Annotated in this window: 53 protein-coding genes, 1 tRNA gene and 2 pseudogenes (2 of these 56 only partly in view); 28 read left to right on the top strand and 28 right to left on the bottom strand. The window is 46.6% G+C overall.

Annotated elements, in window-relative coordinates:
- The 8 genes from SPI9445_RS27835 to petM all read right to left on the bottom strand — a co-directional run.
- Positions 1-1427, bottom strand: the 5' end (the start) of a protein-coding gene (locus tag SPI9445_RS27835) for a PAS domain S-box protein (protein ID WP_083883570.1). Its footprint begins 1549 nt before the window's first position; only the first 1427 of its 2976 coding nucleotides appear in the window; the start codon lies at positions 1425-1427; the stop codon falls past the left edge of the window.
- A 29-nt stretch (positions 1428-1456) separates the two neighbouring features.
- Positions 1457-3343 carry a sensor domain-containing diguanylate cyclase gene (locus SPI9445_RS27840; RefSeq protein ID WP_017306579.1) on the bottom strand — a complete coding sequence of 629 codons (1887 nt, stop codon included), beginning with the start codon at positions 3341-3343 and terminating at the stop codon, positions 1457-1459.
- The gene (locus SPI9445_RS0120105; protein ID WP_017306580.1) at positions 3340-3918 is read right to left on the bottom strand and encodes a chemotaxis protein CheC; all 579 of its coding nucleotides are present in this window, start codon (positions 3916-3918) and stop codon (positions 3340-3342) included. The genes SPI9445_RS27840 and SPI9445_RS0120105 overlap by 4 nt, the downstream gene beginning before the upstream one ends.
- A 14-nt stretch (positions 3919-3932) precedes the next feature.
- On the bottom strand, positions 3933-4307 hold the full coding sequence (locus tag SPI9445_RS0120110) for a response regulator (RefSeq protein WP_026079960.1): 375 nt from the start codon (positions 4305-4307) through the stop codon (positions 3933-3935).
- Between the two features lie 159 nt (positions 4308-4466).
- Positions 4467-4673, bottom strand: coding sequence for a hypothetical protein (locus tag SPI9445_RS0120115; RefSeq protein WP_017306583.1), 207 nt, complete (start codon positions 4671-4673; stop codon positions 4467-4469).
- A gap of 194 nt (positions 4674-4867) precedes the next feature.
- Positions 4868-5806, bottom strand: a complete 939-nt coding sequence (gene thyD, locus SPI9445_RS0120120) for a thylakoid membrane protein ThyD (protein ID WP_017306584.1) — start codon at positions 5804-5806, stop codon at positions 4868-4870.
- 91 nt (positions 5807-5897) lie between these two features.
- Positions 5898-6263, bottom strand: coding sequence for a photosystem II reaction center protein Psb28 (gene psb28, locus SPI9445_RS0120125; protein WP_033375213.1), 366 nt, complete (start codon positions 6261-6263; stop codon positions 5898-5900).
- 106 nt (positions 6264-6369) lie between these two features.
- Complete coding sequence (gene petM, locus SPI9445_RS0120130) at positions 6370-6483, bottom strand: cytochrome b6-f complex subunit PetM (RefSeq protein ID WP_017306586.1); 114 nt, start codon at positions 6481-6483, stop codon at positions 6370-6372.
- A gap of 110 nt (positions 6484-6593) precedes the next feature.
- Here petM and pdxA point away from each other — a divergent pair, with 110 nt between their 5' ends.
- Positions 6594-7676 (top strand): 4-hydroxythreonine-4-phosphate dehydrogenase PdxA, encoded by a 1083-nt coding sequence (gene pdxA / locus SPI9445_RS0120135; RefSeq protein ID WP_026079962.1) that lies wholly within the window; start codon positions 6594-6596, stop codon positions 7674-7676.
- 24 nt (positions 7677-7700) lie between these two features.
- Here pdxA and SPI9445_RS0120140 read toward each other — a convergent pair whose 3' ends face one another.
- The 4 genes from SPI9445_RS0120140 to SPI9445_RS27845 all read right to left on the bottom strand — a co-directional run bounded on the left by SPI9445_RS0120140 (position 7701) and on the right by SPI9445_RS27845 (position 13569).
- Positions 7701-8042 (bottom strand): hypothetical protein, encoded by a 342-nt coding sequence (locus SPI9445_RS0120140; protein ID WP_017306588.1) that lies wholly within the window; start codon positions 8040-8042, stop codon positions 7701-7703.
- Between the two features lie 274 nt (positions 8043-8316).
- On the bottom strand, positions 8317-9306 hold the full coding sequence (locus SPI9445_RS0120145; RefSeq protein ID WP_017306589.1) for a pentapeptide repeat-containing protein: 990 nt from the start codon (positions 9304-9306) through the stop codon (positions 8317-8319).
- Between the two features lie 27 nt (positions 9307-9333).
- Positions 9334-10674, bottom strand: coding sequence for an FAD-binding oxidoreductase (locus tag SPI9445_RS0120150; RefSeq protein WP_017306590.1), 1341 nt, complete (start codon positions 10672-10674; stop codon positions 9334-9336).
- A gap of 435 nt (positions 10675-11109) precedes the next feature.
- Positions 11110-13569 carry a GAF domain-containing protein gene (locus SPI9445_RS27845; protein ID WP_017306591.1) on the bottom strand — a complete coding sequence of 820 codons (2460 nt, stop codon included), beginning with the start codon at positions 13567-13569 and terminating at the stop codon, positions 11110-11112.
- A 74-nt stretch (positions 13570-13643) separates the two neighbouring features.
- On the opposite strand from SPI9445_RS27845, the gene SPI9445_RS0120160 reads away from it, so the two are divergent.
- The 4 genes and pseudogenes from SPI9445_RS0120160 (at position 13644) to SPI9445_RS0120175 (ending at position 16420) form a co-directional block, all read left to right on the top strand.
- On the top strand, positions 13644-14084 hold the full coding sequence (locus tag SPI9445_RS0120160) for a DUF3531 family protein (protein WP_017306592.1): 441 nt from the start codon (positions 13644-13646) through the stop codon (positions 14082-14084).
- A gap of 52 nt (positions 14085-14136) precedes the next feature.
- A pseudogene (locus tag SPI9445_RS32225) lies at positions 14137-14473 on the top strand (zinc ribbon domain-containing protein); the annotation flags it as partial.
- A gap of 333 nt (positions 14474-14806) precedes the next feature.
- On the top strand, positions 14807-15187 hold the full coding sequence (locus SPI9445_RS0120170; protein WP_017306594.1) for a DUF7682 family zinc-binding protein: 381 nt from the start codon (positions 14807-14809) through the stop codon (positions 15185-15187).
- A gap of 72 nt (positions 15188-15259) precedes the next feature.
- Complete coding sequence (locus tag SPI9445_RS0120175; RefSeq protein WP_017306595.1) at positions 15260-16420, top strand: cysteine desulfurase family protein; 1161 nt, start codon at positions 15260-15262, stop codon at positions 16418-16420.
- Between the two features lie 155 nt (positions 16421-16575).
- On the opposite strand, the gene SPI9445_RS30775 is transcribed toward SPI9445_RS0120175, so the two are convergent.
- The 4 genes from SPI9445_RS30775 to rpoD form a co-directional block, all read right to left on the bottom strand.
- Positions 16576-16728 (bottom strand): hypothetical protein, encoded by a 153-nt coding sequence (locus tag SPI9445_RS30775; protein WP_017306596.1) that lies wholly within the window; start codon positions 16726-16728, stop codon positions 16576-16578.
- 323 nt (positions 16729-17051) lie between these two features.
- Complete coding sequence (locus SPI9445_RS0120185; RefSeq protein ID WP_017306597.1) at positions 17052-17444, bottom strand: response regulator; 393 nt, start codon at positions 17442-17444, stop codon at positions 17052-17054.
- 34 nt (positions 17445-17478) lie between these two features.
- Complete coding sequence (locus SPI9445_RS30780) at positions 17479-17646, bottom strand: hypothetical protein (RefSeq protein ID WP_164674568.1); 168 nt, start codon at positions 17644-17646, stop codon at positions 17479-17481.
- 86 nt (positions 17647-17732) lie between these two features.
- Positions 17733-18860, bottom strand: a complete 1128-nt coding sequence (gene rpoD / locus SPI9445_RS0120190) for an RNA polymerase sigma factor RpoD (protein ID WP_017306598.1) — start codon at positions 18858-18860, stop codon at positions 17733-17735.
- 684 nt (positions 18861-19544) lie between these two features.
- On the opposite strand from rpoD, the gene SPI9445_RS0120195 reads away from it, so the two are divergent.
- Positions 19545-21062 carry a hypothetical protein gene (locus tag SPI9445_RS0120195; RefSeq protein ID WP_100227102.1) on the top strand — a complete coding sequence of 506 codons (1518 nt, stop codon included), beginning with the start codon at positions 19545-19547 and terminating at the stop codon, positions 21060-21062.
- On the opposite strand, the gene dusB is transcribed toward SPI9445_RS0120195, so the two are convergent.
- On the bottom strand, positions 21032-22072 hold the full coding sequence (gene dusB / locus SPI9445_RS0120200) for a tRNA dihydrouridine synthase DusB (RefSeq protein WP_017306600.1): 1041 nt from the start codon (positions 22070-22072) through the stop codon (positions 21032-21034). The two genes, SPI9445_RS0120195 and dusB, sit on opposite strands and share 31 nt — an antisense overlap.
- Positions 22073-22518: 446 nt before the next feature.
- On the opposite strand from dusB, the gene SPI9445_RS27850 reads away from it, so the two are divergent.
- The 4 genes from SPI9445_RS27850 to SPI9445_RS26360 all read left to right on the top strand — a co-directional run bounded on the left by SPI9445_RS27850 (position 22519) and on the right by SPI9445_RS26360 (position 30478).
- Positions 22519-27984 carry a CHAT domain-containing protein gene (locus SPI9445_RS27850; RefSeq protein WP_083883571.1) on the top strand — a complete coding sequence of 1822 codons (5466 nt, stop codon included), beginning with the start codon at positions 22519-22521 and terminating at the stop codon, positions 27982-27984.
- Positions 27985-28047: 63 nt separating this feature from the next.
- Positions 28048-28506, top strand: coding sequence for an SRPBCC family protein (locus SPI9445_RS0120210; protein ID WP_017306602.1), 459 nt, complete (start codon positions 28048-28050; stop codon positions 28504-28506).
- Between the two features lie 202 nt (positions 28507-28708).
- A complete protein-coding gene (locus SPI9445_RS0120215) occupies positions 28709-30136 on the top strand; it encodes a hypothetical protein (RefSeq protein ID WP_017306603.1) in 1428 nt (475 codons plus the stop codon).
- A 15-nt stretch (positions 30137-30151) separates the two neighbouring features.
- Positions 30152-30478 (top strand): hypothetical protein, encoded by a 327-nt coding sequence (locus SPI9445_RS26360; protein WP_017306604.1) that lies wholly within the window; start codon positions 30152-30154, stop codon positions 30476-30478.
- A 20-nt stretch (positions 30479-30498) separates the two neighbouring features.
- On the opposite strand, the gene SPI9445_RS0120225 is transcribed toward SPI9445_RS26360, so the two are convergent.
- Positions 30499-31989 carry a methyl-accepting chemotaxis protein gene (locus tag SPI9445_RS0120225; protein ID WP_017306605.1) on the bottom strand — a complete coding sequence of 497 codons (1491 nt, stop codon included), beginning with the start codon at positions 31987-31989 and terminating at the stop codon, positions 30499-30501.
- 448 nt (positions 31990-32437) lie between these two features.
- On the opposite strand from SPI9445_RS0120225, the gene SPI9445_RS0120230 reads away from it, so the two are divergent.
- From SPI9445_RS0120230 to SPI9445_RS0120245, 3 genes are all read left to right on the top strand, one after another.
- A complete protein-coding gene (locus SPI9445_RS0120230) occupies positions 32438-33640 on the top strand; it encodes an argininosuccinate synthase (RefSeq protein WP_017306606.1) in 1203 nt (400 codons plus the stop codon).
- A 209-nt stretch (positions 33641-33849) separates the two neighbouring features.
- Positions 33850-34110, top strand: coding sequence for a glutaredoxin family protein (locus tag SPI9445_RS0120240; RefSeq protein ID WP_017306608.1), 261 nt, complete (start codon positions 33850-33852; stop codon positions 34108-34110).
- A 54-nt stretch (positions 34111-34164) separates the two neighbouring features.
- Positions 34165-35658, top strand: a complete 1494-nt coding sequence (locus SPI9445_RS0120245) for a UDP-N-acetylmuramoyl-L-alanyl-D-glutamate--2,6-diaminopimelate ligase (protein ID WP_017306609.1) — start codon at positions 34165-34167, stop codon at positions 35656-35658.
- On the opposite strand, the gene SPI9445_RS0120250 is transcribed toward SPI9445_RS0120245, so the two are convergent.
- Together SPI9445_RS0120250 and SPI9445_RS0120255 are read right to left on the bottom strand one after the other, a co-directional pair.
- A complete protein-coding gene (locus SPI9445_RS0120250) occupies positions 35635-36081 on the bottom strand; it encodes a lasso peptide biosynthesis B2 protein (protein WP_017306610.1) in 447 nt (148 codons plus the stop codon). The genes SPI9445_RS0120245 and SPI9445_RS0120250 overlap by 24 nt on opposite strands.
- Positions 36047-36331, bottom strand: coding sequence for a PqqD family protein (locus SPI9445_RS0120255; protein ID WP_033374022.1), 285 nt, complete (start codon positions 36329-36331; stop codon positions 36047-36049). The genes SPI9445_RS0120250 and SPI9445_RS0120255 overlap by 35 nt, the downstream gene beginning before the upstream one ends.
- A 124-nt stretch (positions 36332-36455) precedes the next feature.
- On the opposite strand from SPI9445_RS0120255, the gene SPI9445_RS0120260 reads away from it, so the two are divergent.
- The 3 genes from SPI9445_RS0120260 to SPI9445_RS0120270 all read left to right on the top strand — a co-directional run bounded on the left by SPI9445_RS0120260 (position 36456) and on the right by SPI9445_RS0120270 (position 38242).
- Positions 36456-36527, top strand: a tRNA-Cys gene (locus tag SPI9445_RS0120260).
- A 484-nt stretch (positions 36528-37011) separates the two neighbouring features.
- Positions 37012-37485: an Hsp20/alpha crystallin family protein gene (locus SPI9445_RS0120265; protein WP_017306612.1), complete on the top strand. Its 474-nt coding sequence runs from the start codon at positions 37012-37014 to the stop codon at positions 37483-37485.
- Between the two features lie 154 nt (positions 37486-37639).
- Entirely contained in the window at positions 37640-38242 is a 603-nt protein-coding gene (locus SPI9445_RS0120270; protein WP_017306613.1) for a nitroreductase family protein, read from the top strand.
- A gap of 321 nt (positions 38243-38563) precedes the next feature.
- Here the strand turns inward: SPI9445_RS0120270 and purF are convergent, their stop codons facing one another.
- The 4 genes from purF to SPI9445_RS0120290 form a co-directional block, all read right to left on the bottom strand.
- Entirely contained in the window at positions 38564-40063 is a 1500-nt protein-coding gene (gene purF, locus SPI9445_RS0120275) for an amidophosphoribosyltransferase (RefSeq protein WP_026079964.1), read from the bottom strand.
- A 274-nt stretch (positions 40064-40337) separates the two neighbouring features.
- Positions 40338-42653 carry a phosphoribosylformylglycinamidine synthase subunit PurL gene (gene purL / locus SPI9445_RS0120280; RefSeq protein WP_017306615.1) on the bottom strand — a complete coding sequence of 772 codons (2316 nt, stop codon included), beginning with the start codon at positions 42651-42653 and terminating at the stop codon, positions 40338-40340.
- Between the two features lie 196 nt (positions 42654-42849).
- Positions 42850-43773: a DUF4435 domain-containing protein gene (locus SPI9445_RS0120285; protein WP_017306616.1), complete on the bottom strand. Its 924-nt coding sequence runs from the start codon at positions 43771-43773 to the stop codon at positions 42850-42852.
- A gap of 2 nt (positions 43774-43775) precedes the next feature.
- Positions 43776-45158, bottom strand: coding sequence for an AAA family ATPase (locus SPI9445_RS0120290; protein WP_017306617.1), 1383 nt, complete (start codon positions 45156-45158; stop codon positions 43776-43778).
- A 525-nt stretch (positions 45159-45683) separates the two neighbouring features.
- Here SPI9445_RS0120290 and SPI9445_RS32230 point away from each other — a divergent pair.
- The 9 genes and pseudogenes from SPI9445_RS32230 to SPI9445_RS27110 all read left to right on the top strand — a co-directional run.
- Complete coding sequence (locus tag SPI9445_RS32230; protein ID WP_026079965.1) at positions 45684-45887, top strand: hypothetical protein; 204 nt, start codon at positions 45684-45686, stop codon at positions 45885-45887.
- A complete protein-coding gene (locus SPI9445_RS0120300) occupies positions 45884-46174 on the top strand; it encodes a nucleotidyltransferase family protein (protein ID WP_017306619.1) in 291 nt (96 codons plus the stop codon). Before SPI9445_RS32230 ends, SPI9445_RS0120300 begins: the two co-directional genes overlap by 4 nt.
- Entirely contained in the window at positions 46171-46521 is a 351-nt protein-coding gene (locus SPI9445_RS0120305; protein WP_017306620.1) for a HepT-like ribonuclease domain-containing protein, read from the top strand. Before SPI9445_RS0120300 ends, SPI9445_RS0120305 begins: the two co-directional genes overlap by 4 nt.
- Complete coding sequence (locus tag SPI9445_RS0120310) at positions 46505-46798, top strand: nucleotidyltransferase family protein (RefSeq protein WP_017306621.1); 294 nt, start codon at positions 46505-46507, stop codon at positions 46796-46798. Before SPI9445_RS0120305 ends, SPI9445_RS0120310 begins: the two co-directional genes overlap by 17 nt.
- A 330-nt stretch (positions 46799-47128) precedes the next feature.
- Positions 47129-48010: a D-alanyl-D-alanine carboxypeptidase/D-alanyl-D-alanine endopeptidase gene (gene dacB, locus SPI9445_RS0120315; protein WP_017306622.1), complete on the top strand. Its 882-nt coding sequence runs from the start codon at positions 47129-47131 to the stop codon at positions 48008-48010.
- Positions 48011-48020: 10 nt separating this feature from the next.
- The gene (locus tag SPI9445_RS0120320) at positions 48021-48434 is read left to right on the top strand and encodes a hypothetical protein (RefSeq protein WP_017306623.1); all 414 of its coding nucleotides are present in this window, start codon (positions 48021-48023) and stop codon (positions 48432-48434) included.
- Positions 48435-48480: 46 nt separating this feature from the next.
- Complete coding sequence (locus tag SPI9445_RS0120325) at positions 48481-49131, top strand: rhomboid family intramembrane serine protease (protein ID WP_017306624.1); 651 nt, start codon at positions 48481-48483, stop codon at positions 49129-49131.
- A gap of 64 nt (positions 49132-49195) precedes the next feature.
- Positions 49196-49831, top strand: a complete 636-nt coding sequence (locus tag SPI9445_RS0120330; protein ID WP_017306625.1) for a DedA family protein — start codon at positions 49196-49198, stop codon at positions 49829-49831.
- A gap of 85 nt (positions 49832-49916) precedes the next feature.
- Positions 49917-50643, top strand: a pseudogene (locus tag SPI9445_RS27110) (RNA-guided endonuclease InsQ/TnpB family protein); the annotation flags it as partial.
- A 263-nt stretch (positions 50644-50906) separates the two neighbouring features.
- On the opposite strand, the gene SPI9445_RS26375 reads toward SPI9445_RS27110, so the two are convergent.
- The gene (locus tag SPI9445_RS26375) at positions 50907-51893 is read right to left on the bottom strand and encodes an ankyrin repeat domain-containing protein (protein WP_017306627.1); all 987 of its coding nucleotides are present in this window, start codon (positions 51891-51893) and stop codon (positions 50907-50909) included.
- Positions 51894-52040: 147 nt separating this feature from the next.
- Here SPI9445_RS26375 and SPI9445_RS0120345 point away from each other — a divergent pair, with 147 nt between their 5' ends.
- Both SPI9445_RS0120345 and SPI9445_RS0120350 read left to right on the top strand, forming a co-directional pair.
- A complete protein-coding gene (locus SPI9445_RS0120345; RefSeq protein WP_017306628.1) occupies positions 52041-52511 on the top strand; it encodes a DUF4079 domain-containing protein in 471 nt (156 codons plus the stop codon).
- Positions 52512-52616: 105 nt separating this feature from the next.
- Positions 52617-54128: a UbiD family decarboxylase gene (locus SPI9445_RS0120350; RefSeq protein ID WP_017306629.1), complete on the top strand. Its 1512-nt coding sequence runs from the start codon at positions 52617-52619 to the stop codon at positions 54126-54128.
- A gap of 25 nt (positions 54129-54153) precedes the next feature.
- On the opposite strand, the gene SPI9445_RS0120355 is transcribed toward SPI9445_RS0120350, so the two are convergent.
- Genes SPI9445_RS0120355 through SPI9445_RS0120365 form a run of 3 tightly spaced genes read right to left on the bottom strand, consistent with a single transcriptional unit; the run spans position 54154 to position 56765 of the window.
- Positions 54154-54846 carry a hypothetical protein gene (locus SPI9445_RS0120355; protein ID WP_017306630.1) on the bottom strand — a complete coding sequence of 231 codons (693 nt, stop codon included), beginning with the start codon at positions 54844-54846 and terminating at the stop codon, positions 54154-54156.
- A 47-nt stretch (positions 54847-54893) separates the two neighbouring features.
- Entirely contained in the window at positions 54894-55640 is a 747-nt protein-coding gene (locus SPI9445_RS0120360) for a DUF3226 domain-containing protein (RefSeq protein ID WP_017306631.1), read from the bottom strand.
- 12 nt (positions 55641-55652) lie between these two features.
- Entirely contained in the window at positions 55653-56765 is a 1113-nt protein-coding gene (locus SPI9445_RS0120365) for an AAA family ATPase (protein ID WP_017306632.1), read from the bottom strand.
- 690 nt (positions 56766-57455) lie between these two features.
- Between SPI9445_RS0120365 and SPI9445_RS0120370 the strand changes: the two genes are divergently transcribed.
- Positions 57456-57671 carry the beginning of a sigma-70 family RNA polymerase sigma factor gene (locus SPI9445_RS0120370; RefSeq protein WP_017306633.1) on the top strand. Its footprint extends 360 nt past the window's final position, so the window shows 216 of its 576 coding nt (coding positions 1-216); it begins with the start codon at positions 57456-57458; its stop codon lies beyond the right edge, outside the window.

The raw sequence follows: 57671 nt of genomic DNA on the forward strand, positions 1-57671 counted from the left end.
ATATACCGTTGCTCTAGTACCAGTTCCCCCTGTTCTCCATCCACCAATCGGCGGTACTGATGCACTAAATTACCTAAATCTTCAGGGTGGCTGAGTTCTTGTAAAGTATAGTCTCTTAACTCCATTTCCCCATACTGAATCAGGCGGGAGAATTTGGGGTTCACCTTCAGGAATTCCCCACTGCGGTTACACTGAATCACGCCGATTTCCGACTGTTGGAATAGGGATCTAAAGCGTTTCTCACTGTCTTGGAGGGATTCCTCAGCGTTGTTCCGTTCGGCGATTTCGTGTAACAGTTCCTCATTGAGGTTCATTAACTGGGTAGTGCGTTCTTCCACCCGCAATTCCAGTTCCTCGTTGAGTTTTTTCAGGGCTTCTTCAGCTTGTTTCCGTTCCGTCACATCCCGCACAATCAATAAAAACCGCTTGATTTTCCCTTCCAGTAAGCGAGAAACCGCCAATTCTAGGGGGAAAATACTCCCATCCTGTCGTTGTCCCAAAAATTCCCGTTTTGTGGTGGCAAGGGGATGATGGCTAATCTTTTCTAAACTATTGGGATTCTGGGCGGCCGTATTGACAGGTTGAATGGCCGTAGTTTCGCCAAAGAGGGTACTTTCGACCTCGCCCTCTCCTTCCCCAAAGGCCAGCATGAGGGTTTGAATATGTTGCCCCAACACCTGAGAGGCTTTGTAGCCAAAAATCTGCTCGGCCGCTCGGTTAAAGGACTCAATCACCGCCTTTTCACTCAACAAAATCATACCATCAGCGGCCTGTTCAATCATGGCGCGGTTTTTGGCTTCGCTGCGTTCTAAAGCCTGTTTTGCCCGTCCACTCACTTGGCTATAAATCAAGGAGCCAATAGCATCTAATACAATCAGGGCTACCGCGACAATTACCCCTACCTTTAAGTAGGGGGATTGGAAAGCGGCTAAATCGACTTGAATCACTATGCCCCAGTTGAGGGTGTCGATGGGTTCATAGGCCGCAATCACCTCAATTCCCTCGTAATCGGGGCCAATTTCCGCCCCAGACTCTCCCGTAAGGGCGTTACGCATGGCGCTCGCCCGACTTTGATCGGTCCACTGTACAGGATCGGGAGTAGTGACTTGGTTGTTGCGCTGACTAAGTAGGAACTCAATGCGATCGCCTTGTCGCGTCCCAATCACAAGTTCTCCCGTCCGGTCGGGGAGTTGGGTTTGTTGCAGGCTATTCTGTACGGTTGCCAACAACTCGGTGGGATTCTCTTCCCCTTGAGATAATGAAGTAATCCACTGGCGTTGTTGTTTCGCCATTTGGGCCAACTGTTCTTGCTGCTGCTGTAGGGCGGTTCGATACAACAGATAGATGCCTCCAGATGCCACAATGAGAGACAAGGAAAGGGTCGTCATATTGAGAATCAATAGTCCAAGCCGTTGGCGGTTCTTCATCGATTTTTTGTAGACGTTCAGATTAAATTTTATAGGGTTGGTTCATCTATAGACGGGCCGAAAGCAACCACGCGATCGCGCCCCGTGGCTTTGGCTTGATAGAGCGCTTGATCGGCCGCACGAATCACCGCCTCCCAAGTCAGACCATGTTGGGGAAAACAGGCCACTCCCAACGATAGAGTAATTTTACCGACAGTCTGCCCTTGATGCTCGATTTTCAAGGTTTTAATCCCTTGACGAATTTGGTCAGCCCGTTTCTGGGTATTTTCTAGGCTAGCCTCGGGCAAAATCAAGAGTAATTCTTCCCCGCCATAACGGCAAGCAATATCACTATTGCGGATATTCAGCACTAAAAATTCACTCAGAACTTGTAAAACACGGTCGCCGATCGCATGGCCATAGGTATCATTAAAATTCTTAAAATGATCCACATCCAACATAATCACCCCCACCGGATAGCCCTTGCGCAGTGCCAGATGGATCTCTCGCCCCAGCGCTTCTTCTAGATAACGGCGATTATACAAGCCTGTCAAACCATCCCGAATACTCAATTCATGGAGGGTTTCCCGTAACTGTAAATTCGCCAAGGCTAAGGCAATATTTTCCGCCACAGTTTCGGCTAAATCCTGTTCTGTTTGGTTTAACGATTCCCCGGCGGCGATCTGCCCTTCTAGTAAAAATAACCCCAGTTCTTGGTTTTGGCTATGGAGGGGAAGATAAAAATACTCCTTGGGCAAGGTTGCCAAGAAACGTTTACAGTCACACAGGCCATTCCTCCGTTGTTGTTGACGCAGCCAGTTTTGATAACTCAACGCCACCTGTTCAATCACCAAGGCATCTCCCCAATCACTAAACACCCGCACCTGTTCCTGGTCTGAGATTAAAACGCCTCCAGCCCTTTGGGGAAACAAGGCTTGGACAAAATGACGAATTGCCCCAGCGATCGCACCCCGGGTTAAACTGGCTTGTAGGGCATTGCTCAAATCCCGCAATAAGGTAATCTCTCGGTTACGCTGTTCTAACTCCATCACCCAGCGTTTTAAGTGATCATGGGCTTGATTTAAGGCTTCCTCGGACTGTTTCCGTTCGGTAATATCTTCTACTAAACTGAGGCGATAGAGAGCTTGTCCGTCGTAGTTGCGAATCATGGAAACCGTGACCATTACCCAGAGAACCCCTTGCGTTTTACTACAATAGCGTTTCTCTAGACGGTAAGATTCACAATTCCCTCGGTTCAACTCTTCCAACCAATAGGCAGTTTTTTCGCGATCTAAGGGATGGGTAATTTCTAGGACACTTAACCCGGTTAACTCCTCCTCACCATAACCGACCATCTGACTAAAGCGCCGATTCACCCGAAAAAAACCATGATTTTGGTCAATTAAGGCCATTCCCAAGGGGCCATCCTCGAAAATTTTGGCATAGCGGGCTTCACTTTCCCGTAAGGCTGCCTCAATATGCTGCCGTTGCTGGATTTCCGCTAAGGCCTGATCCCGCATTTTCCGGTAAGCTTGGCTTTGATGGGTTAAATCGGTGACATCTTGAATGGCTAAAACGGCATAGAATTCCTGCCCCCCGGCATTGGGGAGGCCTGTCACCATCACTTGTTGACTGCGTAATTGATCGGGGCCAAAGGGTACCGGAATTAAGTATTTATGGAGTTGGGCGGAAAAAACTATCGGTGGCCCGCCGTTAAAAATTTGTTGTAAACGTCCCTGATATTTTGGCTCTCGGAAATGAGAATAATACTGATCAATGGGGAAGCCGATGATTTCGCGGCGAGGAATTTTCGTCCAACTTTCGAGGGTTTTGTTCCAAAACACCACGACAAAATCACTACGAAGAACACAAACGCCCTCGGGAATCCGATCAAAGAGATCAAAGTTTAAAGATTCGGAGAGTTGGGGATTGGTCATGGAATTTGCAGGGCCTGTAGCAGCGCATTGAGAGAGCCGACCCTAAACACTAGGATAATATTTCCCGTTACTTTTAGTTGTTGAATCTCAAAGCGGGTTTCTGCTAGTAAAATGGCATCATTGGCGCTCACTTGGTTATACAGTAAATGACTAATTGTATCTTCGAGATAAACGGGGATATCATATTCTAGATATTGTTCGAGGGTGTTGGCGATCGCACCCATAACCCCATTAATCACAATATTTCCCACCTCGTTTAAGGTACTGATTTTTAAGGAATCTAAATCGGGACCATCTAGGGGTTCTCCGGTTAAAATAGCGACTAGGGCTAGGGCGCTGGTGGTGGGAAAGACCAATTGGGCTACCCCGGCAAAAGAGCCATTAAAGCCTAACTGCACGGCTGACATGGGTTCTCCGTCGAGTTCCTGTTGTAGTTTTTCCTGTGCTTCTACAACAGATAGGAGTTGCACATGGGGGATTTGTAACGCAATATGGGATTGAACCATCTCGTTTAATGTCCCCGCGGCCTGTCCGACTCCAATATTGACTAACTCTTGGAGTGCATCTTGCTGCATCTCGGTTAACTGAGTCAAGAGTCCCCTCCGTTTATAAGCTGAATATGTTGTAGGATGATTTGTAGCTCTTGGGGTTTGGGGGGTTTATTTAAAACGGCGATCGCACCCAAATTCAAGCAACGTTCCCGTGAGGTATCCTGAATATCTGCCGTCACCACCACCACGGGCAGGCGTATCCCTTGATTCTGCAAGGCTTCTAAGACCTCATAGCCATTCATTTCGGGCATTAATAAATCTAAAAATAAACAATCCGGTTCGTGGTTTTCCAGCATCTCTAGGCAATGTTTGCCGTTGGTGGCCTCGATGACCTCATGACCTTCTTTCTCTAAAGCCCGTCTTAACATAGTTCGAGAGAAACTCGCATCCTCTGCCAGCAGTATTAACCCCACAATTGATTCTCCTTATGCTGATATCGTCGCTTCTCCTATTTTAGGATTTGGCGGGATGAAAGAACGAAGAATCTTTGACCCTCCCCAATCTCAAGAGATGGGGATTCAGCAGGAGTCTAATATTGAAATTGTACAAGCGTATTAAATACTGGGGAGCATCTAATTCAATTTTAACGAATTCACGGGAACATCATCCCACGATTCAACCGTTCTCATCTGGACAATCCAGCCTTGAGATTTTTGTTCGGGTGTTAGATTTTCTTCAAAGGATTTATAACACTCTTGGGCAGTCATTTCATCACAACTGGCAATACAAGCGTGAATCATACCAGAGGGGTCAAGTTGTTCGTTAATCCAAATGGTCATAGCTGTCACTTTCCTCAATTTCTAGGGGTTAGTATAGCGCGAATCGGTGATTGATATTGTCATCCATAGCTCGTCTGAGTGAGACATGAACTCTGGGCTATTGTCTTATCTGGATTCCAGCCGAGCCGTTTTTGCACGACTCAGATAGGTTGGCTATAGATAGGAATTTTAAAAAATCACAAAATTCTCTTTTTTTAATGGGAGAGGACTTCTTTTAAGGCTTTGTCAACGGTGGAATATTCATAAACAAACCCTGTTTTTATTGTGGCTTTTGGTAACACTTGTTGCCCTTCTAAAACCACAATAGCCCCATCCCCTAACAGGGCTTCTAAAACGAAACTGGGAACGGGCAACCAAGAGGGTCGATTCATCAATTGTCCGAGGGTATCGCATAGGGTTTTCATCCGCACTGGATTAGGGGCTGTGGCGTTATAGATTCCGGCAAAATCGGGCTGTTTTAAGGCGGTTATAATCAGGTTGATTAAATCTTCTCGGTGAATCCAAGAAAACCATTGTTTCCCGGAACCAATGGGACCCCCTGCGAAGAGTTTAAAGGGGGGAATCATTTTGGCGATCGCACCCCCATTCCCTAACACGATGCCAAAGCGCAAAATCACGAGACGCACCCCGCTTTTTTTCACCTGTTCTGCTTCCGTTTCCCACGCTTGACAGACCTGAGCGAGAAAATCGTTTCCGGGGGTGCTAGTCTCTTCAAAGATGGCCGTTTCGCTGGTTCCATAGTACCCAATGGCTGAAGGATTAATTAAAACGGCGGGTTTGGGATGGGCTTGGGCGATCGCCTCTACAATCATGCGAGTCCCCAATTGCCGACTCTCAAAGATGTTCTGTTTGCGTTCTTGAGTCCAGCGTCCCTCTGCAATAGACTCCCCGGCTAAATTAATTACGGCATCACACCCAGAAATAGTTTGTTGCCAGTCTCCCGACTGGGTAGGGGTGTAAGGCACAATCTTCAACTGGGGGAAAACTTGGGGAGGGAACACTCGTTTAGCGCGGTTTTCATCCCGGGTCAACAACAGGATAGAATGACCTTCACTGTGTAGTTTTTCCACTAAACGAGTCCCCACAAATCCCGTCCCACCTGTGACCGCAATTTTTAGTTTTTGTTCCGTCATGACTCCACTCACACCACAGTTTAATTGAATTGGATTTTTTCTAATTTTAAGGCTTGCTCATCATTACAAGTTTTAGAAAAAATCGGGGGGGTTAGCTATCTTGATAGCCCATGCCATTGGCTTCGGCGTAACGGTGCATAAAGCGCATAAACCGTTCCCAATGGTCATCTTCATGAATTTCAAATTGACATTCTACTCCATGCAAATCGTCGCCGTCATCTCCCCCAAAACGGATTTTCAGGGAGGAAGGGGTCACTTGAATTTCCCCCTCTTGATCAATGAGATGCAACGCCCCTTTCGATTGGCGAGTGTAACTATTCACTAATTCCAAGGCGCGTAAATTTTCAAAGATCATCAAAACGTTGCGAATGCCCGAAGTTTTCCCCCGGCGCAGTCGCACGTCGGTTAATTCTTCTGGAAGACCAGAAAGAAACTCAATGGTGGGTTTAGTAGACATTTGGATTAAAAAATAAAGGGGTAAATCCAAATTGATAATTGATAATTAAAAGCGACCCATTACCCCTGAGTTATAATTCAGAATTTAGTCCCAGACTTTGGCTCAATTAATCAGCCGCTTTGCCTTGAATTTTCAGGATGAGAAATCCCAGAGATAACCCCACTAAAATCAGGGTGGAAGATAGGACAACAGCGTTAAACAAAATGTCGTTAGCGGTCATTAAAAATGCTCCTTTTATTGTGATATAATGGGATGATAAAGCAAGACGACTGAGCCATCTATCCTTTATTATAAAGCACTGAAGTCTCAAAAAAAATCCCCGGTTGAGTTATGATCTCATCTTCCTCATGCCGTCCTGCCTTAGCCGTTACTATGGGGGATCCGGCCAGTATTGGACCCGAGGTAGTGCTAAAAGCCCTCACAGACCCCTCCTTAACGGAAAAATGTACAATCACCCTTGTGGGGAGTCGTCGGCTGTTTCAGCAGGCTTATCAGCAGTTGCGAGGCTTGGGACTGGAAACCATTGCCAATCCTGAAGCATTTCCGATGATTGATTTATCTGTGGCGGAGACTCAGATTGAACAGGGGGTGGGGAGTGCAGCGAGTGGGAAAGCGAGTTTTATTTATTTAAAAGAGGCGATCGCCCAGACTCTCACCGGACGCTTTCAAGGCATCGTCACAGCCCCCATTGCGAAATCCCTCTGGCAAGCCGCAGGCTATAATTATCCCGGACAAACCGAGGTTTTAGCCCAAGGTGCAGGGGTGGATCGCTATGGGATGTTATTTGTAGCGCGATCGCCTTATACTCAATGGCAACTGATCACCCTCCTAGCCACCACCCACATTCCCCTCCGTCACGTTCCCGACGCCCTCACCCCAGAATTACTCAGCGAAAAACTCGATTTACTCATCCACTGTTTACAAACAGACTTCGGCATTCATGCCCCTAAAATTGTCATTTCTGGTTTAAATCCCCACAGTGGCGAACAGGGAAAACTCGGCACAGAAGAACGGGATATTTTAATCCCTTGGTTAGAACAAGAACGGCTCAAATATCCTAACCTTTCCCTGATTGGCTTAGTCCCACCCGATACCCTGTGGATTCATCCCGCAAAAGCTTGGTACGGTCATGTAGATAAGACCAATCTAGAGTTCAACATCCCTCAACAAAACACCCTGTTAGCAGACGGCTACTTAGCATTGTATCATGATCAAGGGTTAATTCCCGTTAAACTAATGGCTTTTGAACAAGCCATTAATACAACCATTGGTTTACCCTTTATTCGCACCTCCCCCGATCATGGAACGGCCTTTGACATTGCCGGAAAAGGAATCGCTAATGCAGCCAGCATGAAAGCCGCCATTGAATTAGCGGCTGAATTAGCTACGTTTAGGCAATTGAGTAATTTTTAATTACTACTATTTAATAAGTAGTCCTTAAGTCTCCCATAAAGACTCTAACTCAACCCTTAAAATATTAACATTGGCGACCCGACCAATGACCAAACTCTCTTGACCTGCGCGATGTAATTCCTCTTGCCAAAAACGGATACTATCCTCATGTTTGAGCCAAAAATTAACAATGGTACTCAGCATTTGATCCCATTCCCAAGCCCATTTATCTGGCATCTGTTCAGCCGACTGTAAAAAACCATCTAATGTGCAATCTAAACTCCCTAGATACGCTTTCCCTCCTTGTAACGGGTGGGGATTCTGTTCTTGGTAGTGGAAGAACGTCAGGACGGAAGAAACGCCAAGAATATCAAATGTATAGGACATAGCTTCTGGTTTATCGTAAAAACTGCGGTTAAATTGGGGATGCAGCTTCGGGTTCTGGGGTGTGATTCCTGTATTAGCCTTGGCTAATGCACTATTTGGCTAATGCACTATACGGATCACACTTCTCTGGTTTGCCTTTGATTTTTGATGGATTTTAGACTATCCTCCCCCTGATGTTAACCCACTTTGCCTACTTAAGACCATTTTTAAAGGTTTTTTAACAGATTAACCTTAAAACCCTCAGTAAGTTTTCGGCTTCTGTCGTTAGGGGGGGTTAACCCCTCAACTGTCCATCTGGCATAGTAGTTTGTCCAAAAATCGCTTGTTGTTGTTGGGTATCCTCAAAAATGCTCCCCCGTAAGTTTGCCCCGGTTAAATTTGTTCCCTCCAACAGGGCTCCCGTTAAATCTACCCCCCACAAGTAGGCATCCCGCAGGGTAGCCCGTGTTAAATTAGTCGCCGTCAAATTGGCTTGATTTAAATTGGCTCCGGTTAAATTAACCTCAGACAACAGCGCTCCTTGCAAATCGGCTTTACTTAAATCAGCCTCAGCCAGTTCAGCCTTGCGTAAATTAGCTTGCCGTAAGGTCGCCCCGTGGAGTTTGGCCTTTGTCAGAATCGCTGCTCTCAACTGTGCCTCGCTCAAATTCGCCACGGTTAAGTTGGCCTCGCTCAAATTGGCCCCACTCAGTTTAGCTCCGCTAAGATCCACCCCATCTAAATCAACCCCTTGGAGATCCACTGCATTCATATAAGCTGCACTCAGTTTCACCCCGTTGAGGATGGCTCCGCGAAAATTAGCCCCACTCAAACGAGCGCCGGATAGGTTTGCCCAACTAAAATTCACATCTGACAAATTCGCCCAACGGAAATTAATGCCCTGTAAATTAGCTCCACACAAGTTAACGCCTTGTAAGTGGGCTAACTGTAAATTGACATAGCTCAGTGTAGCGCCGCTTAATTTTGCCTCTTTGAGTAAGGATTTGACGAAATAAGCCCCAGATAAATTGGCTTTTGTTAAATCAGCCCGGCACAAATCCGCCTGTGTTACTTTCGCCCAACTGAAGTCTACCCGATATAAAAAAGCGCCATTTAAATTAGCTCGGCTTAAATTGGCTCGTTTGAAGTTGGCGGCTCCTAAGTAGGCTCCTGCTAGATTAATCCCCTCTAACTTGGTGCCAGATAAATCAACACCCATTAAGTTAACGCCTGAGAAATCTCGTTCTCCGTTCTTGTAGCGGGTGAGTAGTTCATGAACGTCCATTGGCCATTCCCACCATTAGTTAAATTTCTAGTTAAATTTCTCTTCCCATGCGCGCATTTTACCGGGATTGAGTAAGCCGTAGGGGTCAACTTGTTCTTTAAAGGCAAGTTGTAGGGGGTCAATCACCTTGCGGCCGCCGTCTTCGAGGATGTAGGTGTGGGGATTGGCGATCGCACACCCTTGAGCCTCATGATACTCAATAATCTCTCCTAGACGCTCTGGGGTGGTATAGCGGACTAATTGTAATCCGGCCGCAATAGCGCGACCTTCGACCCGTAAAAATTCTAAGTGAATCATCACCTCATCTCCAAAATGCTCATACATCGCCGCGACGCGCTCTAAATCGAAATAAAAGGTCTGTAAATAGGTTAAGGAGGGGTCAACAGCGCGGGCGTGGAGGGTGGTATGGTTCCAGGTGAATTCGGCTAAACTGATGCCTTTTTGGGCTTCCTGGGCGGTTTTCTGATAGGTAATGGTGCCGCCATAGTCTTGGACTAAAGCTTGTAAGGGTTCTAAGGAGGATTCCGCTACCATTAATAAAGCACAGGACTGACCGGGGGGAATAAACCCTTGTAGGGCGGTGAAATAGCTCCCAATGGGGTCCGCACAAACGGAGACTAACTTTTTCACGAAACCATCCCCATCACTGAGGGCTTGACCAAACCGGGCGGCCGTGAGAAAGTCCCCAAAAGTGACAATGACTTCCGCCCAAGGATAAGCGGGAGCGAGGGGAATTTCCAGTTGGGTGATAATGCCATTGGTTCCATAGGCATGGTTGACAGATTGTACTTCATCTCCCCGTAGGGTGAGAATTTGGGGGTGATCTTCGAGGGTGACAACTCGGGCGCTGTAGACATTACCGCGATCGCGCAGTTGTCCATAATTAATCGACCCAATGCCCCCACTTCCGCCTCCAATAAACCCCCCGAGGGTGGCCGTGCGGTAAGTAGAGGGATACATCCGCAACTCCCAACCTTGTAAGCGGGCTTGTTTATCAAAGGCCGCCATTTTAACCCCCACTTCCACAGCCGCCACCCCGTCTTTAATCCAGAGAATTTGGTCTAGGCGGCTGGTATCTAAGACTATCCCGCCCATGAGGGGGATACATTGCCCATAATTCCCGGTTCCAGCCCCCCGCACCGTTAGGGGGATTTTATGGCGCACGCAGACTTGAGCCACTTGTTGCACTTGTGCCTCATTCACGGGACGCACCACTAAATCCGCCCGTTTATCAGCCAGTTGAGGCTGCAAAATGGGGCTGAAGTGGTAGTAGTCTAGGGAAAGTTTGGTCAGTTGTTGGGAATCGGTGATGGTTTCAATACCCGTTAATTCTGCGTGAATCGCTTGCCAGTCGAAGGAGAGGGTCATAGGTCAATCCCGGACTTACCATAATTTAGCAGGACTCAGTTGACACTCCCACCGTTAATTGCTGATGCCATCTAACGGAGGATTGTTGTTTCTTTCCAGCCCACATTACGGGTTACTGTTACAACAAGTGTACCACTAGAGAGATTACGATGGCAAGGAGTGACATCCTCCCGACACCGACCCTAGGGGTACGGTGCGGGCTTCCCCATATTACTATGAGGCTTTCCTGCTTCTACGGGAGGCTGAGGCTAGAGTCCTTCGTTCGCTCAAAAGACCATCTGTTCAATCTATTGGTTCTAACGGAAGTTCTCTTTTGACATTTTAGGAATCTCCGCCAGTTACCCCGCGCTCTCCCGTTGGCGCAGCCTGCCTGTAGGGCTTAGAGGACTGTCGAAAGGAAATCCCATAGGCTAGGGAGTACAGCGTATCGCTGCCCTAAAGGGGGAGGTTTTCCCGCGCCATGTTTTGATAACAATTGCGACCTTTAGCTTTCGCTTGATACAAACAACAATCGACAGAAGTCACAAATTCTTGAGGAGACAGATGAGGCTGAGGAATAATCGTAGCTAGTCCCATACTCACTGTTATCCAAGGACTAATTAAAGAAGCACTATGAGGAATCTGTAAAGCGGCTACTTGGGCTTGAATATTTTCAGCAATTTTTTGGGCTTGTTCTAGGGGGGTGTTCGGTAAAATTAGCGCAAATTCTTCTCCCCCATAACGTGCCACTAGATCACTATTTTGACTCACTGAATGGGTTAAAGCTTGGGCAACTTGTCTTAGGGCATCATCTCCCGCTTGATGACCATAGGTATCATTATAGGGCTTAAAAAAGTCAATATCTACTAAGATTAAAGATAAGGGGATAGCCTCTTGTTCTCCCCGATTCCATTGCAGACAAAAGTATTCATCAAATTGCCGACGATTCGCCACGCCTGTTAAACCATCCAGACAGGCTAATTGACTAAGTTCCTGATTCGCTTTTTCCAGTTGGTGATAGAGACAAGATTGTTCAATTGCAATGGCTAAATGATCGGCAATTTCTTGAGCTACTTTGATTTCGTGTGGACTCCAGGCTTGCAATCTCTGGGGAGAACGCATCAAAGTTAAACTTCCCCATAACTGATTATCATAGCTGAGGGGAATTAGTAACCAAGCCCCCCCGAAATTTTGGCTTAGGTTGTAATTGATTGGATCATGGAGATCCATTGTGTCATCAATTTTGACTATTTTTAATGCCTTTAAACGTTCTGCAATAGGGTTATTTTCATCTTCAATTGTATCCCCAATTGAAGAAGCAAGTTCAGACGTTTTTCGGTATTCAGCAACGTGAATCCAGACTTTCTCCTCAGCCCGATATTCAACGATAATCACACGATCCACGAAGAGTAAATCTCCTAGGGAATTGACAACTGTTGAAAAAATTGTATCTAAATTCAGGGAACGACGCATCGCCTTTACGACTTGATGAATGGTTTGTTCCCGTTGGGCTTGATATTGAGTTTTTTCATAGAGTTGGCTGTGTTGAATGGCAATGGCTAATTGATTCGCTAACTCTAATAATAAGTCTATTTCCCACTCCTCCCACTGACGAGGGGCTGTACAATGATGAACCACTAACAAACCCCATAATTCCTGAGCTAAAAAAATGGGGAGGACACAATACGCTTTGACTTGAAGTTGGCGCAATAACTCCAGATGACAAAGACTCAAGTTTCCTTGATCAATGTTGGGATGTTGAATTAAAATTTGTTCCTGTTGAGACAAGTTCTCAAAGGTTTGTTGAATACAAAGATCGGTAAAATATTCCCCTTCAATGGACAGCCAAGGGGGTACAACGGACTCCGCGACGACTTGCCCTTGATGGGGGTTTAAGAAACGAAAAATCGCCACCCGATCGGTGGAGAACAGTTGACAAAGTTCAGCTACTGTGGTAAGCAATATGTCATCTAAATGAAGAGTACGGCGTAAACTTTGGGTGAGGCTGTAACTTAAACGTTGACGGTCCGCTTGTTGCTTGAGTTTTCGTTCAACAATGAGGCGATCGCGAATATCCCGAGCAATGGCATGAATCCAACGCTGTTCGTCAATTTCAATCCAGCCTAAACGTACCTCAACAGGCATTAAAGTGCCATCCTTGCAGCGATAATGATCCATCTGGCGGTACACTTGACCCGTTAACAAGGCGGTTCCGTACTGTTGGGGATGCCAATGGGAGGTAATCAAGTGCATGGGAAGGCGTAATAACTCCTCCCGACTATAACCGAGAAAATCACAGGCGGCTTGATTGGTGTCTAAGACGAACCCCATTTCATCATAAATCAGGAACACATCGGCCGCTTGCTCCACAAACTGCCGAAATCTTGACTCGCTATGCTTTAACGCCTTTTCCGTTGTCACTAAACGACGGGTTGCTAATCGTAAGTCCATCTGTTCCACTACCAATTCCCCCAAGGCGGCCAAAATGGCGCTTTTTTCCCCGTCTAAAGGGTGGGGATGATAATCCATGACGCAGAGGGTGCCTAAACGGTGTCCTGTGGTCGTACAGAGGGGACTGGCCGCATAAAAACGTAATTGTTTCTCCCGGACAAAGGAATGATTAGACCAGAGGGGATGTTCTAGCAAATCAGCTACCCAGTAGACTCCCTGAGCAAACATGGCCTGACCGCACCAACTCCCCTCCCGGTCTACTTCTGGGGTATCAATGCCTTGCCGGGATTTAAAAAAAATGCGATCGCGCTCCACCAGACTGATGAGAGCAATCGGCACATTCAAAATGCGAGTAGCCAAAGCAGTAATGCGGTCAAAAACCGCTTCCGGGGGAGTATCTAAAATCTGATAACGATACAACACCTGGAGACGCTCATGCTCATCCGGCGAGGTAAAATGAACCATAACTCAAGCTCAATCTGTTATCCTCTAGGATAGTCTAAAATTTGACCGGATAGCACCGTAAATCAACCCAATGTATGAACATACAATTTCGTGAATTCAATCCCTTTGATCTGTGGATTTGGCTAGAATTTGAGAATATTCCCTCCCCCCTAGAACAGCAATATGTTGAAGAATTGTTTAATTCTTGGTTCTATTTGGGCAAATTAGGAGGGTTCAATGCAGAAAATTTACAGGTAACAGAAACTGGAGTTGATATTAGTTACATGGAGTATAATTCGGCGACCGCAGAAGCCGCGCTGATGGCTCCCATGCACAATATGAGTGATTTTGAATATACCGGAACTTGGGGCCGTTGTTGGCTAGATTTAGGCACCAGTGATTTAATAGCGGTCGATGTTTTAATTAATGCTCTGACTCAACTGAGTCGAGAATATCTCACCCTGCGTCAGGTTATTATTGGGGGGGTGAATGAAGATTGGCCGGTGGATCGTCGCAGTGCAGCAATTTTTAATTAGCCGGATCCCGAAAGTAGATCCACCTATCCCGGGGTCGAAAGCTTACTGCGACTTTGCCGAAGATTTGAATCTAAAAGCCATGTCTAGAGGGATGTTGTGTAAACCTACCCTTGATGCTGGTTTTGGGGGTTTTCTAGAGGTCTTAAAGCACGTGGCCTGGAAACGAGATGTTTATTTTGAGAAAGTTGATGCTAATTTCACGAGCCAAATTTGTCAGAATTGTGGTGTAGTGACTGGTAAGAAAGACTTGTCTCAACGAGTGCATGTTCACTTCGTGACGCTTTGCTACGCAACGCTTTGCGTTCGCGAAGCGTCACGAAGTGAACGCGAACGGGGATGTCCCTAAAAAGACATCTAGAGCCTCCCGTAGAAGCAGGAAGACCTCATAGTAATATGGGGAAGCCCGCACCGTACCCCTAGGGTCGGTGTCGGGAGGATGTCACGGGGAGTTTTGGGTCAGTGCTGTGTTATCCTACTGTTATAAGAGGATTTACGGGGGCACCTCGGAAGTAACGCCCAAGTTGGCATCAACCAACTAGATTAGCCGCCTAATCTGAAGAACCTAATCTGAAGAACCTAATCTGAAGATACAAGTCAGTAGGGGTGAGTGCCGCTCAATCTGGAAATCCAATTGAATTGGAAAGCAGAGTTAGTAATATCTCCGAAAATCTGGAGCTATAAACTTGACTTATAGCTCTAGATGTTCAAGAACAAATGGTCTTATGGCTAGACGAAAGAAACAGTTTCCTTGCGGTCACAAAGGGTATGGTCAAACCTGCCATCGATGTGCGCAAAAAGAAGAAGATCGGGAACGGAAAAAGCGAGAAAAAAAATCGTGGGAGGCCACTTTTGCCCACGATGCCATTGACCTGAGTGAACTCCCTAAAAATGTGGTGATCAAAGCCAGACATATTATTACCAGCCTGCAACAACAGCAAGATTATCGCCAATTTCGCGGTAAACGACTGCGCCACGACCGTTTTGTAATTAGTATTCCTGTCACCCGAAATTATCGTCTGATCTGTCGAGATCATGGCAATTTAGTTATCCCAGAAGCGGTAATTTCCCATGAAGATTACAATGTTTGTAAACCCGGCAGTTAAACGGGATCTCAATGAGGAATCGGACTCATCTTGTGGCTTAGTTTATCTGCTCTCAAACCTCCCCCAAGAATTATGCAAATTTATCTGGATTACAGCGCGACAACACCGCAACGTCCTGAAGTGACTGCCCGTATCCAAGAAGTCCTTCAGCAAGAATGGGGCAATCCTTCGAGTCTTCATGCTTGGGGTCAACGGGCGGCTACGGTGATGGAAACAGCCCGGTTACAGGTGGCTCAATTGATTAATGCTCCGAATCCCGAGGGCATTTTCTTCACCTCGGGGGGGACAGAAGCAGATAACTGGGCGATTTTCGGGGTGACACAACAATACCGGACTCCCCAGCATTTAATTATTTCCTCGGTGGAACATTCGGCGATCGCAGAACCCGCCCGAATTCTAGAACAACAAGGTTGGCAAGTCACCCGTCTCCCCGTCAATCGCCAAGGAAGGGTTAACCCCCTTGACCTCAAGGCCGCCTTAAAACCCAATACCGTCCTAGTGTCTATTATTTACGGTCAGAGTGAAGTCGGCACCCTGCAACCCATTGAAACTTTAGCCCAAATGGCTCGATGTCACGGGGTATTATTCCACACCGACGCGGTACAAGTGGCGGGGAGACTACCCCTTGATGTGCAGCAGTTGGGGGTGGATTTACTGTCCCTCTCGGGTCATAAACTCTATGGACCCCAAGGATCTGGGGCTTTGTATGTTCGGGAGGGGGTGCAACTGGCCCCGATGATTTATGGGGGAGGACAGGAACAACGTTTAAGATCGGGTACTCAAGCGGTGCCAACTATTGCCGGGTTTGGGGTGGCGGCTGAGTGGGCGCTGGGGGAAATGGTGACGGAAACCCCTCGTCTACGAGAACTGCGCGATCGCCTATTTGATCAATTGGCTTGTTGTCCCTACCTCATCCCCACCGGAGATCGGTTACATCGTCTCCCCCATCATGTTAGTCTCTGTTTAACCCAAGGGGAGATCACCGGAAAAACCCTCGTCCGACAATTAAACCTCGCAGGCATTGGCATCAGCGCCGGATCGGCCTGCCATAGTGGCAAATTAAGCCCCAGTCCCATTCTCAAAGCAATGGGCTATTCCGATCAAGAAGCTTTAGCCGGAATTCGGTTCACCTTGGGCAGAGAAACCACCCTAGAAGATATTGATTGGACGGCGATGGTTTTAAAACAAGTTTTAGACCGTTTGTTGCCGAAATTTGCCTTGTCAGGCTGTTAACTTTTGAGGGGTTCGGGGAGCTATAAGTCCCGCGCTGTACCCGTAGGGTCAGCGTCGGGAGGATGTCACGTCAGAATGAAGCGAAAGACGAAGATAAATCGAGTGAATCCCTTGGAGATTAATGAACGGTTTGGTAACAGGTCAGACGTTGAGGATTATTCCTGTTCTAGGGAGAACATCGTCTCAAAATTGATGTTTTCATCAGAATCTGCGTCAGACTCTTGGACATCAAAAGGGCGATTCATTTCACAGCCTATATTATCTGGGCTGATGGCACAACCATTAGGATCGGAAACTTGGGCACCCATAACGCTTAAAAGTACCCCTCCCGAGGTAACAGTAATTACGGAGAAAGTCAAGATCAGACTGGATACACTCTGAATCATCGTCACTGTTTATACTTAAAGGAATTTCACTGAGTCTTTACTATATACAGGAAATTACGGAAAGTCTATAAAGTTCTGATGAAGTTCTTTCTTCAAACTGTCTGTTATATAAAGTTTTGATGAAGACAAAAAAAGTTAGCCGTGAACAGTTATCAGAAGGAAAAACTGTTCACGACCGCTTGAAAAGAAGAAGAGTCTTCATGCCAGACGTTAAGGTGAATGACCCTATCTAGGCAATGAAGAAGTTACATTTGGTCTTGATAAACCTCCACCGCTTCTTGTAAAACCGATTGGAGGGTTTCCGGTTGACAAGGTTTAGAAACACAACGAAAGACCTCGGCGGAGTCCAAGTCTTCCCCAGCTTCGACTAACTGTTCATCGGAATACCCCGTCAGTAAAATCCGCACAATTCTAGGATATTGATGCTTAATTTTGCTTAACAATTGGATGCCGCTCATTTCCGGCATACTTTGATCGGAAACCACGGCCACAACGTCACTGTCTTGAGTGAGCATTTCTAGTGCGATCGCCGGACTATCCACTTTCAACACCTTAAAAGTCCGTCGGAAGGTACGATACAACAGATCCAGATTGTCCTTCTCATCATCCACGACCATAATTTTTAGTTTTTCAGGCATCCCCTTTCATCCGAGTAATATCGCTTCTAGTAGCTTAATCTAATGTGAGGGAGCCGTTAATGAGCCAAGGTAAAAAGCGAGATGAGCAGCACTCTTCAGACAGGTGGGGGGGATCTTCGACGAAACCATGAGGCTTAGGCGGTACGACGCGGGTTTCTCCGCCGAATTGCCCCGGATTGGCCTTTTCGACTAACGAGGACAATGCGATCGCACAATCCCCCTGAATCCAGCCGCTTAGAGGGTATTGGAGGGGATTCTTGCGATCGCCGTCACAGACTGTTACGAAACTTAACGGATATACTCTTTCAAGATACTGTTCCGGTTGGGATGTCGTAACTTACGCAGGGCTTTAGCTTCAATTTGCCGAATTCGCTCACGGGTGACATTGAAGATTTGACCAATTTCCTCAAGGGTTTTCATGCGGCCATCATCTAAACCATAGCGCAGACGTAAAACATCCCGTTCCCGAGGGCTGAGGGTGTCGAGGACGTTTTCTAGGTCTTCCCGCAACAGGTTTTTAGACACTTGATCCTCGGGAGTTTCCCCATCGGCCTCAATAAAATCCCCCAGACGGGAATCCTCTTCTTTCCCAATGGGGGTTTCTAAGGAAATCGGCAGTTGTGCAGATTTAGCGATAAAGCGCAACTTCTCGATGGTCATTTCCATGCGAGTAGCAATCTCTTCCTCAGTCGGTTTGCGTCCCATTTCTTGAGAAAGGATTTTTGTAGTTTTTTTGATGCGAGAAATGGTTTCGTAGAGATGAACCGGGAGGCGAATGGTGCGAGATTGGTCGGCAATCGCCCGGGTAATCGCTTGACGAATCCACCAAGTCGCATAGGTGGAAAATTTATAACCTTTGGCGTGGTCAAATTTTTCGGCCGCCCGAATTAGACCTAATGATCCTTCTTGAATTAAATCTTGGAAGGATAAGCCACGATTCATATATTTTTTAGCAATCGACACCACTAAACGCAGGTTCGACTGTACCATTTTGTCCTTGGCTCGACGACCTAAAAAGAGACGACGACGGAAATCCGGGCGCTCCATACCCACTTCCTGCGCCCATTCTTCCAAGGTCGGTTCTCGGTCTAAAGAATCCAATAGATGATCGCGAACTCGCTCAAATTCCAGTAACTCCGCAATTTGACGGGCGAGTTCAATTTCTTCTTCTGCCCGTAACAGCCGAATACGACCAATTTCTTGTAAATAAACTCGAATCGAGTCCTCAGTGTAAGGTTTCTTCTTCGTCTGATCTCGGCGACGTGCCGAGGGCGTACTTTTGACCTTTTCGGGTTCCTCTGAGTTAAGCAGTTCTTCTTTTATTACTGCTGCATCAACCCCGCCTTCGTCAATCAGAAACTCGAATTCATTCTGAGGCTGGGTGATAGTTGCGAGATCATAGTTCGCCTGGGTCATGCCGTTTTTCCTCTTGCTCCTTCAGTTCAAGACCAGAACATCACATTAGATAATTTGTTGGGCATCTATTCAGATGACATCCAAGGTATTTGGACATTGCCCCTTTCTCTGTTTGAGAATTCCAAGCTTAGTATTCCCAAAACTCACACCACCCGTAACAGGTTTTCTGAGGCAATGAACAATCGTCCTTTGAGACAGGACAACTTAAAAACCTTCTCGATTGTAACCTCTCTTACAAAAAATGGCGTTAAGATACCATCATCTTTGGAGGTTATTGTCGATGAAGGGATTCCCGACAGGAAAGGGAATTAAAAAACCCTTGAGTTGTTTAATCTCATTCGAGTTGAGTCCTCTCAGATCCGTGTGGAACAGACGACTGTGAGATGTCGCTTCACACAACCTGACCTTTTCCTTGGGGATTTGCTGTTTGATATTGTAGTGAATTCAACTGCAAATGACAGGGATTTAGCCTAATATTTTCCGAAAAAAGTTTTTAGCTTCATCAAAGCAACAAATTGCGCCTTTTTTTGGTTTAAACGTACTATTTTTTTGTAAAGGATTAGCAAAGAGAACAGGAAACAACCTTGACGGACTGGTTGACTTAGCTGTGGGGGATAGGGAATTGATGACTGATGACCGTTTACGGTTTACTGTTTACTGATTACTGTTTACTGTTCCTGTCCTATGATCTCTAGGATTCAATGGCTATGTTGTCCGGTGTGGGTACTAACCCTGTGGGGTTTGGTGGGCTGTGCTTCCATTGAACGGTTAACGGAAGAGGGGGTGTCCTCTTTTCCTTTTGTAGACCGTGCCACTCCCTCCCCCTCCCCTACTCTCCTGTGTCTCAGTCAGGAACCCTTTCAGGAGGCGATCGCCAAAGCCAACCAAGCGGTGCAAACGACCCAGAAGGCCAGCAGTTTGGAGGATTGGAATTTAGGGGTGTTGTATTGGATGCAGGCCATCGAACGAATGCAGTCGATCCCCCCAGATCATCCCAAATGGACTTTTGCCCAGAAAAAGGTCAGAGAATATCAACAAAATTTAACGGTAGTTCAACAACAGGCCAGCGCCCTACACCCAGACCCCATTTTTCCCACCTTTAACAGTGATTTTGTAGACGAACAGTTACGGTTATTTCTTTCCTATCAAATCGCCCTTGACACCCCAGATGTGCTGATTGTCGGGAGTTCTCGGGCTATCCAAGGGGTTGACCCTCGCCACATCCAAGCGGGATTAGCCCGTCAGGGACAGCCCAATGTGCGGGTGTTTAATTTTGGTATTAATGGGGCAACGGCTCAAGTGGTGGATTGGTTGGTGCGAGAATTGTTGACGACGGAACAATTACCGAAGTTAATTATTTGGGCCGATGGGGTGCGGGCGCTCAATAGTGGACGACCGGATCGGACTTATGAGGCGATCGCCAACTCCCCCGGATCGGAACACCTCAGCCAAGGGGAACGCCCCCGTTTACCCACCCCCGAAGTCCCCAGTTATAACCACTGTATCCCCCTCCAAAGTCGTCGCCCCCTCCCTCCGTGGCCTCTGTTATTCGGTTTTAATCCCCACTCCGCTTGGGCGGATTTAGTCAGAAAAATTGATGCTAACGGCTTTTTACCTGAATCTCGCCGTTTTGACCCCGCTCTTTATTATCAACAATTCCCCCGAGTGGCAGGATTATATGATGGAGACTACCAAAATTTTAATCTCACCGGGGTACAAACGTCAGCACTCCAACGTTTAACCCAGTACACCCAAGCACAAAATATTCCCCTAGTATTTGTGAATCTTCCCCTCTCTCAAGATTATTTAGACAGCACTCGGCAGAGGTTTGAGAATCAATTTCAGGCGTTTATGCAGCAACAAGCCAACCGTCAAAGGTTTATTTTTATTGATTTAAGTCGTCAGTGGCTCAATCAAAATGGCTATTTTGCCGATCCCAGTCATCTAAACTTATTCGGTGCCGCCGCTATTTCTACGCAATTGCTCGACCAGTCGGCTATTCCTTGGCAACGTCTCACAGAAGCCCCTCCAACCCCTCCAGAAGTGGACGCAGAGCCTTCTCCTAGTCCCCAACCCTCCCCGGAAGTGGAAACCACGCCCTCACCGACTCCCGAAGCGGAAACGGAGCCCTCCCCTACCCCTAGTCCTGAACCCTCCCCCACTCCCAGACCTCAAGCGACTCTCCCTTTACCCCCAGATTGATCCGGGGAGTCGGGAGCGCCGACATTATCTAACAAAAAATAACCCTCCTCAACCGACGTAATCCGCGACAACTGCTCCCGTAACTCCCCCGCCCCCGGAAACCCTTTCACATACCAAGTCATGTGCTTCCGAGACTGATAAATTCCCCGTTGTCCTTTATACTCCCATAACCCTTGTAAATGCTCCTTCGCACATTGTAACCGCTCCGCTAAAGACGGTTGGGGTAACAACTGCCCCGTTTGCAAAAAGTAGTCAATCTCTCCCACCAAAAACGGATAACCCAAGGTTCCACGAGAACACATTACTCCATCCGCCCCCGTTTCCGTTAAACAACGCACCGCACTTTCTACCGAAAAAATATCCCCATTAGCAATCACCGGAATAGAGAGAAGTTCCTTCACTTTGGCAATCCATTCCCAGCGCGCTGCTCCTGTATAACCTTGAGCGCGAGTCCGTCCATGAAGGGTTAACATTTGCGCTCCCGCATCCTCTAAACGTCGGGCAAAATCTAGAATATTAATTTCGTGATCATCCCAGCCAATGCGGGTTTTTACTGTTACGGGAATTGGCACGGCTTCCACCACCGTTTTAACAATTTCTACCGCAATTTCGGGCTGACGAAGGAGAGAAGAACCGCCCCCTTTTTTGGTGATTTTATTCACCGGACAGCCCATATTTATATCAATGGTATCTGCTCCCTGAGCAAAAGCTTTTCGTGCGGCCTCTGCCATAAAATCTGGGCGACAATCAAAGAGTTGAATACTAATTGGATGTTCTTGAGGGTCTACTTCCATCACTCGGGGAAGTTCTTGGAGGTGGTGAATTTCCGAAGCTTGTACCATTTCAGTATAAAGCATGGAACTGGGGGCATAACGTCGCACTAAGCGGCGAAACACTAAATCCGTGACACCGGAAAGGGGAGATTGTAACACCCGACTGTTAACTTGCACGGTGCCGATGGTGAGGGGGGTGGAGAGTTTAGCTTGTAGGGTCGGGGATAGGGATAACATAACGATGGGTGAGGCTTGGGGGGTATCTGTTAATGATTATAGAGTTTAATCGAGGAAGATTGAAAAAAATTAGTCACTTTTGGTTTTCTTTTGGAGTGAATGAGTGAGGGAGATTAAAGCTTCTAGGGTGATTTGACTAAAATTAATAAGCGTTGAGCAGAGAAAAAACTCTAGAGCAGACCAGAGTTTTTTCTTTGCTTGGGCTAGAGGATGAACGGGTTATTTTTGTCCATAGACTTGGTGCTTTTGCTGGGCATTAACAACTTCACCAAGTCTATACATTCAATTTTGTTGAACTATGCCATCATCAAATTAGGGGTTATTGAATCCTAACGGCGAGGACTTTCAATCAAAGGTGAAGTTTATCACTTTAGGGTCAGCATCAAAGACCAGGGAATCATTATGTTATAACTGAGTATTTTTTAGCACTCACGGGATGGGAAGAGATGAGTAAGGTTAGAGGACAAGTTCAATCGATGTGGGGTCGAGTTAGTGCGTTGGTTTCCCCTTCAGCTAAAATTGCTGGCTACACTTTGGGAACGGTCTTAGTCTCCCACGCTGTACCCCTGAACGCCCAAACCATCACCCCCGCCCAGGATGGCACGGGGACGATTATTCTGGAAAATGGCGATCGCATTGACATCACCGGAGGCAGCTTATCCGGCGACGGAGCCAACCTTTTCCACAGTTTGCAACAATTCGGACTTAACCCCGGGCAAATCGCCAACTTTCTCTCTAACCCGCAAATTGAAAACATCCTCGGCCGCATCGTTGGGGGAGATCCTTCTCATATTAACGGCTTAATCCAAGTCAGTGGCGGCAACTCCAACCTTTACTTAATGAATCCGGCCGGGATTATTTTTGGCCCCCACGCCCAACTGAACGTTCCCGCCGACTTCTTCGCCACAACCGCCACCGGGATAGGCTTTGGGGAGAATCAATGGTTCAACGCTTGGGGCGAAAATGACTATCAAACCCTCATCGGTACCCCCTCCCAGTTTGCCTTTGATTTGTCCTCCTCCGGCAGCATTATCAACGCCAGCCATTTAAGCGTCACCCCCGGCCACAACTTAGGCCTTTTAGCCGGAACTGTGATTAGTACAGGCGGATTAAATGCCCCCACAGGCAACCTCATCATTGCCTCAGTCCCCCAAAGTAGTCGCATTCGTTTGTCCCTTCCCGGACACCTCCTCAGCCTCGAAATAGAAGCCCCCCGCGACACCCAAGGCCAAATCATCCCCTTTTCCCCCTTAGACCTGCCCAGTCTCCTCACAGGGGCCTCTGAGACAGGATTAAGCGCCACTCCCACCGGAGAAGTCACCCTCTCCCACAGCAACACCCCCCTCAACACCGGGGATGTTTTCGTGCAGCAGAGTCAGGCCGGAAACACCCTCATTTCTGCCCAAGGAAACTTAGCCCTCATCAATAGCCAACTGTACAGTTTAGGCAATATGTCCCTCCTAGCAGAGCGCGTTTTGATTCAAGATAGCCCCAGCGCCCCCTTTATTGCCCAAGCTGGTGGGAATTTGTTAGTACAAGGCCAGCAAAAAATTAATATTTCAGCCCTCAACCATTCGGAAAGTGGACTCTGGGCAGGGCAAGATTTAACCTTACGTTCCAGCAGCACCGTTAACGGCGACGCTCACTATTTTACCGGAGGAGATTTCCGCATTGAACAACTAGATGGGAGTATAGGGGATCTAGCCAGTCCCGATGACCCAATTATTTTCGCCCAAGGTAACGTTTCCATCGGCAACTATAGCGGAGCATCCCTACATATTTTAGCGGGGGGCAGTGTCACCACTGGGGATATTAACATCACTGGAGTAGATACTACTGACCAATCTATTAATCCTAACAATTGGAACACCTTTAATGGAGTAGATACTATTGCCGACTTAGCCCAAGTTTTTTTAAGTAATGGCACATCTTTAGAAATTGATGGTTCTGGGAATCCTACCCTAGACATTCGCGCTGGGATTAACTGGAATCTCTGGGGAGGCGCACCGGGCAACGGGGGAACAGCTAACGCTCCAACGGCTACCCATTCCGGCGTAACCTCTGCCGCAATTACGACGGGCAACATTCAAGTTTCTGCCCCCAATGGTGTTGTTTTACTGACCAATCGGTACGACCCAAATCATAGTTTAGCGGGCAATATTAACACCGGTTCAATTAACACCTCGACCATAACCAGTAATCAAGATGGGGGAGCGGTTTATATTGACTCTAAAAATGCCATTACGGTTAACGGCTCAATTTACACTTATAGTTATAGTAGCTCTGGTTCTGTAGGAGATGGTGGGAATGTTTTGCTCAACGCCGTCAATACTATTCAGATTACCGGGGGTGGGACATGGGGAGCTTTTGATGTCTCTAGTTATCATGGCAAAGGCGGAGATATTCAGCTATCGAGTTTATCGGGGTCAGTTAATGTCAACGATTCGATTAATAGTTATTCTGTCAATGGAGATGGTGGGAACATATCTATTCAAGCTCATTCCACCATTAGCACGGGGGACATTATAGCAAATTCTCGTCAATCTGGCAATGGAGGAACGGTTAATTTTAGCAATTCTCAAGGGTCAGTTTATACGGGGAATATAAATACTTCATCCCAGAATGGAGATGGAGGTAATGTAACGCTGAATCCCTTTTATAACATTGTGACGGGAACGATTAATACTCGTTCTGAACATGGTAATCAAGCGGGAAATATTGATTTAAATAGTTCCTATGGCTTTATTGAAGTGGGGGATTTAATCGCCTCGTCTAACTGGGGAGATGGGGGGAATATTAACGCTTGGACTGATTTTGGCTGGATTAAAACCGGAACTATTGATACCCATTCAACTTGGGGCTTTTGGGGGGGTGGAAATGTCAATTTATACACGGGATATTATGATATTACAACGGGGAATATTAACACCCATTCAGAGTATGGAAATCAAGCGGGAACGATTAATTTAACGGCCGCAGTTGGGGAGATTAAAACCGGAAACTTAACGGCTTCTGCTTGGGAGGGAGATGGGGGAAATATTAACCTAAATGCACAACGGTTAATTGTTACGGGAAATCTCACGACAGAATCTACCTATGGCAATCAAGCGGGACAGATTACGTTAAATAGTGATTGGGCTTCAATTTATACGGGAAATATTAATACATCGGCTTGGTGGGGAGATGGGGGCAATGTGAGGATTACTCCCTTTTATAACATTGTGACGGGAACGATTAATACTCGTTCTGACTATGGCAATCAGGCGGGAAATATTGATTTAGATAGTTACTATGGCTTTATTGAAGTGGGGGATTTAATCGCCTCGTCTAACTGGGGAGATGGGGGAAATGTTAATGCTTGGACTGATTTTGGCTGGATTAAAACCGGAACTATTGATACCCGTTCAACTTGGGGCTTTTGGGGGGGTGGAAATGTCAATTTATACACGGGATATTATGATATTACAACGGGGAATATTAACACCCATTCAGAGTATGGCTATCAAGCCGGAAATATTAATTTAACGGCTTGGGTAGGAGCGATTAAAACCGGAAACTTAACGGCTTCTGCTTGGGAGGGAGATGGGGGAAATATTAACCTAGATGCACAACGGTTAATTGTTACTGGCAATCTCACGACAGAATCTACCTATGGCAATCAAGCGGGACAGATTACGTTAAATAGTGATTGGGCTTCGATTTATACGGGAAATATTAATACATCGGCTTGGTGGGGAGATGGGGGCAATGTGACGATTACTCCCTTTTATAACATTGTGACGGGAACGATTAATACTCGTTCTGACTATGGCTATCAAGCGGGAAATATTCATTTAGATAGTTACTATGGCTTTATTGAAGTGGGGGATTTAATCGCCTCGTCTAACTGGGGAGATGGGGGGAATATTAACGCTTGGACTGATTTTGGCTGGATTAAAACCGGAACTATTGATACCCATTCAACTTGGGGCTGGTGGGGGGGTGGAAATGTCAATTTATGGACTGGATGGGGTGAGATTACAACGGGGAATATTAACACAAGTTCTAATGATGGTTACTATGGCGGTGATGTTCGCTTAACTACTTTACAGGGGGGGATTAAAACGGGGCAGTTAAACACCTCTAATCAAGAATATTGGGGGGGAGATGTTCGCCTAAGTGCCACTGACACGATTCAAGCCCAAAGCATCAATACTCAGGGAAGAATGGGGGGTGGTAATGTTACGATTAATACTCCTCAATTTTTCCGTGTGACGGGAGCATTTCAAACGGCTTCTGGTTTGTTGGCGAGTATTGCAACGGGAGGGGGATTCTATGGTGGTCAGATTACCATTGCTCATGGTGGTCAGGGTGTAGTTCCCTTTAAGATTGGGGATGGGAGCATTAATGGAACGCTGGGGGCTATTACGACGGGAGAGGTGACTATTCTGCCTAATCGTTCGTTTTTCTTTACCTACGAAAACAATAATTTAAAGATTGTTTCTGTTCCGGGTGTTGAACCCAATTCTGCGAATGACACGGAAGTTCAAGTGGCTACCGTTGTGTCTCCTGGCGGGGTTAATTCTGAGCCAAAACCCCTAGAAAGTCGTGCAGAAGAGGAGGAGGCTAAACCCAAACAAGAAGTAAGTTTAAATGAGGGGGGAAGTCAAGATTCTCTGAGTGTAGAGAATGAAGCATTAGAAGCACTAGAGGGAGAATTTTCTAATAGTTTTACGTCTTATTTAGGGCTGGAAAATGCGCCGAGTTTAACCTTACAGGAAACCCAGGCGAGATTACGGGAAACGGAACGGATAACGGGGGTAAAAACGGCGTTAGTCTATGGCTTTTTTAAAGCAGAGGAGGGGGAAGATGAGGAAATGGCTTTATGGGAATATCCCCGTAGGGCGGGGAGTAGTTTTCTGGCACAAGGCGATCGCATCCAACCCACCGATCGCCTAGAATTAGTCCTAGTCACCTCCGACGGCGGTATGAAACGCTGGAGACTCGAAGAAGCCACCCGCGAACAAGTCTTAGCCCTTGCCGCAGACTATCGCGCCCGTGTGACCAATCCTCGCCGCAATAGTTACCTCAAACCCGCCCAAGACCTGTACAATGTCCTGATAGCCCCCTTAGAAGAAGCCCTAGAAGCCGAGGGGATTAGCAACCTTTCCTTTATTCTTGATGGTGGATTGCGATCGCTCCCCCTAGCCGCCCTCCACGACGGAGAACAGTTCCTGATCGAAAAATATAATCTCGGCTTCATGCCCAGTTTTAGCCTCACCGATGGGCGTTATAACGACCTCAGAGCAGAAAAAGTCCTAGCGATGGGCGCCTCCTCCTTCCTCAATGATCAAGCTACCCCCCTCCCCGCCGTTCCTAAAGAATTGTCCCGCATTACCCAAGACATTAAACAGGGTGTGGCCTTCCTCAACGAACAATTTACCCTCTCCTCCTTCCAAGAAGCACGGGCAACCAATCCCCACCCCATCCTACACCTTGCCACCCACGGCGAATTCCAAGCGGGAGACTTCAGCAACTCCTACATTCAATTCTGGGATCAAAAACTGCCCCTTAATCGTGTGCGGGAACTGAACTTAAACAATCCCCCCGTTGATTTACTGGTGCTGAGTGCCTGTCGTACTGCCGTGGGGAGCTCCGAAGCGGAATTAGGTTTTGCTGGATTTGCGATCGCCGCCGGAGTCAAATCCGCCCTCGGCAGTCTCTGGTACGTCAGCGATGATGGCACCCTCGCCCTCATGTCCTCCTTCTACCAACACCTCACCACCGCCCCCGTCAAAGCAGAAGCCCTCCGACAAGCCCAAATCGCCATGATACGCCAAGACTTCAGCGCCAGCCCCGACACCCCCCCCGGCCAAGACTTCTCCCATCCCTACTACTGGAGTGCCTTCACCCTCGTTGGCAGTCCTTGGTAAATCCGAGAACGGGAAAGCATACAGTAGAATAAAAAAGAAAATTCGCTTCCCTTGCTTCCCCTTATGGCTGATTGGTTAGAACATAGCGTTCAAGTTGAAGTTAACGCACCGATGGACTTAGTATGGAGTCTCTGGTCCGATTTAGAACAGATGCCACGCTGGATGAAATGGATTAAATCCGTCTCCGTCCTCCAAGACAACCCCGATTTATCCCGTTGGCAACTCGAAGCAGGCAACCTCGAATTTAGTTGGTTATCCCGCATCTTAAAAGTTGTCCCCCATCAAATCATTCAATGGGAATCCGTAGACGGCCTCCCCAATCGGGGCGCAGTACGTTTTTATGACCGTCATGAAAGTAGTATTGTCCGCCTCACCGTTGCCTACGCCATCCCCGGTTTTTTAGGTCAGTTAATGGATAATTTATTCCTCGGTCGAGTCGTTGAATCCACCATTCAAGCCGACTTAGATCGCTTCCGTGAATATACCCTAAACCTCCAACAAAACAATCAACCCCGTTCGTAGTTGCGCTTCAGCGCCCTAGACTTAGGGCTAAAGCCCAACAACCGTTCGTAGTTGCGCTTCAGCGCCCTAGACTTAGGGCTAAAGCCCAACAACTAACCCGATTTGTAGGTTTCCGTCCACTCCTACCCTCCCCCATAAACCTCCGGAAAAACACCCCTAACCCTTGTAGATTAAAACAATCGGGTTAGGGGTTAAAAATACAGTGTCTCTTGCACAAGCCATCCACCACTACCAACAGGCAATCCTTGAGATTAACGCTGATTTATTAACTCAAGTCTTGCAAAAAGAAAACGTCGCCAAAGTCTTGACGGCGCGGGATGCCGTGCAACAACAATTAGACGTAAAAGATCATAGTAAAGTTTCCGGTTCTCTCCTCATCACTTTAGAAATATTAGACTACCAACTGCAAGAAGTTTTCCGAGAACTTCGTAAACGAGATCATAACCTTGATGAACTCGACGAATGGTTTGATCAATGGCGCGCCATCTTAAAACCCGCCCCCACTTATTGGTGGTGGTTTCAAGCCCCCTCTGATTCTCAAAACGGAATTTTACGCCTACTTTCCATTATTTGCCTAACAGGTTCTTCCGCCATTTGGTTAAGTTTAATTCCTAAAATTCTCGTCAGTGGAACAGGCTTAATTGGCATTATGACCATCTTAATTAATAGTCTGCTTCCCCTCGGAAATGCAGGCATTTTAGCTAAAAACTTAGGACAAGAAAAAATCGAGCGTCTCCTACGGGGATTTCGCCTACAAAACCGTTTGCATTCCTTCCATACCCTCTTTTCCCCAGAACATAAACTCGGTCCAGCAAAACCTTTTTCTGACCGAGATCGGTTCTCCTTTTCCCTGCTGACTCTTCTCTGTTCCATCCTCTTTGTAGAGTTAGGTTCAGCCCATCTAGCCCATTTTTATTTCCGACAAGCCAGCGAAGCTTACGAGAAAAAACAATTCAGAATTGCTCTGGAAAAATACGAACTATCCCTAAGACTTAATCCAGATAACCCTAAAATTTATCTCCAATTGGGCAATATTAACCATGAATTAGTGGAACTTGATGCCGCCATAAGAAACTATAAAATTGCTGTACAATCCCCTGATTGTGCCGCAACAGCCGCCGCATCTCTTGCCAGTATTTACTTAGCCCAAAAAGACTACAGTCAAGCCGATAATTGGCTATGGAAATCCGTTGAAGATGCCCGAAAAGCCAGCCAAGCAGGTGAAACTTATATCATTACAGATCAGCAGTTTAAAAATCTAGAACAATTGCTAACAATTCATTTGAATTTAGAACAAAACTCTCAAGCGTTGCGCTGGATTAATTTAGGCTTAGGAGGGGTACGAAATCACCCGGAAAAAGAATATACTCTTTTGACCAGTTTGGGCAGAATTCAACTCAAATCTCAAGCCAATTCTGAGGCTAAATTTCAGCTACAGAAAGCCATTGATTTACAACCCAATAAAGCCCTAGCTTACTGTTTAATGGCAGAAGCGTTAGGACTTGAAGGCTTAAATGGGGAGGCTACAGTGGCCTGGGAACAATGTAGCGCGAAAGCCGATCAAACTAACCCAGAAGAGTATCAATACCAAATCAAAGCGCGTTCCTATTTAGCGGAGGAGCTAGAGTAATCTAGAGAACAAATTATGCTGAAACCATTCACCCTTTGCCTTTACCTGATTTCGGTGTTAATTCCTCTGTTGATTAACAATATACAAACGGCTGCCATCGCAGAAAATCGTCTTAGGATTGCTGAGTTAATCCTAGCGGAAGGTGTAGTAGAACGCAAACAAGCGGGGGAGTCGGAATATAAAACAGTTCAGGTGACAGTAGACCTTTTTCATGGCGATTTATTGCGCGTCAGACGGGGAGGAAGGGCGATTATTCGTTGTACTTCTAATGGTATGACTTGGTTAATCCCTGATGATAATATCCCCAGAGGTGTGGCGAATACTTGCACGCCCCCTTCCTGATGTCATGGGTATTTTATACCCTATTCGACAATGGCTTTAAGGTCAAATGCAGCGTTGTTTAGTTTATGTACACCCTGTTTAACTTGATTCATCCCACTGCTACTTTGTTGGGCATTTTCATTAATGCTATTGGTAGCAATAACCACTTGTTGAATAGCAAAGGCTTGTTGTTTGGAGTTAACGGAGATTTGCTGGGAGTTAATCACAATATTGTTGATTTGCTCAGACACATCTGTAAAGGCTTTGGCGGTTTTTTGGGCTAAATTAACTGTGTTACCTACGCTTTTAATACCTTCCTCTGTTACCATCACGGTGGACAGTGTAGCTTGCTTAATTTCATTAACTAAGGTGTTAATTTTGTGGGCAGATTTTTGACTTTCGTCAGCCAGTTTACGAATTTCTGCGGCCACTACAGAAAATCCTCGTCCATGTTCCCCGGAACGCACGGCCTCAACGGCGGCATTTAAGGCTAACATATTAGTTTGATTGGCCAAATCTCCCACCACTTGGGAAATATTGCCAATTTGATTGGTTTGTTCACTTAAACGGGTGATTTGCTCGGCAATAGCTTCTACTTTATTACGAGTGTGACCCATTTCTACTAAGGTATCTTCCACTAAACGATTGCCATTTTGGGCGAAGGATAAGACTTGACTAGCACCGGAGGCAGAGGTTTCCGCTTGTTGACTGGCTTGTTTGGCGGAAATTTCTAAGTCATCCATGGTTTTACTGGTTTCTTCTACGGAAATCACCTGATTACTGGTGAGTTTTTCCTGTTGTTGTACCGCGATACTAATATCCCGTGAAGAGTTGGTTATTTCATCAATGGCTTGACTAATTTTTTCGCTGACTAAAGAGGCAATTAACCAAGCGATTCCAATAGCAGAAGCGGCAGATACAATCGCTCCTAAAATCAACAAGTTAACCGCATTTTGTAAGGTCGTTCGAGCTTCTTGATTTTGTACCTTTAACTGGTTTGTTTCCTGCTGATTAAATTGAGCATTGAGTTCCAGAAAATCTAACAAAAACTGCTTACCGCCCCCTTGAAGAAATAGATTGAGGGAGTCTTGTAGGCGATTTTGCTCGATTAAACTAATCTGTGTTCGAGCATAACTATTGTATTGTTGACCAATATTGTTCATTTGCTGAAAACGCTGCAATTGCTCAGGATTGGTCACAATTTGATTTAATTTTTGACTAGAAGCTTGAAAATCGACCCAGCTTTTTTCATACAGTTGCACAAATTCCCGATCTTGGCTAACCATATAAGCCCGAATATTCGCCACCATATTACTCCCAGCCAGTGCCATTTTATCGACTTCAATAATGGCATCTTGTACCGTTTCAACTTGGGAAAAAGCGTCAAAAACACGGTTTGCATTGGTGTAAACAATTAGTGTTGAACCCGCAAATACAGCAACCGGAATGGTATAACCTAATAGCATTTGGGTTTTCAGTTTTAAGGTATTCCAAATGCTTTGATTTTTGGAAGAAATTAAGGGATCTTTCATTGCAGCCTCCTTAGCGCAACATAAATTGAATCACAAGTAAAGGCTTTAACCAAACTTGTGATAAAAAGTTACATCCTTATTGTTATTCCGGCTGAATGAACTTTTTATTATTTTAACAAATTATTTAAGACTTGAGAGATTTAAGTGTTGAGGGAGAAAAATATTCTGAATGAACTGATAATATATCTAGGTCAATGTGAATAATTAGGGAAACCCTGTTCGGGATGACCTAAAACGAAAGTTAAATTTTCCTAGATTATTTCTCTGGGCTGGACAGAGGGGGAAAAGCCTTTTTTAGGGTTGCTCTCTTTTCGCTCCCCTCTCCGGGTGTCGTGGGGGGCTTCGAGGGTATTTTCTAGACGAAATCTTAAATAACGCGATCGCATTTTACAAGAATCCCCTTCTCCCCTCTACAATAGGCCTCTAGTCGTTTTGAAAGAGAAAAGCTATGGGTCGTGCAAATAAAGTGATTTTGGCCTATTCCGGTGGTGTAGATACCTCTGTGTGCATCCCCTACCTAAAAGAAGAGTGGGGCGTTCAGGATGTAATTACCTTGGCCGCAGACTTAGGCCAAGGGGAAGAACTCGGACCGATTCAGAAAAAAGCCCTAGATTCCGGTGCATTGGAATCTCTGGTGGAAAATGGCCAGGAAAGTTTTGTGGTAGATTATGCTTTCCCCGCCATTCGTGCCAATGCCCTCTACGAGAACCGTTACCCCCTCGCCACGGCTTTGGCGCGCCCTTTAATCGCTAAAATGTTGGTGGAAGCGGCGGAAAAATACGGAGCCGATGCTGTAGCTCATGGTTGTACCGGGAAAGGCAATGATCAGGTGCGTTTTGATGTCTCTATTGCCGCTTTAAACCCCTCTATTAAGGTGTTAGCCCCCGCCCGGGAGTGGGGGATGAGTCGAGAGGAAACCATTGCCTACGGCGAAAAATTCGGCATTCCTACCCCGGTTAAAAAGTCGTCTCCTTTTAGTATTGACCGCAACTTACTGGGGCGGAGTATTGAAGCGGGGCCTCTGGAAGATCCCATGACGGAGCCTCCCGAAGAGATTTTTGTGATGACCAAGGCGATCGCAGACACCCCCAATGAGCCAGAATATATCGAAATTGGCTTTGAAAAAGGGACTCCTGTCACCCTCAACGGCAACGCTTTCGGTCCGGTGGAATTGATTGCCCAACTGAATGAGATTGTGGGCAATCATGGGGTAGGACGGATTGATATGATTGAAAACCGCGTGGTGGGGATTAAATCGCGGGAAATCTACGAATCCCCCGCCCTGTTGGTGTTAATTCAAGCCCACCGGGATCTTGAAAGTCTCACCCTCACGGCCGATGTGACCCAATACAAGCGGAATATTGAGGAATCCTACGCGAATTTGATTTATCAAGGGCTGTGGTATAGTCCCCTGAAAGGCGCGTTAGATGCCTTTATTAATCAAACTCAAGAGCGGGTCAGTGGTGTGGTGCGTGTGAAGTTATTCAAGGGCAATGCGATGATTGTGGGTCGCAGGTCGGACAATTCAATCTATGCCCCCAGTCTGGCCACCTACACCTCTGAGGATACCTTTGACCACAAGGCGGCGGAAGGCTTTATTTACATTTGGGGCTTACCCACTCGCGTCTGGTCGGAAAAAATGCGAGGTTAATAGCGGGGAGAGGGAACAGGGAACAGGGAACGGGGGATAGGGAATGGGGAGTGGGGAATAGGGAGTGGGGAGTGGGGAATCGGGAGTGGGGAATCGGGAATAGATAATAGGGAATAGTTAATAAGTCTGAATTCCTCGTCTTTCCCTCTCCCCTGCCCCCCTGCCCCCCCTCTCCCCCTCCCCCCCTGTTCCCCGTTCCCTAGAAAAAAATGAAACTCATCTTTTACCATAAACCGGGCTGCCATCTCTGTGAAACCTTGGCGGAGAAACTCGCCCAACTGCCCAACTTATCCCTAGAGTTGGAGATGCGGGATATTACCACCCGTGCAGATTGGTTTGCGGCCTATGAGTACGAAATCCCCGTTATAGCCCAGATAGTGGAAGGAGAGGAGGTGGTGTTACCTCGTCTTTCCCCTCGTCTCCCTATACAGCAAATAGAGCGTATGTTAAAAAAAACATTAAGAATGTAATACTGACCGGGAAGAAATCCCCAAAGGTCTAACAACGCACTAAGAGGAGTGGCTATGACGACATTAAAAGCATTGTTGGCACAGGTGCCAAATCTAGGGCAACTCCCGGAACACCCGGCACTAGAGGCTGAAGTAAAAGGACTTTCGACTAATTCCCACGCTTGTCAAGCGGGGGATTTGTTTATGGGGATGCCGGGGACGCGAGTAGATGGGGGGGAATTCTGGGAAAGTGCGATCGCCTCTGGAGCCGTTGCCGCCCTCATTAGCCCGGAAGCGGCGGCGAAATGCCCCCCGCAAGAGGCCTGTGTGATTGTTGTTCCCGATATGGTGGAGGTCTGCGCCCAAGTCGCTGACCTTTTCTATCAACAGCCCGCCCAACAATTAAACATGGTGGGGGTGACGGGAACCAATGGGAAAACCACCACTACCCATTTAATTGAACACTTTTTACGAGGGGTTAATAAACCTACCGCCCTGTTAGGGACGTTATATGTGCGTTGGCAAGGCTACGAGGAAACGGCCGTCCATACGACCCCCTTCGCGGTGGATTTACAAGGCCAATTAGCCACCGCGTTACAGGCCGGGAGCGAGTACGCGGTGATGGAGGTCAGTTCCCATGCTTTGGTACAGGGACGGGTCAAACAATGTCCCTTTGAGGTGGCCGTGTTTACCAATTTGACGCAGGATCACCTAGATTTCCATGGAACGATGGAGAATTATTATCAGGCCAAGGCGTTACTCTTTAGCCCAGAATATTTAAAGGGACGGGCGATTATTAATCAAGATGACCCCTATGGACAACGGTTAATTGAGAGTTTACCCCCACAGAAAGTCTGGCGCTATAGTGTCACCGATGCCTCGGCGGATTTGTGGATGAGCGATTTAAGCTATGAGGCCACAGGAGTTAAGGGGATGTTACACAGCCCCCAAGGAGAGATCGAATTTCAATCCCCGTTAGTGGGTCAGTTTAATTTAGCCAACTTTTTGGCGGCAACGGGGGCGGCGCTCCATTTGGGGGTCAGTTTACCCGAGATTGTGCGACTCTTAACCCAGTTTCCGGGGGTGCCGGGGCGCATGGAACGGGTGCAAATTCGCCCAGAACAGGATATTAGTGTGATTGTGGATTATGCCCATACGCCGGATAGTTTAGAAAACCTTTTGCAAGCGTCCCGGCCGTTTATTGCGGGGAAAGCGATTTGTGTGTTTGGCTGTGGGGGAGATCGCGATCGCACCAAGCGCCCCAAAATGGGCAAAATTGCCGCCGATTTAGCCGATGTGGCCGTAGTCACTTCCGACAATCCTCGCACGGAAGATCCCGAACAAATTTTGCGGGATGTGGTGGCGGGGATTGATCCTAGTCGGAATCCGGTGGTGATTGGCGATCGCGCTACCGCCATCCGTCAGGCCATCCTCGACGCACAACCGGGAGATGGGGTACTCATTGCCGGAAAGGGTCACGAAGACTATCAAATCCTCGGCACAGAAAAGATCCACTTTGACGACCGAGAACAAGCCCGAGAAGCCCTACAGATGCGGTTTTCCCGTTAACGGGGCAAACACCTGATACTCTTGATAAACTTCAGCCTCTTGATTTAAGGGTTGACCCTGTACCTCAACCCAAGCATGGGCTTCTAGTTGTTCTCCTTCCCGTCTCACCCCAATCCGTAACAGACTCTCCACCCCCTGACAGCGCAGGAGGGCTTTTAGAACTAGGGCTTGGGGTAAACAGGAGGTTCTGGTGTAACGGGCGGCCACCTTGACCATTTCCGCCGTCGTGGGTAAAGCCCCATCCTCTAGGGGGAAGATGGGGAGGGAATTCAGGAGGGCTTGGGTGCGTTTTAGCCCCAAAACCTTAAGGGAGAGTGAAACAGGGGGCAAGGCGAAGAGGGCGAAGAAGAAACAAAAGCGCGATCGCCCAGATAACCCCCCATAAGTCCTAACCTTCCCCCTCACTAACTTCCACCAACTCATAAGCTAATAACTCATTCACAAACTTGAGAAGATCGGCTTTTAGCCGTTCTATCTCCACATCATACTCTTCCACCAGAACCTCCGACGCTTCAGCAATAGAACCCGACTCTTGCAGCACCTCTAACATTCGCGTGCCGATTTCATCTAAACCAAAATACTGTTCATTGTTCAAATTAAGCAAGACCGCCTCTCCCGCTAAATCCTGCATCAAAACATCTGGAGCCAAGGTTACTCGTTGGGTAAGCATCATCGGTGACAATGTGGACAGAAACCGACCGTTATTTTAGCCTAGGTTGTGCCTTGATTCCCGATTTTCGATCAGGGACTTGTAAAGCACCCGTTCATTCTGCTACAATAAGAAACTGGATGTTAATGGCGGCATAGCCAAGTGGTAAGGCCGAGGTCTGCAAAACCTCTATTCTCCAGTTCAAATCTGGATGCCGCCTTTTAAACTCAGGGGTTCAGCCATCGTCTAACCCCACCAAAACCCCAAAATCCCCCCAAATTGAAGATCGTTTGAAGATCCGAAGTTGGGGGGATTGTTCTATGGGGTGTTGATAGTCGTTACTCTCGTGGCTCTACCAAATAACGCCATCTTGGAGGCTCTGCCTCCATACCAAGCGGCAGAACTGCGCAATGCGTCACGCCAGAGCATGACAAGAGACGGGTCTGATTTTTGCCTTTTCCGACTCCCACTGTTCCCTGTCCCCTTATTCAGCAGACACTAACGATTCACTGATTCGGTTTTCCAGACCTTCCCTTTCTAGTAAACCCAACCTTAAGCGAATACAACCCCCAATTAACTAAAATCTTATCGGTAAACTCCCACTCAAAAATACGGTTTTTCCGACTGTAATTCCTAAGTCCATAGACGCAAAATAAAGATGTAAGCAAACAGCAAACCAACCGACTAACTTGGAGGAAAGAGTTATGGCTTTAATTCGTTGGCAACCCTTCGCAGAAATGGAAACCCTTCGTCACCAAATGGATCAACTTTTTGACGAAATCACCCAAAAAACCTACACCCCATCTGCTTTGTGGAAACCCGCCATTGAACTGAAAGATACGGAAGATAAACTGATTTTACAAGTTCAATTACCGGGCATTACCCCCGATGATCTAGATATTAATGTGACCCGCGAAGCCGTTTCTATTCAAGGGGAATATCGCAGCAGCGAACAAAGCGAAGACAAAGGACTGTATCACTCCGAATTCCGGTATGGTCAGTTTAAACGGGTTATTCCTCTCCCTATTGCCATCCAAAATGAGCAAGTCACCGCTAGCTTTGAGCAGGGAATTTTAACGCTTACTTTGCCCAAAGTGACAGAAGCTGTAAACCGAGTCGTTAAAGTAAAACTGAATGGAGACAATAGCTCTAATTCTCAGCTTCCATCCGATTCCTAAGCTTAAAGCGTGCTGTTGCTTTTTGACCCAAGTCATGGAATAGATAATTCTTGCCCCCACTTGTTAGCTTAACAAGTGGGTTTTTGTTTGTGATCAGGGAGTCCTGCCTAAGATACAATCAGAACGAACTCATTTAAGAGACTCATTAAGCGAAATGGACACCTTCCAAGCAATTCAAGAACGTCGGGCAATTAAACACTTTGATCCCAACCATACAATGACTGATCAAGAGATTAGTACGCTGTTAGGAGCGGCGATTTTATCACCGACTTCGTTTAATATTCAACATTGGCGTTTTGTCGTGGTGAAAAACCCGGAATTACGGCAACAAATTCGCGCTGCCGCTTGGGATCAAGCACAGGTCACGGACGCATCCATTGTTATTTTACTCTGTGGGGATCTCAAAGCTTGGGCAAAAGACCCCCAACGCTATTGGCGCAATGCCCCGGCTGAGGTGCAAAATGTTTTAGTCCCGATGATTGGTTCTTTTTATGAAGGCAAAGAACAGTTAGCGCGAGATGAGGTCATGCGCTCTACAGGGCTTGCAGGTCAAACTATTATGTTAGCGGCGAAGGCAATGGGTTATGATAGCTGTCCGATGATTGGGTTTGACCCGGTGAAGGTGGCGGACATCATTAAACTGCCGGAAGATTACGTTATTTCGTTTATGATCACGGTAGGGAAAGCTATCCAACCCGCCCGACCTCGTGGGGGTCAATTGGCTTTAGAAGAAGTGTTAGTTTACGACACTTTTTAACGGGGGTTTGCTGAGAAAGTCCAAGAGTTGGGTGTCGGGTATCGGGGAACAGGGAATAGGGAATAGGGAATAATGTCATTGCAAGGTACGAAGCAATCTAGTCAGGAGTCGGGAGATTGTCTCTCCCCTGCTCCCCTAGCAGACTTATTCAGCAAGCCCTACTTAGGGTCTGCTGAATATCCATCTAAGCACTGTTACTAGGACTTTCGATTGGGAGTGAGAAAGTGCAAGGTTTTAGGGATAAAGAATCAAAAAGGCTTACCTTTTTCTGATTCCCCCTGTTCCCTAGCCCCACGAGCAGACTTATTCAGCAAGCCCTACTTAGACTTTCGCTTGTTCTAAAATCAACTTGGCCCGCTTCACATTCTCCGGAATCGTAATGGGATAATTCCCGGTGAAACAAGCGGAACAGAAATGATTAATATCCTCTCCCGTTGTTTCTAACATTCCCTCCCAACTCAAATAGGTCAAAGAATCAACCCCAATCTGTTGGGCAATTTCTTCAATAGTTTTGGTCGCGGCAATTAATTGATCTTGAGTGTCCGTATCCAAACCATAGAAACAAGGATGAGTCACGGGGGGTGAGGAAATCTTCATGTGAACTTCCGTCGCCCCGGCATCTCGCAAGGCTTTGACGATTTTTTTACTGGTAGTTCCCCGCACAATGGAATCATCGACTAAAACTACCCGTTTCCCCGCTAAAACATCCCGTAAGGGGTTTAATTTCATGCGAATCCCTGACTCTCGCATGGCTTGGGTCGGTTGGATAAAGGTACGCCCCACATAACGGTTTTTGATTAATCCTTCGCCGTAGGGAATGCCCGACTTTTTGGCGTAACCAATGGCGGCCGGAACGCCGGAATCGGGGACGGCAATCACAATATCTGCGTCGGTGTGGGACTCTTCGGCTAAACGTTCCCCAATGCGTATCCGGTAACTATACAAGCTTTCGTCATGCACCACACTATCAGGACGGGCGAAGTAAATCATCTCGAAAACACACATTTTGGGCTGGGGTTTTTCGGCCCAGTGGAAAGAGGCCATCCCCTCTTCGGTAATCCAAACTAATTCCCCCGGTTCAACGGAGCGCAAGTATTCCGCCCCAATGATATCTAACCCACAGGTTTCTGAGGCTAAAACGTAACGGGCGGGGCTGGTGCTGGTGCTGGGTAACAGACCGATCACGAGGGGGCGGATGCCGTGAGGATCTCGCACCCCCATTAGTCCGGCTGGGGTACCCACCACTAAACTATAGGCCCCCTGACAGAGTTGAAAGGCTGTAAGGGCGGCTTCTAACCAGTCTTTCCCTTGATCTACTTCATTGCCAATGGCGATCGCAATCATTTCAGAATCCGTCGTCGTGACAAAACTACAATTGCGCCGCGTCAGTTCTTCTCGTAATTCTTTGGTATTGACAAGATTCCCATTATGTGCTAGGGCTAGACTCCCTAAGCGAGTTTCCACAACCGCCGGTTGAGCATTTACCTTTAAACTAGATCCCGTGGTGGAGTAGCGAGTGTGACCAACGGCAATCTCTCCCGGTAGTTTACCTAAAATCTCTTCATTAAAAACCTGAGACACTAACCCCATGTTTTTATAGTGGTGGATGGTTTCTCCGGCAAACGTGGCGATGCCAGCCGACTCCTGGCCCCGATGTTGCAAGGCATAAAGACCAAAGTAGGTTAACTTGGCAACATCTTCCTCTGGGGCATATACACCGAAGATCCCACAGGCCTCTTCCATTTTATCGGGTCTTTCAGGAGAGCGTGCTTCCGGTTGACTATTGCACTGATCAGCGTAGCGGGATTCATTAGGCATCATTAGTGATTTAAGGCTCCTCTGTGCGGCAGTGATTAAGGGTAAGTAGATTAAAAGCAACAAGTAGACTCAACCCTGAGACTGAGCCACTTGATTCTATTCAAGATAGGACGGGGAAAAGACAACGCGGCCAAATCCTCGCAAATGTTTTAAGAAAAAAGACCGACCCTTTACATCAGTTTAAATTTTTCTTAACATTTGAACAAGAAAAAGGGTCTATCCCAAGGGGGAAGGGCAAATCAAGGTGAGGGGTTTAATCCTGACCTTGAATAGGCGGCTAGAGGGTTAAGCGACGTTCTAGGGCTAAATGCCAGCGATCGCCTAACTCCTTAATGCTAACGTTAAGCAGGGTGTCTTGGTTACTCGTGAAAACCCGTAAATTGGCCGTTGCCTGTACCGTCCCCAGTAACCAAACCCCCTCCCCTAACACCGATTGAGCGTAGTCCTCCCAAAGCGCTTGGAACTCCGGGGCAACCGACACCACAATCCGCGCCCCTCCTTCCCCAAACAGCACCTCATCCCAGCGTCCATCCCCCCCTTCCAGAGTAATCTCCGCCCCCAATTCCCCTCCGAGACAACATTCCGCCAGCGCCACCCCTAGACCGCCTTCCGCGCAATCATGAGCCGACCGTAACCACCCCTGATAAATCCCCTCCCGACAGACCTCCTGCACCCGGCGTTCCGCCTCAAAATCAATGCGAGGGGGCTGACCCGCCACCGTGCCATGAACCAGTGCCAAATAGTCCGACCCCCCCAACGTCACCCCAGCAGAGCCGATTAAATACACCAAATCCCCCGCCCCTTGCCAACCTTGACCACAAAGGCGCGTCACATCCGGCACCAGCCCCACCATACCAATCACCGGAGTTGGATAAATGGCTTGAGGTTTACCCTCACTATCCAACGTCTCGTTATACAGCGACACATTCCCCCCCGTGACCGGAGTTGCAAACTCCCGACAGGCCTCCGCAATCCCTTCACAGGCCTTCGCTAACTGCCAGTAGCCCACCGGATGCTCCGGACTGCCAAAATTCAAGTTATCCGTCACCGCCAAAGGTTGCGCCCCCACACAGCTTAAATTGCGCGCCGCCTCCGCTACCGCCGCCTTTGCCCCCTCATAGGGGTCTAAATACACATAACGGGCATTACAATCCGTCGTTGCCGCCACCCCCTTAGTAAACACCGTCGCCCCCACATTGGGAATCGGTTCTTGGGGACGAATGCGAATCACCGCCGCATCAGCCCCTCCTGGCAGCAACACCGTATTATTTTGAACTTGGTGGTCATATTGGCGATAAACCCAGCGTTTCGAGGCCAGAGAGGGGCTATCCAACAAGCGCAACAACACCGCCCCCCAACTCAGGGACTCTCCCCCCACCACAATTCCCGCCCCATCACAGGGCGGTAACTCCTCCGTCGTCCACCGCCAAGCCTTTTGGGCATAGTCCGGCGCTTGGGGCAGCAATTCCCGATGGTAGATGGGCGTATTATCCGCCAAAGCCGTGGCCGGAATTTCCGCCGCCACTTCCCCTTGAAACAAAATCCGCACAATGGGTTCCTCAATCACGACCCCAGCCATTACCGCCTGAAGACCCCAACGGTGGAAAATGTCGATTAACTCCTGTTCCCGTCCCTTGTGCGCCACAAAAAGCATCCGTTCCTGAGATTCTGAGAGCAGGTACTCATAAGGCACCATCCCCGTTTCCCGCACGGGAATTTTATCCAGGTCTAACTCAATGCCGACTCCCCCTTTAGCCGCCATTTCCGAGGTGGAACAGGTAATCCCGGCGGCTCCCATATCTTGGGCAGAAGCCACAGCCCCAGTTTTAAAGGCCTCTAAACAGGCTTCAATCAGGGATTTTTCCAAAAAAGGATCCCCCACCTGCACGGCCGGGCGGTCATCCATGGACTGGTCGGTTAGTTCGGAACTGGCGAAACTCGCGCCCCCCATACCATCCCGCCCGGTGGTTGACCCCACATAGAGAACAGGATTCCCCACCCCAATGGCTCCGGCCTTAACGATTTCTGGGGTTTCCATAATTCCCAGCGCCATGGCATTGACTAGGGGGTTTCCGGTGTAGGCCGGGTCAAAATAGACTTCACCCCCCACCGTTGGCACACCGACACAATTTCCATAGTGGCTAATGCCTTCGACGACTCCGCTAAAAATGCGGCGGGTGCGGGCATTGTCGAGGGTTCCGAAGCGCAGGGAGTTGAGAATGGCAATGGGACGGGCGCCCATGGTAAAGATATCCCGTAGGATACCCCCTACCCCAGTCGCCGCCCCTTGGAAGGGTTCAATGGCTGAGGGGTGATTATGGGACTCAATTTTAAAGGCGAGGTGCAGTCCGTCGCCAAGGTCTACAATGCCAGCATTTTCACCGGGGCCGACGAGGATATGTTCTCCGGTGGTGGGAAATTGGCCGAGGAGGGGGCGGGAGTTTTTATAGCAGCAGTGTTCGCTCCACATTACGCCAAACATCCCTAATTCGGCTTTGTTGGGGTGTCTACCGAGGCGGTGGACTATTTCCTCATATTCTTCGGGTTTGAGGCCTTCTGCGGCGATTTCTTGGGGGGAGAAGGGGGCGGACATAGGGTTTCTGGATTGAGATTGCAGACTTTAGATTTTAGCAGTCTGTTGAGGGGGGTTCGGCAATCCTAGGGGATTTTTAAGTTTTGGGGGGGATTCTGGTGGTGAGTTGTTGGGTTTCGTTGTCGCTGCACCCAACCTACGGATGGCTAGGGGAGAAACCGGATTGCGTGGATTCTTTCATTTCCACAAGGGGCATCTATAAACTACTCAGTCTATTCACTAGGTAATCATCCAAGTCTGAAGGACAGGGTAGACGGGGAGCCAGCAATTCAACGATATTGTTGAGATTGATCGGTGATCTAATTTTCAGCTTGACTTCCCCAGTTTTTACCTCTTCTTCCAATCGGTTCAGGAACTTAACTAAACACCAGAGTTCCTGTTTTCCCCGCAACCAAACTTTTGTTGGCAAGGCTTCCAATTCTCTGGTAGTGTGGTCAATTGTCATCGAATCTGGCCGGATATTGACATTACAGACTCTCCCTAGGTGAGTCAAAATGTCAGGTTGCCAGTTGAACATAATTTGATAGTTGATATCCACTGTAAATACTGAAGCATTGATATTATTGTTGTTTGGGTTTTCCCCCAATCGACGAATGGCTAAAAGCCAAGCCATCCAAGGTAAAAAGGCTTGACGATAATCCGCTTGGAATTGATGAAATTTTTGGCAGGCGATCGTAATTGCCTCACTAGATGAATCCAATCCCCAAAAATCGGTTAGTATTGCGGCAATGGCTGATTCTGAAACCAGATAATTCTCAATAGAGTAGTATGGGGTGACGAATAGGCTTTCCTGAGTTTGTATTCCCCGATTTTCACCGAGGAGGTCATCATGATCTTTGTCCACAAAAAACATGATTCTGGGATTGTTGGGAAATCGTTTGCCGAGATAATCATAGGCTTTTAAAACTTCTTTTTTATTCCCCAATATAATGGTTTCTACTGATAAAGCTTTCTGTTCAGCGAATCGTTGAACGTTAACTCGAATCAAGGAAGGATCGTCGCGTCCCTCCAGAAAAATTGAGATCGCCTGACCTTGGGGTTGAAAACTGAGCAGAAAGATGTTTAATTTGGCTTGGGGTGTTTGCGGTGCAGCCTTCAACGCATCTAAAAAAGATGACATTGTTAAATCTCCTCGATAAACTCACTGATAGAATGTGCATATTCGGCCAGGGAATTTTCAAACACAAAGGGAGAATGAGTCACCGCAATTAAACCAGAACATTTCTCTGTATCTTTCAAGTCTTGCAGAAAACGACGTTGCCAAGGAACAGAAATGGATAATTCTGGTTCATCAATTACTACAAAATACTGGCTATAATCACTTAAAAATATGTGAGAAAACAACGAGATAATTTGTTTTTCTCCCGATGACAAGCCCGAAATTGGCACTTCTGTCATGTCTTTGTTTGTGCGCTTAATCACTAACTTAAATTCACTGGGATTAAATTCTAATTTTTTGTTGCTGAGATACTGATTGACTAAATCGACTAACTTTCGGATGGGACGTTCTTTTTCCTGTTGACTTTTATGAATTTCGACCAAGCGAGTCAAAAAATAAGCAGTCACCCGTTGTTCTTCTAACAAAACTTGTTTTGTTTTGACATCTTCAAGGAGGTGTCTCAGTTTTTGGCGATCTCCTTCTGAAAGAATATCCCCAATCCGAGGGAGCATCACGTTGATTGTTTCCGTAAATTCTTTAGTAGATAGTTGAGATGCTTCAACATTTGTATAGTTATTGCGAATAATATCTCCCAAGTAACGCCCTGTCAATCGGTTTAATTCAGTGCGAAAATTTTGATCCAAGTCTGATAAAGTTGAGTCAAAGGATTGAATGACATCTTCCATGCCAAACTCAACCAGTTCAACGTATCCAGACCGTAGTTGCTTATGATAGGGTAAGATATCATCCCAGTCTATATCAGGAAAAACCTCACCTAAGTCTTTTTCAATTCTGCGATAAGTGGGTAAAAATAGAACTTGTTCCTTCTGCTTGGATTGAAGAGCGTCAGCAAGTTTATCTGTATCTTTTCTTTCTTCATTTTTATCCAAATATGGAAAATTTTGATTGATTTTAGCTAGCTCTCGTAATGCTCCAAAAGGAATTGTAGGAAATTTATTTTTTAATTCCAACATTCCATTTTTTGACAACCAGTATTCTGAGCTATACTCTGCTAACTCATGGCATAAATTTTCAAAGTCTTGACGAGAAAGCTTACTTTTTAAGTACCTAACCAAAAATCTTTCCTTTTGACTGTCAGCAGTGGGTAAATCCTTTCTTTTTAGGATATAGTCTTCTTGACCAATTGTAACAGTACAAGAATCAAAGGGAAGCTGGGCTAAACGTGACCACTGAGCGGTTAATGTGTAGTATAATAAGTTAATCAGTGTGCTTTTCCCGGAGCCGTTTTCGCCCACTAGGATTAAAGTATTGTCCTGAATGGGGACATCTAAATTATAAGCGTCAAAGAGACGCTCTATCCGAATTTGCTTGAGGTCAATGGGCATTTAATTTATAAAATCACTTGGAGAATTATCTTGAGAGTTATCCCCTATTATACAAGCCTCGGAAAGCAGGGCTTTCGCTTTTGGATGTTGAGGGGTCGGAAGTGTAGGGGGTTGAGAATCGCAATGGGACGAGTGCCTATTCTAGGAGATTTTTAAGTTTTGGGGGGGGGAATGTCCTAGGTTGCTGGTGGTCTTTTGTAGAATGGCGATGGTGTTTTCAGAGTCACTATGACACTTGGGCGATCGCTTTGTAGAATAGCGATATTTGGGGGGATTTGCTTTGCAGCTTCTTCGGTTCCCCTATGGGCGACAGCAGGGTTGGCCTTATCAGAGAACTCTCAGATGTTGGCTCAGATGATTGCCAGTGTTGTGGCAGGGAATACGGCGAATGCTATTGATAATTTTGACCTAAGCCGTCCCGATTATCTGGTGTGGGTGAATCCTGTGCCGAGGGAACGGTGGGCAATGTTCACGGCTGGGAAAATCGATATAATTATGATTAATTGTTTAAGAGGTTGTCTAGGCATGAATGAAATTATTTTTTGGGTGAAATGTGATGCAGAAGAAGGATATATTGCTCAAGCATTAGGAGAATCAATTATCACTCAAGCTGATAATTTAGATAGGCTCAAATTAGAAGTTAGAGACGCGGTGCGTTGCCATTTTCCAGATGAGGAATTGCATCCCCCTATGATTCGACTGGTTACGGAGGATGGGATAACACTATGAAACTCAAGGATGAATTACAACAAAGACGAGAGGAAATTTTAGCCGTTGCACAACAGCATGGGGCGTTCAATGTACGGATATTTGGGTCGGTGGCGAGGGGGGAAGAACGGGAGGATAGTGATATTGATTTTTTGGTGGAAATGAACAGTCATTGCAGTTTATTGGATAGAATTGCCTTAATTCAAGATTTAGAGGACTTGTTAAACCGAAAAGTTGATGTCACGACGGTTAAAGGTTTACGGGATTATTTTAGAGAACGGATTATCAATCAGGCGATTCCGCTATGACAGATGATGAAATATATTTACAAGATATTTATGAACGCATCTGTCGGATTGAGACTTATACAGAGGGAGGACAAACAGCATTTATGCAATCTCTTTTGATTCAGGATGGGGTGATTCGTAGTTTTGAAGTGATTGGAGAAGCAGTTAAGCGACTTTCTCAGGAGTTGAGGCAAAGTTATTCAGATATTCCTTGGCGCAGAATGGCGGGATTGAGAGATGTTCTGATTCACGACTACGAGGAAATTAATTTAGAAGAAGTTTGGAATGTTGTTGAACAGAATCTGCCTGATTTGAAGCGTAAAATATTAGTAATTTTATCGGCAGTTAATCATGAAACTGAAGGATGAATTACAAAAAAAACGAGAGGAAATTTTAGCCGTTGCACAACAGCATGGGGCGTTCAATGTGCGGATATTTGGGTCGGTGGCGAGGGGGGAAGAACAGGAGGATAGTGATATTGATTTCTTGATTGATTATGATTTAGCCAAAATCTCCTCTTGGTTTCCGGTGGGACTAATTCAAGATTTAGAACAACTCTTAAATCGGAAGGTTGATGTGGTTATCACCAAGTCATTACATTATTTTATTCGGGATAAAGTTATAGCAGAGGCGATTGAATTATGAAGGATTACCGGCTTTATTTGATTCATAGAGGCTCAAAGCTCGTCCCCTACTAACTTCTGAATTTCTGAACTCCTGCATTCTTCCTCCAAAAGAGATTCACAATCCAGATAGACCCGCTATACATACGTTTAAAGATATGACAAGAACTAGACGACTGCAACTTTTATCTAAGAAACTGGGTTTCTTTTGATCCCGGAAAACGGCAGATGAAGCCCGAGGAATGCCCTACTCTAGCCCTGTGGGGAGCAATTGGGGGGAAATTTCGTCCTTTTCTTTAAACGAATGTTACAATCACCGCAATTTAACGGAGATTAAGGGGGAATTCCATCCATGCAGATTCTGAAACCACTCACATTATTGGCGATCGCAACCCTAAGCTGGCAAAATCCCGCGATCGCTACCTCCGCCCAGCGTTCCCTCTCCTCAGAACCCCTCGAAATTACCCCCCCCGCCATCATCGCCCAAGCCCAAGAACAAGCCGCCATCGGGATGTGTCCCGCCCAACTCGCCAGTCGTTTAGATAGTATTGTCAACCGCCCCACCTTCGCCAGTGCGCGCTGGGGCATTCATATTGAATCCCTCCAAGATGGCACCGTACTATACAGTCGCAATCCCCATCAAGCCCTCATCCCCGCCTCCAACATCAAACTCCTCACCACAGCCGCCGCCCTACAACTCTATGATCCCCGTTCCCCCATCAGTTCCTCCAACCTTGGGGCCTGGATTCACACCATCAACCAAAGCAGTCATAACGGCTACGCAGACAGCCTTTTAAGGGGCATTGGCGGCGCTCCCTCCGTGCGTGATGTTCTCAGTCGTTTAGGCGTAGAAACCAACGGATTTCGCCAAATTGACGGCTCTGGACTCTCCCGCCAAAACCTAGCCACCCCCTACGCCCTTGTGCAGATATTGCGCAGTATGCGTTCTTCCGCCTATGGGGGCGAAGTCTTCTACGCCTCCCTCCCCGTCGCTGGGGTGAGTGGTACCCTGCGCAATCGAATGCGTGCGACACCCGCTCAAGGTCAAGTCCGCGCCAAAACCGGAACCCTGCAAGGGGTGCGCGCCCTCTCCGGTTACTTAGAACATCCCGAATATGGCCCAGTCGCCTTTAGCATCTTAGTCAATCAACCGGGGCAAGCTGGAAATACTTTGATTGGTGCCATTGACCAAATCGTGCTACAACTCACCCAAGTAAGAAATTGCAATTTTTAGGAACAGCACGATGGCACAATATGAACAGTTACTGGCAATGGCCGAAGATGAACTGACCCAGTACAGCACCGATGCCCGGAAAATAGAGAAACTGCGGCGGAAAATTGCCTTAACCGTACCGTTTGCCCAACAACGGGAAATTCAAGCCCGACTGGAGAAAGAACTACCGGATCAAGGGATAGCCGCCTGGGTAGAAAAGGAACGGCAAACGATTGCCCTCCCGTTTTGGGGGGTGGCGGGATTAGGCTTATTGTTAGGGATTTCCCTCTCCCAACCCTTTGATTTTATCGCCACAGTCGGAGGAATTGCGATCGCCTACACCGTCCAGAAATGGGGCTGGCGCTTACAGGCCAAGCGTCTCCTCCTCATCACCCTCCAAGACATCCAAGCCAAAAGCGTCACCCCCTCCACTCACGGAATCTAAACAACAATTGTTATCTTGGAAGAGATCCCTTTCTTTTCTCGCCATCATGACTCGTCCCGAAGAACCCTCCATCACCAGCATTGTTAAACAACAAATCGGCATTTTAGCCACCTTTGTCATCCTCTTCTGGGGCATCCAGATCATCAACGTCTCGGGCCTCAGTTGTCTCGTCGGTAATGCTGGAGTCGTAGGGCGCTGTCCAACGCGACTCATCGGCACCTGTAACCTCATCCGTTTCGGTATTATTCCCCATAATTTCATCGGATTACGGGGCGTTTTATTTGCCCCCTTTATTCACGGCGGATTTGGCCACCTCATCGCCAACACCATCCCTTTTATTGTCTTAGGGTGGTTAGTCATGTTACAAGAAACCCGCGACTTTTGGATTGTCACCGCCTTTACCATGATTATTGGTGGTCTAGGAACCTGGGTTTTCGGAATGCCCTGTTCCTTCCACATCGGGGCCAGTATTTTAATCTATGGTTACTTAGGCTTTCTCCTCTTCCGAGGCTATTACGAACGCAACCTCATGTCTATTTTGCTCTCCATTGTCGTTTTCTCCCTCTATGGGGGTGTAATTTGGGGAGTTTTACCCACTCAACCCGGAGTATCTTGGCAAGGCCATTTATTCGGATTTATTGGGGGCATTATTGCCGCCAAATATATCGGCAAAGCCAGACGCGCCCTGAGAGATTGACACTTTAAGCGAATTTGCGTCAAGATAAACATTAGGAGTAAATTTTTGTAAAGGCGAATACTGGATGTCGTTTGAACTATTATCACTGGAAAACATCCAAGCAATTGCAGATCACTATGGCTATTGGGCAGTATTTGGTGGCATTGCCCTAGAAAATACAGGCATCCCCCTACCTGGTGAAACCATTACCCTCGTCGGTGGTTTCCTCGCAGGGAGTGGTGAACTCAATTATTGGTGGGTGTTAGCCAGTGCAACGGGCGGCGCAATTTTGGGGGATAACTTTGGCTACTGGATTGGCAAATTTGGCGGGTGGCCGCTCTTAAAACGCCTTGGCCGTTTATTTCGCATCTCAGAACACCAATTAGAGAAAGCGAAGGCCCAGTTTAGCGAGAATGCAGCGCGAGCCGTCTTTTTTGGCCGCTTCGTGGCCCTGTTGCGCATTTTCGCCGGACCAATGGCAGGCATTGCCCAGATGCCCTATCCTCAGTTTTTATTGTATAACTCTGGCGGTGCCGCCCTTTGGGCTTCTGTGATGGTGACATTATCCTTTTTTATTGGTCGGGTGGTTCCCCTTGCTCAAATGGTGTTCTGGGTGGCGAATTTTGGCGTTCTGGTCTTAATGGGGATTGTGACTTGGGTGATTCTTTCCCTATTTTTGGAGTTCCGAAAAAATCGCTTAGAATCCTCACCTTTAGAATGATGGAGTCCCACAGCAAGGAAACCAAAATCCTCGCTTTTTTTCGATTCCAAGTGGAAAATTTGACACTCCCGGCTCTAAAAAGATGACGGTTAAACTGAAAGGAACTAGAGACCTAAACTTTTATCCTTTAGACCAAATTAAACGAGTTAGGATTATTAAACGAGCGGATGGTTACTATGTCCAATTCTGCCTTAACGTTGATATTCGGGAATACGCTAAACCGCTAGAACCGACTAAAAGATGTGTAGGATTGGATGTAGGCTTAAAAGTGTTCTATGGGAACAGTGATGGTGAAACAGTAGAGATACCACAATACTATCGCCAGGCCGAAAAAAGATTAAACCGTCTGAATCGGCAGAAATCTAAAAAGTTTAAGAAAGGTCAACCCCAATCAAACAACTATCAAAAAGCTAGAAAGAGATATGCTAGAAAACATTTAAGAATAAGTAGGCAACGTAGAGGCTTTGCCGAAAAAGAGGCATTGCGCGTCATTAAATCTAACGATTTCATCGCCTACGAAAACTTAAATGTCAAAGGCATGGTAAAAAACTCTAGACTAGCTAAATCTATTAATGATGCAGCTTGGTCAACGTTTCGTCAATGGCTAGAGTATTTTGGCTTTAAATATGGTAAGGCTACGGTAGCAGTGCCGCCCCATAACACGAGTCAAAACTGTTCTAACTGTGGTCAAAAAGTACCTAAATCCCTATCTACAAGAACCCATGTTTGTCCCCCGCCCTGGTTATGCGGAAGATAGAGATGTTAATGCTGCTATCAACATTTTGAAAAGAGGACTAAGTACGGTCTGTTGAATAACACCAGATGCTAGGCTCAACAAGGGAACAGGGAACTCTTAACAGGGAACAGATCATCTAAAACTGGCACTATTGCCTATTCCCGACTCCCGACTCCCGATTCCCCAACTCTCGGACTTATTCAGCAAGCCCTAAGTACGGTGGGACACACCGAAACTTATACGCTTGGGGAGAGATTCCCTCTGGCTTGGTTGGATACGTCCTGTCAAGTCAAGGAAACTCCGTGAACCAAGAATCCCTCGCTTTTAGCGACGGGAGTGTCAATCGGTGACTCCAAATTGTTGGAGCAGTTCAATCATGTCTGGGGAATGATCAAATTGGGCAATCCCTAACACGGTATAGCCGCCCTTGTTCTTGAGTTTGACATTCACTTGTTGGGTTTCTAATAACAAGCGCACGGCTTCTGAGTGGCCCCGATGGGTAGACCACATCAGGGCTGTGGCTCCGGTGTTGTCTTGTAAGTTCAAGTCGGCTCCCCCTTGGATGAGGACTTTTAGGGTTTCAACGTCTCCCTGTTCTGCTGCCGTCATTAGGACGGTGCGACCGTTGGGTAAGCTGGTATTGGGAGGGGCTCCGGCTTGGAGTAAACGCTGGACAAGGGGGGTATTTTGGGAGTCCACGGCCAAGGTGAGGGCAGTTTCCCCGGAACTGACTAGGTTAAAGTCGGCTCCCTGTTGGAGTAGTAAATCAACAATGCCGTCATGGCCTTGGAGGACGGCAAGAATCAGGGGAGTATCACCGAATTGGTTGATCACGTTGACGGCGGCACCTTGGCCGAGGAGTCGTTCTACTATGGCTTGATGCCCTTCCATGGTGGCATAGTGCAGAGCGGTTTCTCCGTCTTCGTCGGTGGCGTTCACGTCTACATCAAGGCTAAGAAGGTGTTCCACGATGTCGAGATGTCCCCCACTGGCGGCCGCTTGTAGTGCCATTGGCCACTGCATAGAGTCGGCACCGTGAGCAATGAGGGTTTTAACGAGGTTGAAATGGCCTTGTTCTGCGGCGAGGGTGAGGGCGGTTTCTCCGTCTGGATTAACACTGTTTAGGGGTGCGCCTGCGTTGATTAGCTGTTGTGCGATCGCCTCTTGACCTTGATAGGCCGCAATCATAAGGGGAGTGGTGCGATCGCGCTCATCCCACACTTCCAAATTTGCCCCTAACGTCAGTGCCGCCTGAATTTGCTCGGAATTCCCCTGCTGAACGGCTTGCAGTAAAAGAATATCTAGGTTTTTCGGATCGTTGGTCATGCGATTTCCACCATTAACTGCCCCAATAAGCTGTATTTTGCCCTATTTTCGCCGTTTCATATAGAAGAAAATGGTCGATTCATCCCTAAAGTGTAAAGATTATGTTAAGTTTAGTAACATTAGTCATACTTATCAAATCAACCCGTAATGATCATGGATCTTCCAGAACCCCTGAAAATCTACTCGCAATTTTTCCATCCCATCTTAATGTGGATTCTACTCGCCCTCACCGTTTACGCTCTGTATTTGGGGGTACAGATTCGGCGCACCCGTAATGCTGACAAGGAAGTGCGGAAAGAGTTAGTGAAAAAGAATTTCAATAGCAAACATCATATTGTCGGTTCTGCGATTTTAGCCTTTATGGTTTTAGGCACCATCGGAGGAATGGCTGTCACCTATATTAACAACGGCAAGTTATTTGTCGGCCCCCACCTCCTCGCTGGACTTGGCATGACGGGGATGATTGCTGTGTCTGCCTCTCTCGTGCCATTTATGCAGAAGGGGAATGATATCGCCCGTTATACCCATATTTCCCTCAATGTGGTGTTGTTGGGTCTATTCAGTTGGCAGGCCTTTACGGGAGTGCAAATTCTGCAACGGATTATCAGTAATTTGTAGTCAATCTGTGAACAGTGAATCAATAACGATTCACTGTTCTCGGTAAATGGCAAAAGGTAGCCCCACAAACCCCTATGATTAAGAAAAACCCAAATTTAAGCAACTATGGCTAGAGATTTAAGGGGGTTTATCCAACTCCTAGAGGAACGGGGACAACTGCATCGCATCACAACAGAAGTTGATCCGGATTTAGAAATTGCAGAAATTGCCAACCGGATGTTAAAGGTGGGGGGCCCAGGACTACTCTTTGAGAAGGTTACAGGGTCTAAGTTTCCCGTGGCCGTGAACTTGATGGGAACCGTTGAACGGATCTGTTGGGCGATGAAGATGGAAAAACCCGAGGAGTTGGAGGAGTTGGGGAAAAAGTTGGGGATGTTGCAACAACCTAAACCCCCGAAAAAACTCGCTCAAGCGGTGGATTTTGGCAAGGTGTTGTTTGATGTGGTGAAGGCGAAACCGGGGCGTAGTTTCTTCCCTCCTTGCCAGCAGGTGGTGATTGAAGGGGAGGATCTGGATTTAAATGAATTGCCTTTGATTCGCCCCTATCCCGGAGATGCGGGGAAGATTATCACCCTGGGATTAGTGATTACTAAAGATGTGGAAACGGGGACTCCTAATGTGGGGGTGTATCGATTGCAATTGCAGTCCAAAAATACTATGACGGTTCATTGGTTGTCTGTGCGGGGGGGGGCGAGACACCTACGCAAAGCCGCCCAAGCGGGGAAACCGTTAGAAATTGCGATCGCCCTCGGTGTAGACCCTTTAATCATTATGGCCGCCGCGACCCCCATTCCGGTAGATTTATCAGAATGGCTCTTTGCTGGGCTGTATGGTGGCTCTGGGGTGCAATTGGCGAAATGTAAAACGGTGGATCTCGAAGTTCCGGCCGACTCAGAATTTGTCCTAGAAGGTACCATTACCCCCGGTGAAATCTTACCCGACGGCCCCTTTGGGGATCATATGGGGTACTACGGGGGGGTAGAAGATTCCCCCTTGATTCGTTTTCATACCCTTACCCATCGTTCAGATCCCATTTATTTAACGACTTTTAGCGGTCGTCCCCCCAAAGAAGAGGCCATGATGGCGATCGCCCTCAATCGTATCTATACCCCCATCCTGCGCCAACAAGTCTCAGAAATCACCGACTTTTTCCTCCCCATGGAGGCCTTAAGTTATAAAGCGGCCATCATCTCCATTGATAAAGCCTATCCCGGACAGGCCAAACGCGCCGCCCTCGCCTTTTGGAGTGCCTTACCCCAATTCACCTATACTAAATTTGTGATTGTCGTAGACAAAGACATCAACATCCGGGATCCCCGTCAAGTAGTTTGGGCGATTAGTTCCAAAGTAGACCCCTCCCGGGATGTTTTTATCCTCCCTGAAACCCCCTTTGATACCCTCGATTTTGCCAGCGAGAAAATCGGTTTAGGGGGACGCATGGGCATTGATGCCACGACCAAAATTCCCCCCGAAACCTCCCACGACTGGGGCGAAGTCTTAGAGTCCGACCCCCAAATGGCCGCCCAAGTCGAGCGTCGTTGGGCAGAATACGGTCTAGGGGATATCACGTTCACAGAAGTTGATCCCAATCTCTTCGGCTACGACATCAAGCTTTAAGCCTAACCCCCCTTTGGAAGGGGGGTTAGGGGGGATAGTCCTTAACTCTAGAGCTAATCTGCTTAGAATCAGAGTTCAGCAATACTTGCTGAATTTCCTCCAACAGTTGATTCTCTTCTTGTCGCAATTGTGCCAAACGACTGAGCAGTTGCTCTAACTTTTCCGGTTGACGGGGACGATCAAAAATCAGGGCTTCTAATTCATGAGTGCTATTATTTCCCCGAGAACGTTTCCATAAAAGTTGGAACAAACCCCGCACCAACACCCCCGGCAGAGCAAAGAGTTTTAACCAAAACGTTTTCACCAGACTACTAATCGCTTGAAATAATCCCCCTGCCAACGCGAGTACAATCACCAACAACAAAAGCGTGAGTAGGGGATGGTGAATAAACCAGAGGAGTTTCGGATGACTCCGTAGGATGCTTCTAAATTGGTTCGCAAAAATGGTTTCTAAGGCATTGGTGAGCGCGGTTTGTAGTTGACCTGCTTCTTGGAAACTTTGGGCGATCGCATTTTTCGTCTGTTCCGTCGAATTTGCCACTTGGGTTAGGGTTTGACTGGCATTATCTAACAGATTCGTTTTCGTCGTCGTTAGCGTGTTGAGCGTTGCCTCAGTTTGTTGGCTAAGGGTTTGCTTAAGGGTTTCCGCTTGATTATTTAGCGTGGTTTGGGTTTGTTCCCAAGTTTCAGTCAGACGGTTCAGGAGGGCGAACAGCATAAATGATGTCAAAAGGACTTTTTCTGAAAGGTATCATACCTTGGAACTTAATCAAACATTTGTAGAAACGATTTAATTTCAAGTAATACCGGAGAATTTAAATTAAATATGTCTTTCCCCCGTGAATTTTGCAATCTTTCACCTTGCTTAGTAACCCCTAACATGATCCCTTTCCAATCGGTATTTTTGTAGTTTCTTTTTCGTCTTTCTAGGGTATCAAACCGCTTATAAAAATCCACCCACAATTTCAGCAACTCTTTCTCAGATAAATCAAACGCTTTGCCTTTTTGTTCAATCTTTTTTCCTTTATCAATGAGGCAGTTTTTCCATCCATCATATAGACAATCTGCAAAAACAGAGTCTTTTGATTTAATCTGTCTTAAAATATCCTCCAATTCACCTTGACCCCCAACATTGTTAAAAAAGCAGGCAATCTTAACATTTAAGAGATCATCAATTGGGTAAGTGACAAATTTTTTTACATCTGTTAATAATTGTTGAGGTTCAGGCAAAAAACAGTCAGCAAAAGATTCTTTTAAGCATTCATTAATTAATTCGAGCCTAGTTTCACGAGTCGAATCATCTAAATCCAAAATGATTCCTATTTTGGTTTCTCCTGCTTTTTGAGCATCTATTAAAGCATTAGAAAGCTGAGTGACTAATTTTCTTTTTTCTAAATTAGAGTGCTTATATTCATCAATACAATACAGCCGATTAGTAGCGGATGAGAGTTCTTGAATCAGTGCCTCGATAAAATATTCATCATTTTCACTCTCCACGATTAGAATATTCATTTGAATTTAAACCTAAATTGACTCACCTCTAACAGAGCGTTTATTTTTTAATTTGTCTTCCAGAGAATAAGGTGGAATCTTTTGTATAACAATTTGATTAGAGATTGGATGCCTAGACATCTCAAAATAACCTGCATCGTCTAAGTTATCCGGTTGAATCATAACATTTTTAAAAGCATTAATCATCTCATAGCTATGAGATGTTGCAAAAAGTTGTACATTATAAAGTTTACAAAGCTTTAGCAAAAAAGACCAAACTTGTTCTTGACGGGTATGATGAATTCCATTTTCTATTTCATCAACTAGGACTAGACCATTTTTGTTGTTAATTATAATCAGAACAAACTCAGCAATACGAGTCATCGCATCTCCAAACAAAGAAAGTGGTAAATTATCCTCATTTTTGCGTTTTACATAAAGTTCTGGACTACCAAAGGTAAATGATTCAACCTGCTCAATTGTTGGATCAAGTAGTTGAAAGGCTTGCAGTAGATAATCAGCTTTACCTTCAAATCTAGCCTTATCAAATTCTGTTGCAAGTTGATGGCTTTCTAGCTTAGAGTTTGCCGGAATAAAAAAGGTTGTAAAAAACAAGTTAGCGGCAACTACTGAATTTCCCAATGTTAAGCCATTCTGACTTGCTATAATGACATTTTCCGGTAATTTTACACCATTTTTCAAGGGGTTAATCTTCAAATAGGATTGAACCGGAAAATGAGTATTGAGAGTTTGGGAAAAATTCAAAATATCTCCCGGTCTGACTTGTGAATTTACTAAGTCAAGGGTCTTTTCTGTTTTTTGTTCAGCTAAAATTATGACTTGATTCTGGCAACCATTAGCTAACGTGAAATCAAACGTAATCTGTTTTGTTGCACGTCTATGATAAAAGAAATTTTCCCAAGTCAGGTGAGGCATTTGTTGCAAAAAATAGGGGTTAAATCTTCTAACAAATTTCAAGATTTTTAGAATACTATTCGCTGAAGGATCTCCCATTAAAAGCAAGGCTTCTAATAAAGCGGTTTTGCCTATATTGTTCTGACCGCCTAATAAATTTACTTGACAAAAACCTGTAGCTTTAGTGGACTCAAAACAACGAAAATTTTCCAAATAAAACGATTTAATCATACTTGCTCATACTTACTACTAATTATTTTTTTGTTTCTATAAGGAAAAACTGTATACCCCCAGGAAACCCTTGATTGACCAAAATCAATGAACTCCCCTATAATTAACTCTCCCTTATCTTATAATTATACAGTTGGGGCTTAAAGAAAACCCCCCTGTTTTAACAATTGGGGGGGGTAAGGTTGATTGTGTCGTTTTCAGGAGGAGAATAGAAGAGAAGCTAATTGAGCAAAATCTCTTTAATTCCTAAAAGCCAGCAAGCCACTGATCAGTTGAACAGAGAAGAAAAAGAAGGTAGTAGTGCAGTTCTCTTAGCTGTTGAGCTTTGTCCTAATGTAGTTTGGTAAATCCCCATTTACTAAACCACTAAGCTCCACCAGTTCATGGATGGTTGAGCATCTTATCCCTGAGAGTCCCTGCTTAACGTTGCACTACTACTTTTCTGATGCTGATGTCTCTATTGTTCCCTGCTTTTGGGAAAAACGCACTGATCTTAATCCTATCTTCCAGTGAATTTAATCTCGTGTCATCGTGAGGCTTGTCTCTGCCTTTATGCAATTTTAAGCATCTTTTGCAGTGACTTAAGTCACTAATTTCGTGTGATTTAAGTCACTAAAAAAAGAAAATCGGGAAATTGAACCTTTTTGTGACCCTCTTTGTCTAAACCTACACAATTGACTGGTGAGGGAAATGCAAGAGGTGTTAGCCAATGACTCCAGACAAATGAGCGATCGCGAATTAGTGCTGCGATGTCAGCAAGGTGACAGCGCCTCTTTCCAGCAACTTTACCAACGGTATCAACAGCGTGTGCGCTCTACCCTGTATTCGTTATGTGGGGCTGCCATGTTGGAGGATCTGACTCAAGACGTTTTTCTTAAAGCTTGGAAAGGATTATCCCAACTGCGT

This window comes from Spirulina subsalsa PCC 9445 (assembly GCF_000314005.1).
Taxonomy (GTDB): domain Bacteria; phylum Cyanobacteriota; class Cyanobacteriia; order Cyanobacteriales; family Spirulinaceae; genus Spirulina_A; species Spirulina_A subsalsa.

What these genes read in the sequence shown, in the direction of transcription:
- SPI9445_RS0120305 (WP_017306620.1), top strand. Translation starts at nt 46,171, where the DNA reads ATGACAGATGATGAAATATATTTACAAGATATTTATGAACGCATCTGT.
- SPI9445_RS0120330 (WP_017306625.1), top strand. Translation starts at nt 49,196, where the DNA reads ATGTCGTTTGAACTATTATCACTGGAAAACATCCAAGCAATTGCAGAT.
- rpoD (WP_017306598.1), bottom strand. Translation starts at nt 18,860, where the DNA reads ATGACCCAGGCGAACTATGATCTCGCAACTATCACCCAGCCTCAGAAT.
- SPI9445_RS32230 (WP_026079965.1), top strand. Translation starts at nt 45,684, where the DNA reads ATGAATGAAATTATTTTTTGGGTGAAATGTGATGCAGAAGAAGGATAT.
- SPI9445_RS0120270 (WP_017306613.1), top strand. Translation starts at nt 37,640, where the DNA reads ATGGACACCTTCCAAGCAATTCAAGAACGTCGGGCAATTAAACACTTT.
- SPI9445_RS0120105 (WP_017306580.1), bottom strand. Translation starts at nt 3,918, where the DNA reads ATGCAGCAAGATGCACTCCAAGAGTTAGTCAATATTGGAGTCGGACAG.
- SPI9445_RS0120160 (WP_017306592.1), top strand. Translation starts at nt 13,644, where the DNA reads ATGAACATACAATTTCGTGAATTCAATCCCTTTGATCTGTGGATTTGG.
- petM (WP_017306586.1), bottom strand. Translation starts at nt 6,483, where the DNA reads ATGACCGCTAACGACATTTTGTTTAACGCTGTTGTCCTATCTTCCACC.
- psb28 (WP_033375213.1), bottom strand. Translation starts at nt 6,263, where the DNA reads ATGTCTACTAAACCCACCATTGAGTTTCTTTCTGGTCTTCCAGAAGAA.
- SPI9445_RS0120240 (WP_017306608.1), top strand. Translation starts at nt 33,850, where the DNA reads ATGAAACTCATCTTTTACCATAAACCGGGCTGCCATCTCTGTGAAACC.
- SPI9445_RS0120255 (WP_033374022.1), bottom strand. Translation starts at nt 36,331, where the DNA reads ATGATGCTTACCCAACGAGTAACCTTGGCTCCAGATGTTTTGATGCAG.
- SPI9445_RS0120360 (WP_017306631.1), bottom strand. Translation starts at nt 55,640, where the DNA reads ATGAATATTCTAATCGTGGAGAGTGAAAATGATGAATATTTTATCGAG.
- SPI9445_RS0120140 (WP_017306588.1), bottom strand. Translation starts at nt 8,042, where the DNA reads ATGTCCTATACATTTGATATTCTTGGCGTTTCTTCCGTCCTGACGTTC.
- SPI9445_RS0120195 (WP_100227102.1), top strand. Translation starts at nt 19,545, where the DNA reads ATGATCTCTAGGATTCAATGGCTATGTTGTCCGGTGTGGGTACTAACC.
- SPI9445_RS0120345 (WP_017306628.1), top strand. Translation starts at nt 52,041, where the DNA reads ATGATCATGGATCTTCCAGAACCCCTGAAAATCTACTCGCAATTTTTC.
- SPI9445_RS0120170 (WP_017306594.1), top strand. Translation starts at nt 14,807, where the DNA reads ATGGCTAGACGAAAGAAACAGTTTCCTTGCGGTCACAAAGGGTATGGT.
- pdxA (WP_026079962.1), top strand. Translation starts at nt 6,594, where the DNA reads ATGATCTCATCTTCCTCATGCCGTCCTGCCTTAGCCGTTACTATGGGG.
- purF (WP_026079964.1), bottom strand. Translation starts at nt 40,063, where the DNA reads ATGATGCCTAATGAATCCCGCTACGCTGATCAGTGCAATAGTCAACCG.
- SPI9445_RS0120325 (WP_017306624.1), top strand. Translation starts at nt 48,481, where the DNA reads ATGACTCGTCCCGAAGAACCCTCCATCACCAGCATTGTTAAACAACAA.
- dacB (WP_017306622.1), top strand. Translation starts at nt 47,129, where the DNA reads ATGCAGATTCTGAAACCACTCACATTATTGGCGATCGCAACCCTAAGC.
- SPI9445_RS27840 (WP_017306579.1), bottom strand. Translation starts at nt 3,343, where the DNA reads ATGACCAATCCCCAACTCTCCGAATCTTTAAACTTTGATCTCTTTGAT.
- SPI9445_RS0120290 (WP_017306617.1), bottom strand. Translation starts at nt 45,158, where the DNA reads ATGCCCATTGACCTCAAGCAAATTCGGATAGAGCGTCTCTTTGACGCT.
- SPI9445_RS26360 (WP_017306604.1), top strand. Translation starts at nt 30,152, where the DNA reads ATGCTGAAACCATTCACCCTTTGCCTTTACCTGATTTCGGTGTTAATT.
- SPI9445_RS0120285 (WP_017306616.1), bottom strand. Translation starts at nt 43,773, where the DNA reads ATGTCATCTTTTTTAGATGCGTTGAAGGCTGCACCGCAAACACCCCAA.
- SPI9445_RS0120210 (WP_017306602.1), top strand. Translation starts at nt 28,048, where the DNA reads ATGGCTGATTGGTTAGAACATAGCGTTCAAGTTGAAGTTAACGCACCG.
- SPI9445_RS27850 (WP_083883571.1), top strand. Translation starts at nt 22,519, where the DNA reads ATGAGTAAGGTTAGAGGACAAGTTCAATCGATGTGGGGTCGAGTTAGT.
- SPI9445_RS0120185 (WP_017306597.1), bottom strand. Translation starts at nt 17,444, where the DNA reads ATGCCTGAAAAACTAAAAATTATGGTCGTGGATGATGAGAAGGACAAT.
- SPI9445_RS0120225 (WP_017306605.1), bottom strand. Translation starts at nt 31,989, where the DNA reads ATGAAAGATCCCTTAATTTCTTCCAAAAATCAAAGCATTTGGAATACC.
- thyD (WP_017306584.1), bottom strand. Translation starts at nt 5,806, where the DNA reads ATGACGGAACAAAAACTAAAAATTGCGGTCACAGGTGGGACGGGATTT.
- SPI9445_RS0120175 (WP_017306595.1), top strand. Translation starts at nt 15,260, where the DNA reads ATGCAAATTTATCTGGATTACAGCGCGACAACACCGCAACGTCCTGAA.
- SPI9445_RS0120300 (WP_017306619.1), top strand. Translation starts at nt 45,884, where the DNA reads ATGAAACTCAAGGATGAATTACAACAAAGACGAGAGGAAATTTTAGCC.
- SPI9445_RS0120230 (WP_017306606.1), top strand. Translation starts at nt 32,438, where the DNA reads ATGGGTCGTGCAAATAAAGTGATTTTGGCCTATTCCGGTGGTGTAGAT.
- SPI9445_RS0120350 (WP_017306629.1), top strand. Translation starts at nt 52,617, where the DNA reads ATGGCTAGAGATTTAAGGGGGTTTATCCAACTCCTAGAGGAACGGGGA.
- SPI9445_RS0120265 (WP_017306612.1), top strand. Translation starts at nt 37,012, where the DNA reads ATGGCTTTAATTCGTTGGCAACCCTTCGCAGAAATGGAAACCCTTCGT.
- SPI9445_RS0120250 (WP_017306610.1), bottom strand. Translation starts at nt 36,081, where the DNA reads ATGAGTTGGTGGAAGTTAGTGAGGGGGAAGGTTAGGACTTATGGGGGG.
- SPI9445_RS26375 (WP_017306627.1), bottom strand. Translation starts at nt 51,893, where the DNA reads ATGACCAACGATCCGAAAAACCTAGATATTCTTTTACTGCAAGCCGTT.
- SPI9445_RS0120115 (WP_017306583.1), bottom strand. Translation starts at nt 4,673, where the DNA reads ATGACCATTTGGATTAACGAACAACTTGACCCCTCTGGTATGATTCAC.
- dusB (WP_017306600.1), bottom strand. Translation starts at nt 22,072, where the DNA reads ATGTTATCCCTATCCCCGACCCTACAAGCTAAACTCTCCACCCCCCTC.
- SPI9445_RS30775 (WP_017306596.1), bottom strand. Translation starts at nt 16,728, where the DNA reads ATGGGTGCCCAAGTTTCCGATCCTAATGGTTGTGCCATCAGCCCAGAT.
- SPI9445_RS0120310 (WP_017306621.1), top strand. Translation starts at nt 46,505, where the DNA reads ATGAAACTGAAGGATGAATTACAAAAAAAACGAGAGGAAATTTTAGCC.
- SPI9445_RS0120145 (WP_017306589.1), bottom strand. Translation starts at nt 9,306, where the DNA reads ATGGACGTTCATGAACTACTCACCCGCTACAAGAACGGAGAACGAGAT.
- SPI9445_RS0120355 (WP_017306630.1), bottom strand. Translation starts at nt 54,846, where the DNA reads ATGCTGTTCGCCCTCCTGAACCGTCTGACTGAAACTTGGGAACAAACC.
- SPI9445_RS0120150 (WP_017306590.1), bottom strand. Translation starts at nt 10,674, where the DNA reads ATGACCCTCTCCTTCGACTGGCAAGCGATTCACGCAGAATTAACGGGT.
- SPI9445_RS0120320 (WP_017306623.1), top strand. Translation starts at nt 48,021, where the DNA reads ATGGCACAATATGAACAGTTACTGGCAATGGCCGAAGATGAACTGACC.
- SPI9445_RS27845 (WP_017306591.1), bottom strand. Translation starts at nt 13,569, where the DNA reads ATGGTTCATTTTACCTCGCCGGATGAGCATGAGCGTCTCCAGGTGTTG.
- purL (WP_017306615.1), bottom strand. Translation starts at nt 42,653, where the DNA reads ATGTCCGCCCCCTTCTCCCCCCAAGAAATCGCCGCAGAAGGCCTCAAA.
- SPI9445_RS0120245 (WP_017306609.1), top strand. Translation starts at nt 34,165, where the DNA reads ATGACGACATTAAAAGCATTGTTGGCACAGGTGCCAAATCTAGGGCAA.
- SPI9445_RS0120365 (WP_017306632.1), bottom strand. Translation starts at nt 56,765, where the DNA reads ATGATTAAATCGTTTTATTTGGAAAATTTTCGTTGTTTTGAGTCCACT.